The 53,087-nt window shown below is 63.4% G+C and carries 64 protein-coding genes (1 of these 64 running past the window's edge); 33 read left to right on the top strand and 31 right to left on the bottom strand.

Annotated features, from left to right (window positions below):
- On the top strand, positions 1-83 hold the 3' end of the coding sequence (locus KY379_RS08375) for a 2-hydroxyacid dehydrogenase (protein ID WP_196171515.1). 895 nt of this gene lie to the left of the window's left edge; 83 of the gene's 978 nt are visible here — the last part of the coding sequence; its start codon lies beyond the left edge, outside the window; its stop codon occupies positions 81-83.
- Positions 84-105: 22 nt separating this feature from the next.
- Here KY379_RS08375 and KY379_RS08370 read toward each other — a convergent pair whose 3' ends face one another.
- From KY379_RS08370 to KY379_RS08355, 4 genes are all read right to left on the bottom strand, one after another.
- Positions 106-1,074 (bottom strand): glycosyltransferase family 2 protein, encoded by a 969-nt coding sequence (locus KY379_RS08370; RefSeq protein ID WP_133329722.1) that lies wholly within the window; start codon positions 1,072-1,074, stop codon positions 106-108.
- A complete protein-coding gene (locus KY379_RS08365; RefSeq protein ID WP_133329720.1) occupies positions 1,071-1,466 on the bottom strand; it encodes a GtrA family protein in 396 nt (131 codons plus the stop codon). Before KY379_RS08365 ends, KY379_RS08370 begins: the two co-directional genes overlap by 4 nt.
- On the bottom strand, positions 1,460-2,983 hold the full coding sequence (locus tag KY379_RS08360; RefSeq protein WP_261239635.1) for a glucosyltransferase domain-containing protein: 1,524 nt from the start codon (positions 2,981-2,983) through the stop codon (positions 1,460-1,462). Before KY379_RS08360 ends, KY379_RS08365 begins: the two co-directional genes overlap by 7 nt.
- Positions 2,984-3,073: 90 nt before the next feature.
- Positions 3,074-3,973 carry a DMT family transporter gene (locus tag KY379_RS08355; RefSeq protein ID WP_133329716.1) on the bottom strand — a complete coding sequence of 300 codons (900 nt, stop codon included), beginning with the start codon at positions 3,971-3,973 and terminating at the stop codon, positions 3,074-3,076.
- Positions 3,974-4,113: 140 nt separating this feature from the next.
- Here KY379_RS08355 and KY379_RS08350 point away from each other — a divergent pair, with 140 nt between their 5' ends.
- The gene (locus KY379_RS08350; RefSeq protein WP_196171513.1) at positions 4,114-4,989 is read left to right on the top strand and encodes a helix-turn-helix domain-containing protein; all 876 of its coding nucleotides are present in this window, start codon (positions 4,114-4,116) and stop codon (positions 4,987-4,989) included.
- 50 nt (positions 4,990-5,039) lie between these two features.
- Here the strand turns inward: KY379_RS08350 and KY379_RS08345 are convergent, their stop codons facing one another.
- From KY379_RS08345 to KY379_RS08320, 6 genes are all read right to left on the bottom strand, one after another.
- The gene (locus tag KY379_RS08345; RefSeq protein ID WP_261239636.1) at positions 5,040-7,430 is read right to left on the bottom strand and encodes a TonB-dependent siderophore receptor; all 2,391 of its coding nucleotides are present in this window, start codon (positions 7,428-7,430) and stop codon (positions 5,040-5,042) included.
- A 147-nt stretch (positions 7,431-7,577) separates the two neighbouring features.
- Positions 7,578-8,561 carry a FecR family protein gene (locus KY379_RS08340; protein WP_261239637.1) on the bottom strand — a complete coding sequence of 328 codons (984 nt, stop codon included), beginning with the start codon at positions 8,559-8,561 and terminating at the stop codon, positions 7,578-7,580.
- A complete protein-coding gene (locus tag KY379_RS08335) occupies positions 8,558-9,133 on the bottom strand; it encodes an RNA polymerase sigma factor (protein ID WP_133329708.1) in 576 nt (191 codons plus the stop codon). Before KY379_RS08335 ends, KY379_RS08340 begins: the two co-directional genes overlap by 4 nt.
- A gap of 3 nt (positions 9,134-9,136) precedes the next feature.
- Entirely contained in the window at positions 9,137-9,463 is a 327-nt protein-coding gene (locus KY379_RS08330) for a DUF3325 domain-containing protein (RefSeq protein WP_261239638.1), read from the bottom strand.
- Complete coding sequence (locus KY379_RS08325; RefSeq protein ID WP_261239639.1) at positions 9,457-11,028, bottom strand: PepSY-associated TM helix domain-containing protein; 1,572 nt, start codon at positions 11,026-11,028, stop codon at positions 9,457-9,459. The genes KY379_RS08330 and KY379_RS08325 overlap by 7 nt, the downstream gene beginning before the upstream one ends.
- A complete protein-coding gene (locus KY379_RS08320; protein ID WP_133329701.1) occupies positions 11,025-11,327 on the bottom strand; it encodes a DUF3649 domain-containing protein in 303 nt (100 codons plus the stop codon). Before KY379_RS08320 ends, KY379_RS08325 begins: the two co-directional genes overlap by 4 nt.
- 232 nt (positions 11,328-11,559) lie before the next feature.
- On the opposite strand from KY379_RS08320, the gene KY379_RS08315 reads away from it, so the two are divergent.
- Both KY379_RS08315 and KY379_RS08310 read left to right on the top strand, forming a co-directional pair.
- Entirely contained in the window at positions 11,560-11,907 is a 348-nt protein-coding gene (locus KY379_RS08315; RefSeq protein WP_133329699.1) for an HPF/RaiA family ribosome-associated protein, read from the top strand.
- A 122-nt stretch (positions 11,908-12,029) separates the two neighbouring features.
- On the top strand, positions 12,030-12,323 hold the full coding sequence (locus KY379_RS08310; RefSeq protein ID WP_133329697.1) for a DUF3509 domain-containing protein: 294 nt from the start codon (positions 12,030-12,032) through the stop codon (positions 12,321-12,323).
- 2 nt (positions 12,324-12,325) lie between these two features.
- On the opposite strand, the gene KY379_RS08305 is transcribed toward KY379_RS08310, so the two are convergent.
- Both KY379_RS08305 and KY379_RS08300 read right to left on the bottom strand, forming a co-directional pair.
- Positions 12,326-12,631: a hypothetical protein gene (locus KY379_RS08305; protein ID WP_133329695.1), complete on the bottom strand. Its 306-nt coding sequence runs from the start codon at positions 12,629-12,631 to the stop codon at positions 12,326-12,328.
- A gap of 112 nt (positions 12,632-12,743) precedes the next feature.
- Positions 12,744-13,214 carry a phosphate-starvation-inducible protein PsiE gene (locus KY379_RS08300; protein WP_133329693.1) on the bottom strand — a complete coding sequence of 157 codons (471 nt, stop codon included), beginning with the start codon at positions 13,212-13,214 and terminating at the stop codon, positions 12,744-12,746.
- A 230-nt stretch (positions 13,215-13,444) separates the two neighbouring features.
- Between KY379_RS08300 and KY379_RS08295 the strand changes: the two genes are divergently transcribed.
- Positions 13,445-13,708 (top strand): YebG family protein, encoded by a 264-nt coding sequence (locus KY379_RS08295; protein WP_133329691.1) that lies wholly within the window; start codon positions 13,445-13,447, stop codon positions 13,706-13,708.
- A 79-nt stretch (positions 13,709-13,787) separates the two neighbouring features.
- Here the strand turns inward: KY379_RS08295 and KY379_RS08290 are convergent, their stop codons facing one another.
- Positions 13,788-14,807 carry a Leu/Phe/Val dehydrogenase gene (locus KY379_RS08290; protein ID WP_261239641.1) on the bottom strand — a complete coding sequence of 340 codons (1,020 nt, stop codon included), beginning with the start codon at positions 14,805-14,807 and terminating at the stop codon, positions 13,788-13,790.
- 124 nt (positions 14,808-14,931) lie between these two features.
- Here KY379_RS08290 and KY379_RS08285 point away from each other — a divergent pair, with 124 nt between their 5' ends.
- Entirely contained in the window at positions 14,932-15,738 is an 807-nt protein-coding gene (locus KY379_RS08285) for a SirB1 family protein (RefSeq protein ID WP_261239643.1), read from the top strand.
- Here KY379_RS08285 and maiA read toward each other — a convergent pair.
- Genes maiA through hmgA form a run of 3 tightly spaced genes read right to left on the bottom strand, consistent with a single transcriptional unit; the run spans position 15,732 to position 18,968 of the window.
- Positions 15,732-16,364 carry a maleylacetoacetate isomerase gene (maiA, locus tag KY379_RS08280; RefSeq protein ID WP_261239644.1) on the bottom strand — a complete coding sequence of 211 codons (633 nt, stop codon included), beginning with the start codon at positions 16,362-16,364 and terminating at the stop codon, positions 15,732-15,734. The genes KY379_RS08285 and maiA overlap by 7 nt on opposite strands.
- Positions 16,365-16,377: 13 nt before the next feature.
- Positions 16,378-17,670 carry a fumarylacetoacetase gene (fahA, locus tag KY379_RS08275; RefSeq protein ID WP_261239645.1) on the bottom strand — a complete coding sequence of 431 codons (1,293 nt, stop codon included), beginning with the start codon at positions 17,668-17,670 and terminating at the stop codon, positions 16,378-16,380.
- 2 nt (positions 17,671-17,672) lie between these two features.
- Positions 17,673-18,968 carry a homogentisate 1,2-dioxygenase gene (gene hmgA / locus KY379_RS08270; protein ID WP_261239646.1) on the bottom strand — a complete coding sequence of 432 codons (1,296 nt, stop codon included), beginning with the start codon at positions 18,966-18,968 and terminating at the stop codon, positions 17,673-17,675.
- A 120-nt stretch (positions 18,969-19,088) separates the two neighbouring features.
- Here hmgA and KY379_RS08265 point away from each other — a divergent pair, with 120 nt between their 5' ends.
- Positions 19,089-19,871 (top strand): IclR family transcriptional regulator, encoded by a 783-nt coding sequence (locus tag KY379_RS08265; protein WP_261239647.1) that lies wholly within the window; start codon positions 19,089-19,091, stop codon positions 19,869-19,871.
- Between the two features lie 317 nt (positions 19,872-20,188).
- Here the strand turns inward: KY379_RS08265 and KY379_RS08260 are convergent, their stop codons facing one another.
- From KY379_RS08260 to KY379_RS08250, 3 genes are all read right to left on the bottom strand, one after another.
- Positions 20,189-21,094, bottom strand: coding sequence for an alpha/beta fold hydrolase (locus KY379_RS08260; protein ID WP_133329677.1), 906 nt, complete (start codon positions 21,092-21,094; stop codon positions 20,189-20,191).
- 173 nt (positions 21,095-21,267) lie between these two features.
- Complete coding sequence (locus tag KY379_RS08255; protein WP_261239648.1) at positions 21,268-21,954, bottom strand: LrgB family protein; 687 nt, start codon at positions 21,952-21,954, stop codon at positions 21,268-21,270.
- Complete coding sequence (locus KY379_RS08250; RefSeq protein WP_133329673.1) at positions 21,944-22,330, bottom strand: CidA/LrgA family protein; 387 nt, start codon at positions 22,328-22,330, stop codon at positions 21,944-21,946. Before KY379_RS08250 ends, KY379_RS08255 begins: the two co-directional genes overlap by 11 nt.
- 98 nt (positions 22,331-22,428) lie before the next feature.
- On the opposite strand from KY379_RS08250, the gene KY379_RS08245 reads away from it, so the two are divergent.
- On the top strand, positions 22,429-23,307 hold the full coding sequence (locus KY379_RS08245; protein WP_261239649.1) for a LysR family transcriptional regulator: 879 nt from the start codon (positions 22,429-22,431) through the stop codon (positions 23,305-23,307).
- A 3-nt stretch (positions 23,308-23,310) separates the two neighbouring features.
- On the opposite strand, the gene KY379_RS08240 is transcribed toward KY379_RS08245, so the two are convergent.
- A complete protein-coding gene (locus KY379_RS08240) occupies positions 23,311-23,766 on the bottom strand; it encodes a flavodoxin (protein ID WP_133329669.1) in 456 nt (151 codons plus the stop codon).
- Between the two features lie 104 nt (positions 23,767-23,870).
- Between KY379_RS08240 and KY379_RS08235 the strand changes: the two genes are divergently transcribed.
- Complete coding sequence (locus tag KY379_RS08235) at positions 23,871-24,299, top strand: PAS domain S-box protein (RefSeq protein WP_261239650.1); 429 nt, start codon at positions 23,871-23,873, stop codon at positions 24,297-24,299.
- Positions 24,300-24,358: 59 nt separating this feature from the next.
- The gene (locus KY379_RS08230) at positions 24,359-24,976 is read left to right on the top strand and encodes a hypothetical protein (protein WP_261239651.1); all 618 of its coding nucleotides are present in this window, start codon (positions 24,359-24,361) and stop codon (positions 24,974-24,976) included.
- Here the strand turns inward: KY379_RS08230 and KY379_RS08225 are convergent.
- Positions 24,961-25,896 (bottom strand): MerR family transcriptional regulator, encoded by a 936-nt coding sequence (locus KY379_RS08225; protein WP_261239652.1) that lies wholly within the window; start codon positions 25,894-25,896, stop codon positions 24,961-24,963. The two genes, KY379_RS08230 and KY379_RS08225, sit on opposite strands and share 16 nt — an antisense overlap.
- Before the next feature lie 164 nt (positions 25,897-26,060).
- Here KY379_RS08225 and folM point away from each other — a divergent pair, with 164 nt between their 5' ends.
- The 3 genes from folM to KY379_RS08210 are packed head-to-tail and all read left to right on the top strand — an operon-like array spanning position 26,061 to position 27,405.
- Complete coding sequence (gene folM, locus KY379_RS08220) at positions 26,061-26,765, top strand: dihydromonapterin reductase (RefSeq protein ID WP_133329657.1); 705 nt, start codon at positions 26,061-26,063, stop codon at positions 26,763-26,765.
- 9 nt (positions 26,766-26,774) lie between these two features.
- A complete protein-coding gene (locus KY379_RS08215; protein WP_133329655.1) occupies positions 26,775-27,071 on the top strand; it encodes a DUF1244 domain-containing protein in 297 nt (98 codons plus the stop codon).
- Positions 27,064-27,405, top strand: a complete 342-nt coding sequence (locus KY379_RS08210; RefSeq protein ID WP_133329653.1) for a HopJ type III effector protein — start codon at positions 27,064-27,066, stop codon at positions 27,403-27,405. Before KY379_RS08215 ends, KY379_RS08210 begins: the two co-directional genes overlap by 8 nt.
- A gap of 27 nt (positions 27,406-27,432) precedes the next feature.
- Here KY379_RS08210 and KY379_RS08205 read toward each other — a convergent pair whose 3' ends face one another.
- The 3 genes from KY379_RS08205 to fabV all read right to left on the bottom strand — a co-directional run bounded on the left by KY379_RS08205 (position 27,433) and on the right by fabV (position 30,460).
- A complete protein-coding gene (locus KY379_RS08205; protein WP_133329651.1) occupies positions 27,433-28,341 on the bottom strand; it encodes an alpha/beta fold hydrolase in 909 nt (302 codons plus the stop codon).
- 63 nt (positions 28,342-28,404) lie between these two features.
- Positions 28,405-29,091, bottom strand: a complete 687-nt coding sequence (locus KY379_RS08200; RefSeq protein ID WP_196171503.1) for an N-acetyltransferase — start codon at positions 29,089-29,091, stop codon at positions 28,405-28,407.
- 157 nt (positions 29,092-29,248) lie between these two features.
- Positions 29,249-30,460 (bottom strand): enoyl-ACP reductase FabV, encoded by a 1,212-nt coding sequence (gene fabV / locus KY379_RS08195; protein ID WP_133329645.1) that lies wholly within the window; start codon positions 30,458-30,460, stop codon positions 29,249-29,251.
- A gap of 326 nt (positions 30,461-30,786) precedes the next feature.
- On the opposite strand from fabV, the gene KY379_RS08190 reads away from it, so the two are divergent.
- Positions 30,787-31,965, top strand: a complete 1,179-nt coding sequence (locus KY379_RS08190; RefSeq protein WP_261239653.1) for an acetyl-CoA C-acetyltransferase — start codon at positions 30,787-30,789, stop codon at positions 31,963-31,965.
- A 195-nt stretch (positions 31,966-32,160) separates the two neighbouring features.
- Here the strand turns inward: KY379_RS08190 and metE are convergent, their stop codons facing one another.
- Entirely contained in the window at positions 32,161-34,467 is a 2,307-nt protein-coding gene (gene metE / locus KY379_RS08185; protein WP_261239654.1) for a 5-methyltetrahydropteroyltriglutamate--homocysteine S-methyltransferase, read from the bottom strand.
- A gap of 219 nt (positions 34,468-34,686) precedes the next feature.
- On the opposite strand from metE, the gene KY379_RS08180 reads away from it, so the two are divergent.
- The 10 genes from KY379_RS08180 to KY379_RS08135 all read left to right on the top strand — a co-directional run bounded on the left by KY379_RS08180 (position 34,687) and on the right by KY379_RS08135 (position 42,504).
- Entirely contained in the window at positions 34,687-36,243 is a 1,557-nt protein-coding gene (locus tag KY379_RS08180) for a methylenetetrahydrofolate reductase C-terminal domain-containing protein (protein WP_261239655.1), read from the top strand.
- 88 nt (positions 36,244-36,331) lie between these two features.
- A complete protein-coding gene (locus KY379_RS08175; protein WP_261239656.1) occupies positions 36,332-37,294 on the top strand; it encodes an arsenic resistance protein in 963 nt (320 codons plus the stop codon).
- Positions 37,295-37,397: 103 nt separating this feature from the next.
- Positions 37,398-37,694 (top strand): DUF3144 domain-containing protein, encoded by a 297-nt coding sequence (locus tag KY379_RS08170; RefSeq protein ID WP_133329634.1) that lies wholly within the window; start codon positions 37,398-37,400, stop codon positions 37,692-37,694.
- Between the two features lie 131 nt (positions 37,695-37,825).
- Positions 37,826-38,326, top strand: a complete 501-nt coding sequence (locus KY379_RS08165; protein ID WP_261239657.1) for a hypothetical protein — start codon at positions 37,826-37,828, stop codon at positions 38,324-38,326.
- Between the two features lie 10 nt (positions 38,327-38,336).
- A complete protein-coding gene (locus tag KY379_RS08160; RefSeq protein ID WP_261239658.1) occupies positions 38,337-38,579 on the top strand; it encodes a hypothetical protein in 243 nt (80 codons plus the stop codon).
- A gap of 195 nt (positions 38,580-38,774) precedes the next feature.
- Entirely contained in the window at positions 38,775-39,125 is a 351-nt protein-coding gene (locus KY379_RS08155; protein WP_261239659.1) for a metalloregulator ArsR/SmtB family transcription factor, read from the top strand.
- Positions 39,126-39,134: 9 nt separating this feature from the next.
- Positions 39,135-40,424, top strand: coding sequence for an arsenic transporter (locus KY379_RS08150; RefSeq protein WP_261239660.1), 1,290 nt, complete (start codon positions 39,135-39,137; stop codon positions 40,422-40,424).
- A gap of 9 nt (positions 40,425-40,433) precedes the next feature.
- A complete protein-coding gene (locus KY379_RS08145; protein ID WP_261239661.1) occupies positions 40,434-40,904 on the top strand; it encodes an arsenate reductase ArsC in 471 nt (156 codons plus the stop codon).
- Positions 40,904-41,638: an arsenical resistance protein ArsH gene (gene arsH / locus KY379_RS08140; protein ID WP_261239662.1), complete on the top strand. Its 735-nt coding sequence runs from the start codon at positions 40,904-40,906 to the stop codon at positions 41,636-41,638. The genes KY379_RS08145 and arsH overlap by 1 nt, the downstream gene beginning before the upstream one ends.
- A gap of 320 nt (positions 41,639-41,958) precedes the next feature.
- Positions 41,959-42,504, top strand: a complete 546-nt coding sequence (locus KY379_RS08135; protein ID WP_261239663.1) for an arsinothricin resistance N-acetyltransferase ArsN1 family B — start codon at positions 41,959-41,961, stop codon at positions 42,502-42,504.
- A 130-nt stretch (positions 42,505-42,634) separates the two neighbouring features.
- Here the strand turns inward: KY379_RS08135 and KY379_RS08130 are convergent, their stop codons facing one another.
- On the bottom strand, positions 42,635-43,330 hold the full coding sequence (locus KY379_RS08130) for a tetratricopeptide repeat protein (RefSeq protein ID WP_261239664.1): 696 nt from the start codon (positions 43,328-43,330) through the stop codon (positions 42,635-42,637).
- Between the two features lie 5 nt (positions 43,331-43,335).
- Positions 43,336-44,007, bottom strand: coding sequence for a hypothetical protein (locus KY379_RS08125; RefSeq protein WP_243744072.1), 672 nt, complete (start codon positions 44,005-44,007; stop codon positions 43,336-43,338).
- A gap of 229 nt (positions 44,008-44,236) precedes the next feature.
- Here KY379_RS08125 and KY379_RS08120 point away from each other — a divergent pair, with 229 nt between their 5' ends.
- From KY379_RS08120 to KY379_RS08110, 3 genes are all read left to right on the top strand, one after another.
- Positions 44,237-45,097: a CAP domain-containing protein gene (locus tag KY379_RS08120; protein WP_261239665.1), complete on the top strand. Its 861-nt coding sequence runs from the start codon at positions 44,237-44,239 to the stop codon at positions 45,095-45,097.
- Positions 45,098-45,245: 148 nt separating this feature from the next.
- On the top strand, positions 45,246-45,881 hold the full coding sequence (locus KY379_RS08115) for a DUF1326 domain-containing protein (protein ID WP_261239666.1): 636 nt from the start codon (positions 45,246-45,248) through the stop codon (positions 45,879-45,881).
- On the top strand, positions 45,862-46,626 hold the full coding sequence (locus KY379_RS08110; protein WP_261239667.1) for a DUF2182 domain-containing protein: 765 nt from the start codon (positions 45,862-45,864) through the stop codon (positions 46,624-46,626). Before KY379_RS08115 ends, KY379_RS08110 begins: the two co-directional genes overlap by 20 nt.
- Positions 46,627-46,662: 36 nt before the next feature.
- On the opposite strand, the gene KY379_RS08105 is transcribed toward KY379_RS08110, so the two are convergent.
- Both KY379_RS08105 and KY379_RS08100 read right to left on the bottom strand, forming a co-directional pair.
- The gene (locus tag KY379_RS08105; protein WP_133329602.1) at positions 46,663-47,304 is read right to left on the bottom strand and encodes a DUF1109 domain-containing protein; all 642 of its coding nucleotides are present in this window, start codon (positions 47,302-47,304) and stop codon (positions 46,663-46,665) included.
- Positions 47,291-47,878: a sigma-70 family RNA polymerase sigma factor gene (locus KY379_RS08100; RefSeq protein WP_133329600.1), complete on the bottom strand. Its 588-nt coding sequence runs from the start codon at positions 47,876-47,878 to the stop codon at positions 47,291-47,293. The genes KY379_RS08105 and KY379_RS08100 overlap by 14 nt, the downstream gene beginning before the upstream one ends.
- Positions 47,879-48,054: 176 nt before the next feature.
- On the opposite strand from KY379_RS08100, the gene KY379_RS08095 reads away from it, so the two are divergent.
- From KY379_RS08095 to KY379_RS08080, 4 genes are read left to right on the top strand one after another with little or no spacing between them, the layout of a single operon-like run.
- Positions 48,055-48,336 carry a DUF2282 domain-containing protein gene (locus tag KY379_RS08095; RefSeq protein WP_133329598.1) on the top strand — a complete coding sequence of 94 codons (282 nt, stop codon included), beginning with the start codon at positions 48,055-48,057 and terminating at the stop codon, positions 48,334-48,336.
- Positions 48,337-48,351: 15 nt separating this feature from the next.
- A complete protein-coding gene (locus KY379_RS08090; protein WP_409977267.1) occupies positions 48,352-49,185 on the top strand; it encodes a DUF692 domain-containing protein in 834 nt (277 codons plus the stop codon).
- Positions 49,182-49,937: a DNA-binding domain-containing protein gene (locus KY379_RS08085; protein WP_261239669.1), complete on the top strand. Its 756-nt coding sequence runs from the start codon at positions 49,182-49,184 to the stop codon at positions 49,935-49,937. Before KY379_RS08090 ends, KY379_RS08085 begins: the two co-directional genes overlap by 4 nt.
- A gap of 9 nt (positions 49,938-49,946) precedes the next feature.
- Positions 49,947-50,414: a DoxX family protein gene (locus tag KY379_RS08080; RefSeq protein WP_133329594.1), complete on the top strand. Its 468-nt coding sequence runs from the start codon at positions 49,947-49,949 to the stop codon at positions 50,412-50,414.
- Between the two features lie 93 nt (positions 50,415-50,507).
- Here KY379_RS08080 and KY379_RS08075 read toward each other — a convergent pair whose 3' ends face one another.
- Positions 50,508-50,900: a RidA family protein gene (locus tag KY379_RS08075; RefSeq protein ID WP_261239670.1), complete on the bottom strand. Its 393-nt coding sequence runs from the start codon at positions 50,898-50,900 to the stop codon at positions 50,508-50,510.
- A 141-nt stretch (positions 50,901-51,041) separates the two neighbouring features.
- Here KY379_RS08075 and KY379_RS08070 point away from each other — a divergent pair, with 141 nt between their 5' ends.
- Both KY379_RS08070 and KY379_RS08065 read left to right on the top strand, forming a co-directional pair.
- Positions 51,042-51,956 carry a LysR family transcriptional regulator gene (locus KY379_RS08070; protein ID WP_261239671.1) on the top strand — a complete coding sequence of 305 codons (915 nt, stop codon included), beginning with the start codon at positions 51,042-51,044 and terminating at the stop codon, positions 51,954-51,956.
- A 50-nt stretch (positions 51,957-52,006) separates the two neighbouring features.
- Positions 52,007-52,480: an OsmC family protein gene (locus KY379_RS08065; protein ID WP_261239672.1), complete on the top strand. Its 474-nt coding sequence runs from the start codon at positions 52,007-52,009 to the stop codon at positions 52,478-52,480.
- 65 nt (positions 52,481-52,545) lie between these two features.
- On the opposite strand, the gene KY379_RS08060 is transcribed toward KY379_RS08065, so the two are convergent.
- Complete coding sequence (locus KY379_RS08060; protein ID WP_261239674.1) at positions 52,546-53,010, bottom strand: LysE family translocator; 465 nt, start codon at positions 53,008-53,010, stop codon at positions 52,546-52,548.
- Between the last annotated feature and the right edge of the window lie 77 nt (positions 53,011-53,087).

Below are 53,087 nucleotides of genomic sequence, written 5' to 3'. Positions count from 1 at the left end.
GGGCCATGGACAACCTGCGTGCGGCGTTGCTCGGTGAGCGGCCACGCGACCTGGTCAACCCGCAAGTGTGGAAGGCTCACTGATCCCCCGCCGGCACCTGCCCCATCAGCCCTCGGCTGTCGGGGCAGGCCTACCTGGTTGGCGGTTGGCGCTGCGCCCGACGACCTCCCGCACCACGTAACGTGGACGGTGCTTGGTTTCCTGGTAGATGCGTCCGATGTACTCGCCGAGAATGCCGATTCCGATCAGTTGCACGCCCCCCAGAAACAGCATGGTCACGATCAGCGATGGATAGCCCGGAGGGTCGCTGCCGTGCAGCAGCTGGTCGATGATCCGGTACGCGGCGAGCATCAACGCCGACAACGACACCCCGGCACCGATGTAGCTCCATAGCCTCAGCGGCACGGTGCTGAACGAGGTGATGCCATCGAGGGCGAGATTCCACAAGCGCCAGAAACCGAACTTGCTGCAGCCGGCGACACGCTGCGGCCGGTCGTACTCGACGACCTCGGTACGAAAGCCGACCCACGACAACACGCCTTTCATGAACAACTGCTGCTCCGGCAATTGCCTGATCGCCACCACCACCTTGCGGTCGAGCAGGCGGAAGTCGCCGACGTTTTCCTCGATCGAGGTCGAGGCGATCCTGTTGTGCAGACGGTAGTAGAGCCCGGCAGTCCAGCGCTTCAAGGCGCTGTCCGATTCACGGCTACGGCGTTTGGCCAGGACGACTTCGGCACCGTTGCGCCAACGCTCGATCAACGTGGCGATGAGTTCAACGGGGTCTTGCAGGTCGACATCCATCGGCACCACCACATCGCCATCGGCATATTCCAGCCCGGCGAACAGCGCAGACTCCTTGCCGAAATTACGCGAGAAATGGATGACTGAAACCCACTCGTCGGCCCTGGCCAGGTCCGCGCAGATGGCCTCGGTGGCATCGACGCTGCCATCGTTGACGAACAGGATCTCGACGGTGATGTCCCGCAGCGACGGTTCCTCGCGTACCGTGCGATAGAAATGCCCGAGGGTGTCCTCCTCGTTGAATACCGGGACGATCAAGGTCAGCTTCATGGCTCCCTCCGTTTGAATACCACAGTGCGCGAGTAGACATAACCGATGACCAGGCTGGCGGCGGAAAAACTCACCAGGGTCAGCCACGCGGCCAGACCAGCCCGATCGGCCAATGCGCCGAGCAGCAGGCTCAGGCTGCCCATACCGGTCAGGAAAAGCACATAGCGCGCGCCTGACGGCCGCACCGCGAAGGTGAAAAGCGCATTGGCGAAATACGACAGGCTTGCCGCCGCGCCGAAGGCAACCAGGTTACTCAGCGCTTGGCTGAAACCTGCGTACAGGTGCAGGACAATGAACACCAGCCAATGAAAACCTGTGTTGAACAGGCCGACCAGGGCATATCTGAACGGTTCTCGAGCCGGAGCCTTCGGCTGCTGCAGGCCTCTCACCATGCGCTTTGCTCCTCAGGCTCCCGAGGCGCGTTCAAGAGCACTAGCGCGTACTCATCCACGCGATAGACGGAAAAGAACCTGGTCTTGACCACTGGGAGGGGGTTGCGCTCGCGCAACGACAAGAAAAAGCGCTTGGTGACCCGGTTAACCTGCGTCAGCCCCGCGCGCGGCAGTGCTTCGCTCAAGACCCAGTCTTCGAAGTTGAGGATCGGACGCAAGACCGGCATGGCCTTGAAGGTGCCCCTTGCCGCAGGCAGCCACTTGCCTTTTTCATGCTGGCCGTAGAGATAGATGCGGTGGATGCCCTGTAGCCGAGGATGAGTCTGGAGGGTCGTGACCAGCGTGTACACGAACGCGTGCTGCAGTTCTTTTTGCAGCAGCAATACCCGCCCATAGGCAAACGCCATCGACAGCATAAGTGCCAAAGGCAGCGCCAGCACCCACGCCAGCCTAGGATGAATGGCGACCAGCGCGCGGCGGGCGAGCCATGCCAGCATCACCATCACCGCCCCCCATCCCATGAGCAGACGGGCCCCATGCTGGAAGTGGGCAAGTACCAGCGCCACCCCCGATATCAGGATATAAGCCGCTGGCAGTGTGAGCAGTACCAGCCCCCCAAGCGCATACGTCTCGATCCGTGCCGAATGCCCGGCCCAGATTTGCATCAGCGTCAGCTTGAGGCCAACCATGGCAAGGACCAACACGCCGATGTACACCCAACCATTGGCGGCGGTCGCCAAAAGCGCAATGTCCTGCCCTATCAATTCAAGCCGTGCGAGTATCTCGGCGGGCAACTGGGCATCGACGGACACAAGCCTGGTGCGCTGCTCGACAGTCAGCCGATAGGCCGTCTGATGGTAGAGCAGGCAACCCACCGTGAGTTGTCCCAAGCGCAAGGCCAGGCGCCGGAACACCGGTTTGCAGGCCAGGCCACTGCCGACCTGATGGAGGATCTCGATGCAACAGAGGATGGCGAATACATTGATTGCGGGTTGGTAGAGGCTGAGCACCGCGGTGAGCAGCAGACTGCCCAGCAACCAGCGCCAGGCACTTCCTGATCCTGCCGTGATCGCCCACACGCAGGCTGCCAGCGCCAGTCCCATGGCCGGCCCATCGTATTGATAACTGAGGTTCTGCAGAAAGAACGGGCTGAACCACAGCGGCAGCACCACCAGGACATCGGCAAGGACAGGCCGCTCGAAGTAATGCGCGGTAAGGCTGGCCAGGGCCCTGGCGACGATCACCACTGCCAGCAGCAGCGGCAGGGGAAAAAGGTCTGGCGCAACCCCGGCGCCACCCAGCACGGCGTACAGCCAATCGACCAGTATTCGCCCCTGCCCTGCCCAGGAATTGGCCCTGCCCTCGATCACGCCCGCCGTCATCGAGCGCCAGATGTCATCGATGTAGGCGTAATCGGCCAGAATCAGGGGCAACACGTGCAACGCCAATGCCGCCATGAATATCAGCCACAGCTGACGCTGCGACAGCGCACTGCCCTGCGGCGGGGTTTCCAGCATCCGTTCGGCTCCACGCAGCGTGAATGCCAACCAGTCTCCCCCGCCACACCCTGCTGCGCACCTGGCAGTTCTAACAGTTGCGCGCTGAGCTCACCTTTGCGCCCCTAACGCCGGCATCGGCATTCTTGGCTTGCGAAACACCAGTACGTTACCCGCCATGACCGCCAACAATCCCAACAGCGCCGGTGGCGTCCACTGATAACCCTCGGCGTAGGCCGACACGTTCAACGCCACCAGTGGGAACAGTACCGTGCAATAAGCCGCCCGCTCCGGGCCCATCCGCCCGACCAAGGTCAGGTAGGCGGTGAAGCCGATCACCGAACCCGGGATCACCAGGTACATCAACGAACCGAGGTAGCGGGCGCTCCAGTCCATGGCGAACGGGATACCGCTGAACAGACAGTACAGCACCAGCATGCCGGCGCCATAGAGCATGCCCCAGGCATTGGTGGTCATGGGTTTGAGCCCAGCCTTCTGCTGCATGCTCGAAAGCATGTTGCCGGCCGAAAAGCACAGTGTGCCGAGCAGTGCCAGGCCCAGACCGTACAAGGTCTCGCGGCTGGCAGCGTGGTGCGACAGTTCGGGCCAGAACAGCAGGCCTAGCCCAACCAGGCCCATGGCTCCGCCGCCGAGCACGTTGCCGGCGATCTTCTGACCGAAGAACAGCCGTGCGTTCAGCGCATTCCATAGCGTCGCGGTGGAAAACACCACGGCGATCAGGCCACTGGCGATCCACTGGCTGGCGGTGAGAAAACACATGAAGTTGACGCAGAACAGGCACAAGCCTTGGGCCAGGCAGATCAGGTGGCCGCGCCGGTCCATCGCTTGCAGGCGGCGGGTGAGCAATAGGATGGCGAACAGCACCAGGCCGGCCAGGGCGAACCGGTAGGCAATGGAAACCGGGATGGCGACCACTCCCAGTTGCAGTTTCAGGGCGATCCAGGTGGTTCCCCAGATGAGTACGGTGAGCAGATAGAGCGAGAGGTTCATGGCGCGGTTCCTTGGCTGCGTTGCCCGATCAGTGTTTCCTCGCCCGTCCCTGCTCCGCTTGCACAATCTTGCGCTTTTCCATCGCCATCCGCTGCCATCGCTGCCGGACAGCAGTACGATAGCCGTCAGAGGAATCGCCTATGACCCCATTGACCCAATTGCAAGTGTTCAACGCCATGCACGCCTCGCCCCACGCTCGGCTGGAGCTGAGCGCGCACCTGGGCGATGGCTTGGCGGCGGCGCTGTGGAGCAACCGCGACGATGCCCGGGACTATCAGGCGCCGAGCCACCACACGTTGTCGTGCTACATCGCCGATGGTACCGGCACCTTCCGCCGCCAGCGCCCTTCAGACAAAGGGGCACCGGACAAACTGTGCATCATGCCGGCGGGCCACGAGTCGAATTGGGTAGTCAACGGACCGATCCGCCTGGCCCACCTGTACATCAGCGAGGCGCAGTTCGCCCTCGGCTGCGTGCGCCTGCTCGACCGCGAGCCTCGGGAGCTGCAACTGCAGGAGGCGACCTTCCTCGATGATCCCCGTCAATCGCTGCGCTTTCGTCAGCTGATTGGCTTGGCCTGGGAGGAGCCTGCCGAGCGACTGATGGCCAGCAGTCTGGCGCACGAGATCGTCGACCATGCCGTGCTCAGCCAGGTCGGCCTACGCCAGGGACTGCGCCTAAAAGGCGGCTTGGCGCCGAGCCTGCGCCGACAACTGGTCGACTACATCGAAGCGCATCTGGATCAACCGATCACCTTGGGCGAACTGGCACTGCGCTGCAACCTGTCGGAATACCACTTCGCCCGCATGTTCCGCGCAAGCTTCGGCTTGCCGCCGCACCAGTATCTGCTGGCCCGCCGCCTGCACCGGGCGTGCCGCCTGCTGCGCCTGGGCGACCTGCCGCTGGGCCAGGTGGCGCTGGCCTGCGGGTTCGCCAGTGCCAGCCATTTCAGCAATCGCTTTCGCCAGGCCGTCGGGGCGACACCTGGCGAGTACCGTTTGGCATTTGCTGGGTGAGGGTCGTGGGCGGCGCTTCGGCGTCCTGATCGACCCGCGAAGCAGACGTCTCAGAACTCGAAGGTACTCGACAGGCTCACCTGCCGCGCATCGCCGATGGCGACGAAATACTGGTTCACCGCGGAAGTGTAGTAGACCTTGTCGAACAGGTTCTTCACGTTCAATTGCAAACGCACGTTGTGCTCGTCGAGCTTGGTCTCGTAGCTGGCGAAGGCATCGGCCACGGTATAGCTGGGCAGATCGAAGGTGTTGGTCGAGTTGCCCGCCCGCTTGCCTACGTAACGCGCTCCGGCACCAAAGCGCAGGCGGTCGCCGCCGAACAGACTGCCGAAGTCGTACACCGCCGACAACGACCCGCTGTGCCTGGCCACGTTCTGCAGACGGTTACCCTTGAGTTCCGGGTCCTTGGTCACCTTGGCATCGGTGAAGGCATAGCTGCCGATCAGGCTCCAGCGATCGGTCAACTGCCCGGTCAGGTCGAGCTCGACACCCCGCGAGCTGACCTCGCCGGCATTGCTGTACACCGTCTCGCCCGAGGTGCTGTCGAAGTTGGATACCAGCACATTGCGCTTGGTGATGTCGAACAGCGCCAAGGTGCCGGTGAGTTGGCCGGGCATGTCGAGCTTGGCGCCCAGTTCCCACGACTTGCCCTCCTCCGGCGCAATCGACGAATCGATCGTCACGCCGCCGGACAGCGGCGCGATGGTCGAGTTGGGCTTGAACGACTCGCTGTAACTGCCATAGAACGACAGTTGATCATCCACCTGATACACGATTCCTGCATGCGGCACCCAGGTCTGGCCGTCGATGTCGGTGTTGGCCTTGAACGGACGGCCACGGCCGGCGTACTGGTCGTACTGCTGGAAGCGTGCGCCGGCCACCAGGATCCAGTGCTCGTCCAGGTGCAACGCGTCCTGCACGAACACGGACTCGGTGCGCAGCTTGTCGGTCTGGTCGCTGTCGCTGGCGCGCACGTTGGTACCCTCGACCTCCTGGCCGTACACCGGATTCAGGTAGCTGAAGGTCGACTGGGCGCTCTGGCGGATCAGGTCGCCGCGGTAGATCTTGCGGTCCTCATGATCGACCCCGAGCAACAGGTCATGGCGCATCCCCGCCAGCTCCAGGCTGCCATCGAGGCTGACGGTGACGAACTGGTCGCGGCTCATGGCGTTGTGGGTGCCGTCGATGCTGCGGGTCAGCGTGCCGGCGGCTTCGTCCACGCCAGTCACGCGAACCTGGCTGGCGTCGTAGGTTTCCCGATTGAAGCTGTAGCCTGCGTGCAGCTTCCAGTCTTCGCCGAGCTGATGGTCGAGCTCCAGGCGATACAGGTCCGAGCGCCCTTCCATGTCATTGAACGGCTCGTCCAGGCGCCGCGTGGCTGGGATATTCAGCGGGTGGCCATTGCTGCCGAAGGCCGTGCCGCGGTCGAAGGGATAAAGGAATTCGCGGTGCTCGTAGGCCAGCACCACCTGGGTGTCTTCGCCGAGCCAGGCCAGCGATGGCGCCACCATCGACTCGCGATGGACACCGTAGTTGCGCCAGTAGTCCTCGTCCTCATGGTCGACGATCAGCCGATAGGCCAATGGACTGTCCCCCAGCGCACCGGTGCTGTCCAGGCCGCCGCCGCTGCCGTTCTTGCCACTGCCGTAGGTCGAGCCGCGCAGGTTCAGCGCCGTGTAAGGCTGCAGTTGCGGGCGCTTGCTGACCACGTTGATCACCCCGCCCGGGTCCTGGATGCCATACAGCAACGAGGCCGGTCCCTTGAGCACCTCGACCCGCTCGGTACTGGCATTGAGGTTACGGCCCTGCACCACCGGCATGCCGTCGCGCATGATCGAGCCGTCGCGGTTGTCGCCGAAGCCGCGCTTCATCACCGTGTCGGCGGTACCACCGAAGTTGTTGCCCTGGGTGATGCCACTGACATTGGCCAGGGCGTCATCGAGGTTACGTGGAGCCTGGTCGCGGATGACTTGGGCCGGTACCACGTTGATCGCCTGTGGCACTTCTTGGGTGCGGGCCTGCCCACGCATGATCGAAGCCGTAGCTGGGGGCTGGTAGCTGTAGCTATCCAACTGCGAGGTGATGGTGGTGGCCTGCAGACTCAGCGCACCGGAGCTGTCCAGTGGCTCGAGCGTCAGGGTATGGCCGTCGAGGCGGCGCCAGGTCAGGCCCGCGGGTTGCAGCAACTGTTGCAAAGCCTGCTCGGCGCTGAAGCGGCCGTTCAAGGCCGGAGCCTGGACTGCCGGTAGTTGCAGGGTGTAGACCACACTCTGTCCGGTGGCCTGGCTGAAGGCGTTGAGTGCTTGGGCCAGAGGCTGACTCGGCTGGGCGAAGACATGCACCGGCAACTGCTCGGCGGCATGGGCCAAGGGGGCGGCGAACAGCGCCGGATACAAAGAAAGACCGAGCCAGAGAGGAACGCAACGCGAGGTGAACTTCATGGACACTGACCTGTGAGAGGGTTATAGCTGCGAATGAATCGCACTTTCACCTACTACACGAATGCCGCATGCAGTTACCTCACCCGCTGGTGAAAATAATTTCCCTGCCGTGGCCCGCTCCTACAGGGGACGTTTTGGGTCGCAGGGTTAGCGGATAACGGTCAGGCGCCCGAGCATGGTATGCCGCGAGAAGCCCAACACCTGGCCCAGCGAGTCGAGCGCCTGCAGCGGCTCGCTGGTCGGGAAGCTGCCACTGACCTTGCGCTGGCCCAACTCGCTGTCGAGCAGCATGATCCGTCCAGGGTAGTAACGCTGCAGGTCGTCGACTACCTGGGCAAGCGGCACCTGGTAGTAGTTCAGCCAGCCCTGGCGCCAAGCCAGTTCACTGGAGCTGTCCACGGACTGGATAGCAGCAGCCTGGCCTTGGGCGTAGAGCATCTGTTGGTTGGCGGTCAGCTCACGCATTGGCTGCCCGGCAGCGGGCGTCACCCCGACCCGTCCGCTGCGTACCGTGACCTGGGTTGCAGCGCCCTGCTCGCGAACTTCGAATTGGGTACCCAGTACCCGGACCTCTCCCCCGTCCGCTTCCACCACGAACGGCGTGCCGGTGTGGGTCACCTGGAAGAACGCCGCGCCGCGCAACAGTCGCACGCGACGCTGGCCATGCGCGAAGTCGACGGCGATCGCGCTGCCGGCATCCAGGGTCAGCTGCGAACCATCGGCCAGTGTCACCTGGCGCAGTCCGTCGCCGCTGCGGTAGTCGGCTTGCAGATCCTGCAGCCAAAAGCCAGGGTGCCAGCCCGCGCCGGTACCCACCGCCAGCACCAGGCAGGCCGCTGCCGCCAAGGCACCGGCCCGCTGACGCCAGCGACGCCGAACGGGTGGTCGGGCCATGGCCTCGAGGTAAGGGCGCAGACTATCGCGCTCCAGCTCGGCCAACTGCGCCGCTGGCCCGGCGCTGCGCTGCCACAGCGCCTGGGCCTCGGTGTAAGCCTGGCGGTGCGCCGGGTCGGCCAGTAACCAGCGCTTGAATGCAGCACTGTGCACTTGCTCGGGATGTTCGTTGATGCGGCTCAACCAGCCCAGGGCTTCCTGGGAGGGATCGCAGAGGTTGGCATGCTGGCGGTTCATCGTCTGGCACTCCCTGGCCCGCGTGCTGGCATGGCGGGCTCGGCGACACTCGCCTTGCACGCTTCGAGGGCGCGCATCATATGCTTTTCCACCGCGCTCTGGGACAGTTGCATGGCCTTGGCGATCTCCGCGTACTTGCAACCGTGCACCCGGTTGAGCAGAAAGATCTGCCGGGTGCGTTCCGGCAAGGCGCGCAGCGCGGCTTCGATGCGTTGCAGGTCATGATCGACTTCCAGGGCGTGCTCCGGAGCCCCCGCCGCCTCGCCGTCCTCTATGCTCATGCTCGCTTCGGCCAGGCGCTCGCGGCTGCCTTCGCTGCGCAGATGGTCGATGGCCAGGTTGCCCGCGCAGCGCAGCAGATAGGTATCCAGCGCCTCGACCTTGACCTCAGGACGCCGCCAGAAGCGCAGGAACAGCTCCTGGACCAGGTCCGAGGCGGTGGCGCGGCACCCGACCCGGCGGCTGACCAACGCCTCCATGCGCGCCCGCTGGGCCAGGAAAACCTGAAGAAAGCGCGCCCGACCGTTGGCGCTGTCGGCCTCAGGTTCGGCGATGTGGCTCGGTTCGCTCACCGATCACCCGCCAAACACGGCCAACAGAGGCCCCAGCACCGCGCTGGCAGCGGCAAGGCCAAGCAACAAGCGAGGCCGATAGGGCAGGCCGAATACCCAGAGCGTAACCCCGGCCATCAAGACCGCGATCCACTCGACCAGACCGTGAGCCCAGCCACGCATCTGCACGGCCACGACCAGCGAGACCAGCAGCAGCGCCCAGCCGCCGATGCGCAGACCGCACAGTGCAGCCTGACCTGGTTTGCGCCCAAGCAACTCCGAGGCGTGTTTGTCCATGGCCAGGCACAAGGCAGCGAAGCCCGCATAGCCAATCAGGGCAACGCTCAGCATCCGTTCACCTCGGGTGTTTCGGCCACTTTGCGGGGGGCGCGCCTGGCCGCCACCTTGGGCGCACGCAGCATCTGGCTGGCGGCCCAGGCGAGGAATGCGCCAGCAGCCAGTGCAGTCAGATCGAAGCCGGCCATGACCCAGTCACCCTCCGACAGCGAACGGTTCAGGCCTTGTCCGGTGACCAGCCCGTTGAGCAACGGCAACGCGCCAAAAGCAGCGGCGCCGAGCGCCAGTTGCTCGCCCCAGGCCCGTCGTCCCGGGCGCAGCGCGGCATGCAGCAGTGACAGCGCCCAGGCCAGGAAGAACAGCCTGACTTCCCAATCCGCTCGCCCCACCAGCCCGCCCGGCAGCAACCGATTGGCCCAGAAGAACGCGGCCACGCCCAGCAACAGGCCGCTCATACTGGCGATGTTCAACACTTCGACCAGACGCAATTCCCCTGGCAGCCGCTCGTGCTTGGCATGCTTGAGCTGGCGCTTGCCCAGCCACATCACCAGGCCGGTGCCGATCACTGCGGTACCGGCCAGGCCAAAGGCGAAGTAGAGCCAGCGCAACCAGGGTCCTGCATAGTTGCCCATGTGCAGGCCGGCGAAGCTGAAGCTGGTGAGCAGGGCGGCGCTCTCCGGCGCGCCCTGGCTCAACATCGCCCCACTGCTACCGTCGAAGGTCCAGTTGGCGCTGCGTCGGTACGGCACATGATCGGCCGCCGACTGGCTGAAAATGACCCGGGCATTGCGATCGCCCGGGTTCTGCACCTGGATATAGCCCATTCGCGCCCCTGGGGCCAGCTGCTGGACCTGGTCATAGAGTCCGGCCAGCGACACCAGCGGCGTGGCGACATGGGCGGGTTTGGGTGCCTCGTCGCGGCCGAACACATCGCTGAAGTAACTGCCGGTATTGCCGCCATAGCTGGCCATGATGCTCGCCGGCATGACCATGTACATGAACAGCACCAGGCTGCTATAGCTGATCATCAGGTGGAACGGCAGCACCAGCACGCCGATGGCGTTGTGGCCGTCCAGCCAGGAGCGCTGACCCTTGCCGGGCCGGAAGGTGAAAAACTCCTTGAAGATCTTCTTGTGGGTGATGATGCCGGTAACCAGGCCGAGCAGCATGATGAAGGCGCAGAAGGTCGACAGCCAGCGGCCCCAGGGGTGCGGCATCTGCAACTGGAAGTGGAAGCGGTAGAAGAATTCGCCACCACGGCTGTCACGCGCAGCGACCGCCTCGCCGGTGCTGGCGTCCAGTTTTTTCTCGACGAACCCGCGGCGTCCGCCGTTGGGATCGCGCCAGCCCAAGCTCAGGGCGGCATCGCGCTCACTGGGCAAACGAATCATCCAACCCTCGGAATGCCCGGCGTTACCCTCGAGATAGCGCTGGGCCAAGGTCAGGCTGGCCTGTGGGTCGAGCCCATGGCGGCGGATTTCCGGGTGGGTCCAGTGGTTCACTTCCTCCTTGAAGTACGACAGGGTACCGGTAAGGAAGATGGCGAACAGCAGCCAGCCGAAAAGCAGGCCGGTCCAGGTGTGCAGCCAGGCCATGGCCTGGCGGAAGCCTTCCTTCATGGTGTCTTCATCCAGTAGGCCAACATGCTCGACAGCCCCAGGACGAGACTTGGCAACAGCACGCCGAGCCAGGCGCGTCCCGCACTGCGGCAGGCGAAGCACCCGATGAACGCCAGCAGGTAGAACACGAACGACAACATCATGCCGGTCATGGTCGCGTCTACCCGGCTCATCGGCGCCCACAAGGTGATGGCGATGCTGGCCATCGACGCCAGCAGGTAACCGCCGAACAAAGCGGCCAGGGCGCGTGAAGCGACTCCCAGGCGATAGCTTGATGAAGGGCCGGCTTTGCTTTTCATGGCGAGGTTCTTGAAAAACGGCCCACAATAATAATGATTTGGATTCTCATAAGCAAAGGCCGTGCTGCCCAGTGGCTTCCCACGCGCCATTTGCAACAGGAAGTTTATTTTCAAAAGGGGCTTGAATTCGTTCCGCCGTTGCCTGACCTTAGAGTCAAGAGGCGAAGAAATACCAAGGGCCTCAAGGGCCTAGGCACGCCTCTCCGCGAGCAAGCTGAATAAGGATTGAATCATGCAAATCCAGGTCAACAGCAGCAACCATATCGACGGCAACATCCGGCTCAACGAGTGGGTCCGCGCAACGCTGGAAAGCACACTCGAGCGCTATGACGACAGCCTCACTCGCCTCGAGGTGCATTTGGGCGACGAGAATGGCGCCAAGCCCGGCCCGCATGACAAACGCTGCCAGATCGAAGCTCGCCCCAAAGGCCATCAGCCGATTTCCGTCACCCATATCGCCGGCTCGCTGGATCAGGCCGTAGACGGCGCCGCCAGCAAGTTGAGCCACGCCCTGGAGCATTTCTACGGCAAGCTGCGCAGCAAGCGCGGTACCTTTGAACTGAGCGACCCGGAGGCCTGACCGCAATGCCTGCAACGCCCGGCCAAGTGCCGGGCGTTTTCGTTTGCAGCGATCAACGGGGGTGAACCAACCCGTCGTTAGGCCGGTCAACCCCTGCAGTCATTCCTTCGCAGATTTCGACCATGCACAATCCATTCGACCAGATCAGCGACGCCTTCACACCCGAATACCGCGTGAACCTGAGCATCGAACGCCTGGACGGCAGCATCATGCTGACCCTCTCCGACGATGCCGGCGTGGTCGCCAAGCGCTTGATCAGCCAAGCCCAGCGCAACGACCCGGTGCGCCTGCAACGGGTGATCGACAGCATCCGCCTGGGCCTGGCCATCGAGCACGGCCAGAACCCGTTGCAGGTGCTGGCCGCCCTGACCGGCGATATCCACCGCGACGGCAAATCATTCGCGGCAGCCAACTGAGGTCACCCCAGCGTCAGCAGCATCCGCCCGATCAGGCGTTCGATGTCCTGCAGGCGCAGGCCCATCACACGGTGCATGGGGTCGAACGTGTCTGGGCGGTGGAATAGCCCTACCAGGCCAATATCGTAGGTGGGTTCCTCGCCCTGTTCGAGCCAATGCAGCGACTCTTCGAGCAGGGTACGGGTCTGCACCACCTCCATCTCGACGACATGGGCGATCTCGTTGACATGCACGGTGTCCGGGTCGATCCCGTGGGGCATCAGGGCTTCTTGCAGATAGGCGCGGACGGCTTCGCTTTCATAACGCATGCTGTTCTCTCCAGATAGACTGACGCACGGTGTGCGCAACCCTCTGTCACGCCCCGTCGTCACCCCGATTGAACAGCTGCACCACCTACCACCTGCACTACATAGCTACCGCTCACCTACCCTCGTCGACTTCCTTGCCATGGGCATCCAGCGCCTTCGTCGACGGGTAGCGATACGAGGCGTAGCGCACCACCAGAATCGAGAACGCCAGCAACAGGATACCGCCGCACAGATACAGCAGGCCTTCATCCGGCGCCTTGTGGTGCGAGACATCGCCGATCAGCAGGCGCGTCAGCGCCGTGATCGCCACGTACAATAGGAAGCGGATCGGCATGTGGTTGGTCTTGAAGTAGATGCCCACCATCGCACCCAACTCCAGATAGATGAACAGCAGCAGGATGTCATCGACACTGATCCCGCCCTTGCCGAGCATGTCGAGAAAGGTCACCACTGCCGCGTAGGCGGTGATTGCACCGATGCCGAACAAGGCCAGGTAGTGGAATGCCTCCACGCACAGGTTGCCCAGCGAGTCGGCGGAGCCATGCAGGCCCTTGCGCAGCTTTTCAGCCCATTTGATGTTCACGATGTCCGATTCCCCGATACGACATGAAGGATTGTGCGCCACGGCTGTGACGCTTTTGCCATGCAGTTAAAGGGCCATGCCCCAGGGTTGGAAGGCGACCGATTGCCGCAAGACACCGGTGGGCTACCCTTTTGCCTGAACTTTTTGGTTGCGCGAGGATGGCAATTGCCATTACTGTATGCGCATACAGTATTCATGGTTCAACCAGCAAAAAGGCATAGAGGTGATGAATGGCCGTCGAAGTGGTGTACCGCAGCAGCCGCGATCCGGAGCGCTTGTTCATGGATAAGGCCGAAGCAGATCGTCATGACAAGATGCTGGAGCTGGCCGAGCGCCTGGCCGAAGTGCTGCAGAAGGCCGTGCCTTCACTGACCGAGCAGCAGGTCGAGGAAGCGGGTATCTACATGGCCAAGAACCGCGATGTGTTTGCCCGCGCATTCAAGAGCCAACCCGATGCGCTGGCGGAGTTGCTCGATGGGGCGGCGACCGAGTAGGCATTTTCTGTGTCTGTCCTGGCCTCTTCGCGGCGGTTCGGCGCGAAGAAGCCAGCACCGATAGGTAAGTCTCTACCGGTCAGCCGTATAGCAGCCGCTCGGCCAACATCTGCGCCACCCTCGCCGGTGAACGCTTTTCGGCTTGGGCATGGGCGAACACCTCGGTCAGCCGCGAGGGAATCCGCGCCAGGTGCGCGGTGATGGTGCCCAGTTCCTCGCCCCGATGACGCAGTGCCACGTAGATCAACCCACCGGCATTGATCACGTAATCGGGGGCATACAGGATCCCCCTCCCTTCCAGTTGATCGGCGACCTGCAGAGTGGTCAGCTGATTGTTCGCCGCCCCTGCGACCGCCGCGCAACGCAGTTGCATCACACTCTGCCCGGTAAGCACCGGCCCGACGCCGCATGGCGCAAAGATATCGCAGGGCGTGCTCAGCAAGGCGTCATTGGGCACCGGCCGGGCATCGAACTGCTCCACCGCCAGGCGCACACGCCCTGGATCCAGGTCGCTCACCAACAACTCGGCACCCGCCGCGTGCAGTTGCTCGGCCAGCGCATAGCCGACATTGCCCAACCCCTGGACCGCCACGCGTAGTCCTTCCAGGTTATCGCTTCCCAGGCGCGCCATCGAGGTGGCGCGAATACCGGCGAAAACGCCCATGGCCGCATGCGGCGAGGGGTCGCCCGAGGCCGTGGTACTGGTGACATGCGGGGTGGTTTGGGCGATGCAGTCCATGTCCAATGTCGAGGTACCGCTGTCCACCGCGGTGATGAAGCGGCCTTGCAGCGTATCGATGAAACGCCCGAACGCTTCGAACAGCGCGGCACGGTTCTCCACGTGCGGGTTGCGGATGATCACCGCCTTGCCTCCACCGAACGCCAACCCCGCAAGAGCGGCTTTGAAGCTCATGCCTTGGGCAAGCCGGATGGCATCGGCCATTGCGCTTTCGTCGTCGGCATAAGGCAGGTAGCGGCAGCCGCCCATCGCCGGCCCCAGGTGTTCGCTATGTATGGCAACCACGGCCTTCAGACCTGTGCTCGGATCGATGAACAGGTGCAGGGACTGGGTACGGGTGCTTTGCATCAGCGCGAACATCGGCGGGCTCCCCCTAGAGGTGCTCTCACCAGTATAGGCAGCGTCTTACAGACCACGTGGCGGGCGGACCACTGGACGAAAATCGTTGTCGGAGCTAAATATCTAGACGTGTGCGGAGAAATCTATGAATCCACGTCAATCCTGCCTGGCCTGCCTGGAACGCGAGCCTGCCGCCCTGCTGGAAGCTGCCTTGTGGATCGCCGTCGAGCATGATCGAAGCGTGGAGCCCGCCACCGGCCTGGCCACACTAGGCGACCTGCAACGTGATATCAGCGCCCGCCTGCCCATCCTGCCCTTGGCCGAACTCGCCCAACCGTTGTTGCGCGAGTTGAACGCGCACGGCTTCCAGCAGGACGAATACCACCCCCGACGCCCACAGGTGGCCTTGATGGACCAGGTCCTGCAACGTCGCCGCGGACAGCCATTGACCCTGGCCATCCTGGCGTTGGAGCTGGCCCGGCGCCTGTCCATTCCATTGGAAGGCGTAGGCTTTCCTGGGCACTTTCTGCTACGCGTGCCCGGTGCCGACCACCTGCTCGACCCATGCGGCGGTCGACGCCTGTATCCCAGCGACTGCCGCGAACTGCTGGCCCGTCAGTTCGGCCCGCAGGTGACGCTGAGCGCTGAGCACCTGCGGGCCGTCACCCCACAGCAGATGCTCCAGCGCCTGTCTCGCAATTTGCGCCAACTGTACAGCAGCGAAGGCAATCACCTGGCCGCGTTGGTCGACGCCGAAAGGGTGATGCAACTGGGCCCGGTACAAGTCGCCGACTACCTGGAGCGCGCTTCGCTCTACCAGCACCTGGATTGCCCCCAGGCCGAACGCTTCGACCTGGAGCATGCACTGTTGCTTTCCGACGATCCGGTGCAGCGTCTGAAGCTGGCCGAACGTATCGGCCAGCTACCTCCGGTCAACCGTTCGATTCACTGAGCGGGGGCATCCGCCTGCCGCGCAGGGTGCGCGATGCTGAACGCCGGATGCTGCGCCGCCAGCGCCGCAACCCGGCGAATGCGCGGATAGCCAGCAAGGTCGATGTTGAAACGCTCGGCGGCGTACACCTGGGGGATCAGGTACAGATCGGCCAAACCCGGCGAAGCGCCAAAACAGAAGCCCTGCTCGCCAATCAACTGCTCGACGGCTGCCAGCCCCTGAGCGATCCAATGGCCGATCCAGGCATTCACCTGCACCTCGTCCTGCCCCGCTTCGCGCAGCCGATTGAGCACACTGACATTGTGCAGGGGGTGGATATCGCAGCCGATGATCGCCGCCACCGCCCGTACCCGGGCGCGCTCGAGCGGATCGCTCGGCAGCAGCGCGGGCTGGGGCTGCAGCTCTTCGAGGTACTCGATGATCGCCGGCGACTGCAACAGCAATTGGCCCTGCTCGGTACGCAAGGCCGGCACCCGCCCTTGCGGGTTCATGGCCAGGTAGCCGGGGTCGCGCTGTTCGCCCTTGAGCAGATTCACCGCCACCGCCTGATACTCCAAGCCCTTGAGCGCCAGAGCGATACGCACGCGATAGGAGGAAGTGGAGCGGTAATAGCCGTACAACTCCATCGTCACACCCTCCTCAGTTGGCCGCGACCACTGTGCCTCGGCATTCACCGAAGCCGATACTGGCCACACCATCACGGGTGCAGCGCGCACGCAGGATCACTTCGTCGCCATCTTCGAGGAACTTGCGCACCTCTCCACTGGCCAGCTCCACCGGGTGCTTGCCGCCCTCGGTGACTTCCAGCAAGCTGCCATACGAACCGGCGTCCGGGCCAGACAGGGTGCCTGAGCCGAACAGATCGCCCGGTTGCAGCTGGCAGCCATTTACGCTGTGGTGGGCGATCAACTGGGCCACGGTCCAATACATGTTCAGGGTATTGCTCAAGGCCAGGCGGTGAGCCGGTAAACCTTGTTCGCGCATACGCTGGGTCAGCAGCAATACCTCCAGCTCGATATCGAACGCGCCGTGGGCCTGGTCCTTGGCGTCGAGCAGGTACTCCAATGGCTGCGGGTCGCCCTGCGGACGTGCCGGCTGAGCGCGACGGAATGGTGCCAGGGCTTCGGCAGTGACCACCCAGGGCGACAGCGTGGTGATGAAGCTCTTCGACAGGAACGGGCCCAGCGGCTGGTATTCCCAGGCCTGGATATCGCGTGCCGACCAGTCATTGAGCAGGCACAGCCCAGCTAGGTGTTCACCCGCTTCGGCGATGTCGATCGCCTGGCCCATCGCATTGCCCTGGCCGATCCAGATACCCAGCTCCAGTTCATAATCCAGGCGTGCGCAAGGGCCGAAGGTCGGCACCGTGTGCCCGGCCGGCAGTGTCTGGCCCTTGGGCCGACGCACCTCGGTGCCGGACGGGCGCAACGTGGAAGCACGGCCATGGTAGCCAATGGGCACGTACTTGTAGTTGGGCAGCAGCGGGTTATCAGGTCGGAACAGCTTGCCGACGTTGGTCGCGTGCTGGATGCCGACATAGAAATCGGTGTAGTCGCCAACCTTGGCCGGCAGGTGCATCTGACAGGCGCTGGCCGGGTAGAGCGCTTCGGCCAGCGCCGCCTGGTGCTCGCTGTGTTCGCCGAGCAATTCCAGTAGGCGCTCGCGTAGGGCGACCCGAGCTGGGGCGCCCAGCGCGAAGAAAGCATTCAGGGCACCGCCCTGGGTGGCCTCCACCGCGGCCTTGGCCTGCCCCTCGAACAGGCCCGCGGCGAGCACCGCTTCCAGATCGAGAATGGCATCGCCAATGGCCACGCCGCAACGCGGCGCCTCACCCGGGCGACTGAAGATGCCCAACGGCAGGTTCTGCAGCGGGAAGTCGCGGTGCCCGTTGGCGTGCTCAACCCAGCTACGGGCGATGGCGGTTTGGCTCATGGTTATCTCCGGTTCGGGTTGAAGGTGCTCGGCAAGGTGGCCCAGCAACTATCGTAGTCGGCCTGCAATTGCGGGCAGGCGAGGGCCTCAGCGCTCGGGCGCAGCACTTGGCTGGTCTCGAACATGAAAGCCATGGTGTCGTCGATCTTGTGCGGCGCGAGTTCGGCGTGGATGGCCTTGTGGCAGGTCTGCGCATCGGGGCCATGGGCGCTCATCACGCCGTGCAGCGAGGCTCCACCAGGCAGGAACCCATCGGCTTTGGCATCGTAGGCACCGTGGATCAGGCCCATGAACTCGTTCATCAGGTTGCGGTGGAACCAAGGCGGACGGAAGGTCTTCTCGGCCACCATCCAGCGCGGCGGGAAGATCACGAAGTCCATGTTCGCCAGACCATGCACGCTGGTCGGCGAGGTGAGCACCGTGAAGATCGAGGGATCGGGGTGATCGAAGCTGACCGTACCCAGGGTGTTGAATCGGCGCAGGTCGTACTTGTAGGGCACGTTGCTGCCATGCCAGGCGACCACGTCCAACGGCGAATGGGCAAGCTCGCAGGCCCAATGTTCACCGAGGAATTTCTGCACCAGTTGAACCGGCCCGACAGCTTCCTCGTAACGGGCCACGGGGGTGAGGAAATCACGTGGATTGGCCAGGCCGTTGCTGCCGATCGGCCCCAGGTCCGGTAGGCGCAGCGGGGCACCGTGGTTCTCGGCGATATAGCCGCGGGCCTGACCATCGAGCAACTCGACGCGGAATTTCATGCCCCGTGGAATCACGGCGATTTCCTGCGGTTCGACCTCCAGCACGCCCAGTTCAGTGGCAATGCGCAGGCGTCCCTGCTCGGGCACCAGGAGCAGTTCGCCGTCGGCATCGAAGAACACCCGATCCATCGAACGGTTGGCACGGTAGATATAGATGCTGACACCCGCCGGCTTGTCAGCGGGCGCGTTGGCGACCATCGGCAGCCAACCTTCGATGAAGTCGGTGGCTTCGCTGGGGATCGGCTGCGGATTCCAGCGCAGTCGGTTTGGCGTGGCTGCGCCCAGCGGCCGGCTGACCGGCTGGCGGGCCAGACGCTCGAAGCGCGGGTGCAGCGCCGAAGGCCGAATGCGGTATAGCCAGGTCCGGCGCAACTCGCTACGGGCCATGGTGAAGGCGGTGCCGGAGAGCAATTCGGCATACAGCCCATAGGGCGCCTGCTGTGGGGAGTTCTGCCCCACCGGCAGGGCTCCCGGCAGGGCTTCGCTGGCGAATTCGTTGCCGAAACCGCTCAGGTACTGAAGATCGGTGTCGCGGTTCATCGCTGCCTCCGGACGCTGCATTGTATTTATCGTAATCCGATTACGAATAACGTAATTTGCTCGCAAGCAGACGTCAAGCTATAAAGGCGCGACCCGAAGACTGCGGAAACCCTCAACGCCATGGCCAAAGCCAGCTCCCCTGCCGACAACGGCAAGCAGAAAGTCCGCTCGGCGGAAGTCGGCACCGATATCCTCAAGGCCCTTGCCGAGCTGTCCCCGTCCACCTCGCTGTCGCGCCTGGCGGAACATGTGCAGATGCCGGCGAGCAAGGTTCACCGCTATCTGCAGGCGCTGATCGCCAGTGGCTTCGCCGAGCAGGACGCTGCCACCAACCACTACGGCCTGGGGCGCGAGGCCCTGCGCGTGGGCCTTGCAGCACTGGGCAGCATCGATGTGCTGAAGGTCGCCGCACTGCCATTGTCCCAGCTGCGTGATGCGCTCAACGAAAGTTGTTTTCTGGCGGTATGGGGCAACCAGGGCCCGACCGTGGTGACCATCGAGCCCGCGGTGCGTGCGGTCACGGTGGTGACGCAGATCGGCTCGGTGCTGCCCTTGCTCAGTTCGAGTACCGGGCTGGTGTTCGCCAGCTACCTGCCGGAGCGCGAAACCATCGAATTGCGGGACCGCGAGCTGGACGCGCTGGGACAAAGCGCTGCCGATTACCAGGCTTTGCTGACCAGCATCCGCGAGCGCGGCCTGCACCATGTGCATGGTCTGCTGATGCCTGGGGTGGATGCCTTGTCGGCACCGGTGTTCAACGCCATGGGCGACATCGCCGCGGTGATGACCGTAGTGGGCCCGACCTCGATCTTCCATGCCGACGAACAGGGCCCAGCGGCCCAGCAACTGCAGGCTGCGGCGCGAGAAACGAGCTGGCGCATGGGGTATTCGCCGACCGCCTGAGCGGAGTCTGGACTTTTACCCAAAACGTAAAGGTGAATGTCACAAGCGGCCATTTTTCCTAGAGGATCAACCGCTTATCCTTGACTCACTGGCCGGCACGAAGGGCTCTCCCCCCCGCCTTTCAGGCCTGCGAGGTTCACCGACGTTGATTTTGAAGCTCCTTGATCTAACGTCTCGATTGGCCGCTGCGCTTGCAGCGGCTTTTTTTATGCCCGCCGTAAGGTAGTTGGCGGCTGTGAGATCGAGCGCCGCCCGCGAGGCGCTCGATTTCCGCGGCACCACCATTCTCAAGCGCACCTGACAGCCCCAGCGCAAAATCAAGACAAAGCCACCAACGGCTCACCGACGCTCAGGAGCTGCTCACGAAAGGCCAGGTAATGCCTTAGCACCTGTACCGGCGCCTCGGTATGCGGGTAATGCCCTATACCTTGCAGTTGCACGACGTCAGCATCCGGAACCAATTGCCGATAGCGTTCGACCATACGGGCCCCCGACACCGGATCGACCACACCATTGATCATGCGCAGTGGCACGCCATCGCGCTGCAGCGCCCCCACCCAACGTTCACGGTTCAGCCGCCGCTCGGGCAGGTAGCCCACCAGTTTGTGCAGGATACGCTGGCCCCGGTTCGAGGTGATCAGGCTCCAGCAATCGTCCAACGCGCTTTCGCTGGGGTGGGTACAGGGCCCATAGATCTGGCTGACGTTGCGCACCAGATCATCACGTCCGAACGAGCGCCCCACCAACCAGCCCAGCGGGCTCAACAGCAGCTTCTGCACCCACAGCACCTGACAGCTCTCGGGGAACAGACCGCTGTTGAGAAACACGCAACTGGCGATCTCGGCGCGCTGCTCATGGTGACGAGCCAACAATTCCTGGGCCACGCTGCCGCCGTAGTCGTGGGCCAGCAGGTGAACCGGCAGGTCGATGTGCAGATGCGCAAGCAAAGCCTGCTGAAGGTCAGCCTGCTCCATCAGGCTGTAGTCGTGACCAAGCGGTTTGGACGAGTCGCCGAAGCCGAGCATATCGCAGGCGATCAGGCGAAAACGCTGGGCAAGCGGCGCCCACAGATAGTGCCAGTCCCAACTGGCAGTCGGAAAACCGTGCAGCAGCAACAGAGGTTCGCCCTGCCCCGCCGTCCAATAGCGAATGTGCTGGCCCCGAAAGGAGAAGCTCTGGCCCCGGGTTCGCCACACACACAGTGGGATCTCGGCCAAAGGCATCACACTGGCCTCGGTTGGAATTGGTTGAAGAAGTACGGCAAGGCTGCGGTCATTGCATGTCACCTCGGCACTTTCTTGTGCTCTATGTCGAGGCAAGTCTAACCAGCGGCTGCGGCAGAGAAACTTGCGTTTCCAGCCAGCTTGATGACTGAGCGAGTCAGTGGCTCGAACGGTCAGAGCGCCATCGCCACCAGCGGTGCGGCCAACAAGTTGAGCAGGCCGGTCAGGACCATCATCAGTCCGGCCACCGAGCCTTCCTCGCCTCCAACCTCCTGCGCACGGCTGACACCGGCGCCATGGGCGCCGACACCGAACAGGGCGCCGCGGGCCAGTGGCGTACGCAGCGGCAGGTAGCGCAGCAGGACACCGCCGAACAGAGCACCGAGCACACCGGTGAACATCACGAACACTGCAGTCAGTTCCGGCACGCCCCCCAGGTCTTCGGCCACCGGCATGGCAAACGGCGTGGTGATCGAGCGCGGTACCAACGACAGGCTCGTGGTGGTATCCAGTGCCAACAGATGCGCCAGCCCCCAAGAACTGCCGATCGATGCTGCGCTGCCCGCCAGCATGCCGATCAGCAAGGCCGGCCAATGCCGCGCCAGCAGTTTCCGCTGTTGCCAGATCGGCACGGCGAAGGCGACGGTCACCGGGCCCAGGACGCCCATCAGCCAGTGGGTATTGCGGGCGTATTCGGCATAGGCGGTATGCAGAGGCACGGCCACCGCCAGCAACAGGGTCGGCACCAGGATCAGCGGCGAGAACAGATAGCGGCCACTGCGTCGGTACAGCCAGCGACTGCCCAGGTAGGCCAGCAGGGTCAGGGCGAGCCAGAACAGCGGCATGGGTTCAAGGCTCATGGCGTAATCTCCAGCGGCACACCAGCTCGACCGTGCCGGCGGTGACCACCATCACCAGCAGGGTGCTCAGCGCAATCACCAGCAGGATGCGCCACCCTTCGTTGCGCAGCAAAACGCCATAGTCAAGCAGGCTCATCAACGCGGGGATGAAGAACAGCAGCATTTCGGCCATCAGCCAGCCGGCGCCTAATTGCAGGGTGGCGGGCTTTACCAGACCACAAGCGAACGCCAACAGAAGCATCGCCAAGCCCATCACCCCGCCGGGGATGGGCCAGCCCAGCCAAGCGGCAAGCTGCCCGCCTAACAGGAACAGCGCCAGCAATACCGCCAGTTCAGCGAGCAGACGGGCAATCTTTCTAAGTAATGCAGGTTTCATGGGCAGGCTTCCTCGACACGCTCGCATTGTAAAATCTACCCACCTAGGCCAGAAGCGAATTGTTAGACTGAACGCCATTCCATAATGGAATTCAAAGCATGGAATTCAAACAGCTGCGAAGCTTCATCGAAGTGGTGCACCGCGGGGGCTTCACCCAGGCGGCGCAAACACTGCACATCAGTCAATCGGCCGTGAGCAAGCAAGTGGCCCAACTAGAGCAAGATGTGGGCCAGCCACTGCTTGAGCGCCAGGCATCGCACCTGCACCTGACGGCAGCCGGACGCATCGTCCTCGAACGCGGCGAGGCATTGCTGCGCCAACGCCAGGCACTGCTCGCCGAGCTCGATGACCTCAGCCAGATGCTCCGTGGTGAACTGCGCCTGGGCTTGCCGATGCTGGGCAGCGATGCCTTGTTCGCCGGATTGTTCGCCGAGTACCGACGGCGCCATCCGAACATCGCCATCCAATTGCTCGAAGGCGGCAGCCGCAGTGTCGAGCAAGCAGTGCGCAGCGGCGAATTGGAACTGGGCGGCAGCCTCACGCCCAGCGACCCGGATTTCGACTACCAGCCGTTCTGCAACGAACCGCTGGACGCTCTGCTGCCAGCCGATCACACCCTGGCCAGCGGTGCCGACGTGGCCCTGCGGCAATTGGCCGATACGCCGTTTCTGTTGTACCAACGCAGCTTTGTGCTCAACGACCGCCTGCTCAAGGCTTGTCAGCAGCAGGGTTTCACGCCCCAGGAAGGTGGGCGCAGCGGCCAGGCGGACTTTCTCGCGGCGCTGGTCGCCGCAGGCCAGGGGGTGGTGCTGCTGCCCCGGGTGGTGGCACAGGCGCTGGAACGCCCCGGAGTGGTGCGCGTGCCGCTGCGCGCGCCAGACGACCTGCGCTGGGACATCGCCTTCATCTGGCGGCGGGGTGCCTATCTATCGCGGGCGGCCCAGGCCTGGTTGGCGCTGTTGCGAGAACAGGGCTGAAGCTCAGGTGCGCAGCGCCTGGGCAAACTCGGCCAGCCAGGGTTCGGCATCGGCTTCGGGGGTGACGGTCTCGCTGGCATCCAGGCGTAACATGGGCAGCACTTCCCGCACCCCCATCTCGGCAAACAATTCACGCACCTGTTCGCCCCCGCCGCAGTAGGTGTCGCCATAGCTGGAATCGCCCAGGGCGAGCACCGCGCCAGGCAGGCCGCGCCAGGCGGCTGGCAAGGTGTCGCGCAGGGTGCTGTACAGCGGCATGAGGTTGTCTGGCAGCTCTCCCATACCGGTGGTCGAAGTCACCACCAGAACAGCCTCCGGGGCGAAGCCTTCGATGTCCTGCTGGGTTGTCCGTGCAGCGTGCCAGGCGTCGAAACCCTGAGCCTTGAGCAGACCCTGGGCGTGGCGTGCGACTTCTTCGGCGGTGCCATAGACCGAACCGGAAATAATGGCGACTTTCATGGGTGAGAGGATTCCGAAACTGACCAAAAACGTAGGATACTAGCATCCGCGGCTGGCAAAAGGCCGCCTCTACCAAAGTCCCCCACTCGCCCAATGGCACGAACATGATCAATGCACACCTGCTGCAATCAATGGTCGATGCGTCCAACGATGGCATCGTGATCGCCGAACAGGAAGGCGACGACACCATCCTGATCTACGCCAATCCCGCTTTCGAGCGCCTGACCGGCTATAGCCTCGACGATGTCCTCTATCAGGATTGCCGCTTCCTGCAAGGGGACGACCGCGACCAGCTGAGCCGCACCCGCATCCGCAAGGCCCTGGCCGAGGGTCGCCCGTGCCGTGAAGTGCTGCGCAACTACCGCAAGGATGGCAGCCTGTTCTGGAGCGAACTGTCGATCACTCCGGTTCGCCATGAAGGCGATCAATGCCTGTACTACATCGGCATCCAGAAGGACGTCAGTCGCCAGGTCGAGTTGGAGCGACAGCTGGCCGAGTGCCGCGCCGGCGGTAAAACCGACGAACGCAGCTGAACCAAACCGATCGGGCACGGTCCATGCCAAAGAAGAAATCGTCACCGCAGAGTTCGATCATGCACGCAGAAGCGCTCCTGACCCAGGACGAACTGGATTTCATCCAGGACATGCAGCACATGCCGCAACTGAACCAGACCGACCCCATGGCCGGCCTGCTGGTCAATGGCGACCGCCGCATCCAATCGTTGTTGGCCCGCCTGGTGGCCAACGAGCAGGTCACCCTGCAGGCACAGTTCAACAATCAGCAGATCAGCTTCCCGCTGCAGTTGGTCGAAGACGAATTCCACGCGGTACACCTGCAACTGGGCTCACCGGAAATCTACGAGGACGGCCCGCTGCTGCGCGCCTGGCGGTTGTCGATGGATGAACCCAGCGCCTTGCTCGACGTCAATGGCCAGGCCAGCGGCCTGTGGGTACGGGATATTTCCTTCCGCGGTGCGCTGCTCGAAGTCCGCGGACTGCCAGAGGCCCCAGCGCAGTTCGAACTGCACTTCGCTCCAGCCGGCATCCCAGCGGTCCTTCTGCGTGGCGAGTTGCGCCGGCGCATTGGCCCCGACCTCGCTGCCTATGACCTGAGCCCGACCCGGGCCGGCGAAGTCGAGCGGCTGCGCGACTATATTCTCCAGGCCCATCGTCAGGCGCACCCCGAGCTGCACGCTCAGCTGTCTAGCTGACCCGCCATACAGCGCGCCAGGCGTCGGCGCATCAACGCGCCCTCGGCGCCAAGGCAAGCCACCGGACTGCCAGCCACGCTTTCCTGGGCCATTTCCGCCGCCTCACCGGCCAATAACACCGGGCAGTCCAGGGTTGCCAGCAAGCGCGCGAGACGTTTGTTCAGCGCCACGCCAGGCGACTGGTTGGAGAACAGGATCAGTGCATCCGGCTTGAGCCACTCGCAGACCAGCGCCAGCTCGTCCATGGGCTGCCCAGACGACAACGGCATGACCTCGATTTCATCCCCACTCAACTGCAGGCTGGCCACCAGCAGCTCCAATTCCCGGCATTGCCCGCTCAAGGGTGCCAGCACGACCCGTTGAGCACGCGAGTTGTGCAATAACTGCAGCCTGGCCTGCACACGGGTACGCAGGAACTGGTCGAGAAACAGCCATTCGCTGGCTTGTCCGAAAGTGCCCTGCGCAGCCGCCAGGCCATGCCAGACCGGCATGAATACCTCGGCGAACACTTGGTCGAGGGTGTGGCTGGCGAATACCTGGTCGAACAAACTGCCAAGCTGCGCAGAATCGAAGCGCCGCACCACTTCGCGCACTTGCGCCTGCAGGCGCAGCGCGGCGGGGCCGTGGGCGGGGCCGGCGTCGAGGCGAGCGCGATCACGGGCGAGGATGCTGCCCACCTTGCTCACCGTGACGCCACGCTCCAGCCAGCCGAGAATGCGTCGGATGTCTTCGATATCGGCTTGGGAATACAGGCGATGACCGCTGTCGGTACGGGTGGGCTGGATCAGCCCGTAGCGCCGCTCCCAGGCACGCAGGGTGACCGGGTTGACACCGGTGAGCCGAGCGACTTCACGAATGGGAAACAGGTCCTGGCGCTCCAGTTCTGCCTCATCGAGCACGGCCGAAACCTGGTTGTTCATCTACCTGGCCTCCTGTACACGTGAATGGGAAGGGTAGTTTACTACGTCGGTTCACGTCGCAGGGCCGAATCGCTGACGCAGCCCCCTGCCAGGCCATACAAGAGGGAAACAGTTCGGGTATGCTGGGTCATCGATGAAACGACAGACAAGTTGACCGCCCCGACATGAACAGCCCAATCCTCATCACCGGTGCCAGCCAGCGTGTCGGCCTGGCCCTGGCGCTCGAGCTGGCGCAGGCCGGCCATACCGTGGTTACCGCCAGCCGCACCGTGCAAGCGCAACCGGTCCACCCGAACATCGTGCAGTTCCAGGCCGACCTGTGCCAGGCCGGCGACCGACAGGCCCTGATCGACCACCTGCTCAGCCATTACGATGGTTTGCGCGCAGTCATCCACAATGCTTCGCTGTGGCTGGACGACGGCCTGGACAACCTCGAGACCATGTTCCGCCTGCATGTCGAGGCGCCCTACCACCTCAACCTGGCGCTCGGCGAGCTATTGGCCAAGACCGGCAAGACGGCTGGCAAGGCGGATATCATCCACATCTGCGACGAGACCTCGTCACGGGGCAGCAAGAGCCACATCGGCTACGCTGCGACCAAGGCGGCGTTGCAGAACATGGTATTGTCCTTCGCTGAAAAGTACGCGCCGCTCGTGCACGTCAACGGTATCCTGCCCGGCCTGCTGATCCTCAAGGAAGGCGGCGACGAGGCCTACCGCCAGCAGACCCTGAAGAAGGCCTTGCTGGAATTCGAACCCGGCGCCGGCCCCCTGATCGAAACGGTCCAGTACCTGCTAGCCAGCCAGTACAGCACCGGCAGCCAGGTGGTCATCAACGGTGGCCGCCACCTGAAGAACCGCATGACCTGAGAGAACACCATGACCTCCCAACAACAGCTCGAACTCGAAGCCGCCGCGTTCCGGCGCCTGGTCGAACATCTGCAGAACCGTACCGACGTGCAGAACATCGACTTGATGAACCTCTCCGGCTTCTGCCGTAACTGCCTGTCCAAGTGGTATAAGGCCGCTGCCGACGAGCGTCAGATCGACCTGAGCCTGGATGACGCACGTGAAGCGGTGTACGGCATGCCTTACGCCGAGTGGAAATCCCAATACCAGAAAGAAGCCAGCGCCGAGCAACAAGCGGCGTTCGAAAAAGGAAAACCGCGTGACTGATCTGAACACCCTGCGCGCCAGCCTGGCCAGCGGCCAACATGTCTTCGCCGACACCCTGGCCTTCATTGCCGCGAACTACAGCTACCAACCTCAAGCGTTCAACAACGGCGGCGTGGAAAATGCTGCCGGGCAGAATGAAGGCTCGTGCAAGACCCTGGGCCTGGCCCTACTGGAAGGCCTCAGCGACCAGGAGGCCCTGCTGGCCTTCGGCGAGCATTACCGCAGCGTGCAGGCCACCCCCGAAGGCAGCGATCACGCCAACATCCGTGCCTTGATCCAGCACGGCCTGGCCGGCGTGAAGTTCGCCGCCCAGCCGCTGTCGCGCAACGCCTGATGCTCCAAGGGCCGGTGCTGGCACCGCTCAGGCGATGACCTGCCCCGGCCCTCCCGCCTGCAGTTCGCCACGCTGCAACCATTGCAGCGCAATCGGCCATAGGCTGTCGCGGAAGCGATCGTGGAAGAATGCGAAGTGCCCGATCTCGCCCACTGAGATATCCACAGGCGCAAGACGCAGGTGCACTGGCCCGGCGTGGGCCAGGTAACTCAGCAGGCGCTCCGTGGCGGCCACCGTGCCGAACGGGTCGTCTGTCAGGCTGATGGCCAGGGTCGCGGCGCTGACGTGGACGAACGGCGCGGCTGGCAGCAGGCGCCCGCTGGGCCGCCGTTCGTAACGCGGGGTGCGCGTGGTCCAATCCCGTACCACGCCGGCAGGTGTGTCTTCCATCCAGCCCAGGCGCTTGCCGGGGAAATACCCGAACATCCCGGTGAGCAGCGGCATCAACACATGCCATTTACCCAACAGCCGCCAACGTTGATCGGCGGCATAGTCGCGCCAGTAGGCAAACTGCGCGCCCACCATCACCACCCGCCGCACCTGATGCGCCGAAGGCGCCAGGCCGACTGCGCAACCGCCGAAGCTGTGCCCCACCACATCTACCGGTTGGCCGGGAAAGTGCTGCTCGGCATACGCCAGCATGGCTTCGAAATCCAGACGCCCCCAATCGCTCCAGGACGCCTGGAAACCGCGCAACGAATCGGGACGCGACTCACCTATGCCGCGGTAGTCATACGTCAGCACGTCGCAGCCTTGGGCGAACAGGAAGTCGGCAAAACGTGAATAGTAGCGGCAGCGCACCGAGGTGGCGGCATTGATGATCACCAGTGGCCGCTGGGGGTCGTGTGCCGCATGCCGCCAGCAGAAGCCGCCGAGGCTATAGCCGTCGGCGGCGGGCTGGCGAAAAGGCGTGGCGGGTTGGTTCAGGCTGCTCATGGCGCGCACTCGTTCGTTGTGCGCCAACGCTAGCATCAAACCCTGGAATGGGTCACTGGGTATTCAAGCACTGGGCAATGCCCGCGCCACGCCCGGCTTGCGCAGTACTTCCAGGCGCGAGCCGTGGTAGCGGGTTTCGCGAAACAGCTTGAAGCGTCCGAACAGGCCGTAGACGTGCATCACCCGTCCCTGCTCGTGGTAACCCATGCGCAGATGTAACTTCATGGCGGGCACGTTGTGCGTCTCGACTACGTCCACCACCTTGTGACAGCCCTTCTCGCGCATGGCGTTCCACAGTTCGACCTGGGCGGTGACCGACAGCTCGCTACCAAAGTAGCGGCGGATCATCTCGCCGCCGAATTCGAAGAACTCGCCCGGCTTCACCGGGAAGGTGCAGCCGTAGTAATGCTTGTCGTGATAGTCGACCACGCTGGCCCAGATGAACGCTACTGCATCGCCCTGCTCGTCCAGGTACATGTGCCCGGTGTGGCCGTCGGCTGCCAGTTCGCGCATGGTTTCGACACGGTCGCCGAAGTGCCGGGCGAAGGCATCGGCGTTACCTGGAGTGATCTGCACCAGCGTCACTGGCGGATGCTCTTTGAGCGTGCAGGGCGGAACCGGCGTGATCAGATCACGCTCCATCCAGAGCAATTCCCAGTGGAAGAACACATAGCGTTCGAACAGCGTCTTGAAAGTACGCTTGAGCCCTTTGCGCTTGATTCGCTCTTGAAGTTGACGCAGTACACGCATGCACGCCTCCTCGGCCCCGGCGTTATTGCCCAGCCCCAAGAAGCGGTATAGATGGCGGCCATATCAATTAGCCAGCAGCAGAAGTGTTGCAGAATGTTAACGGAGTTGGAACAAAACCGGACACCTGAGCAAAACAGGTGTCCGGTCAAAGACTTGCTTACAGCTCGACGCAGTCGAACCGTACGTCGGTCGCCACATCTTCGTCGTAATTGACGTCAGCACGCTCGAAGCCGAACAGGTTGAGGAACTGCTTCTTGTAACCGGCGTAGTCGGTCAGCTGGAACAGGTTCTCGGTAGTCACCTGTGGCCACATGGCCTTGCAGGCGTCCTGAACGTCGTCACGCAGTTCCCAGTCGTCCAGGCGCAGGCGCTGCTTCTCGTCGACCTCGGCCGGCTGGCCGTCGGCACGGTACATGCGCTCGCGGAACATGCGGTCGAGCTGGTCCTGGGTGCCTTCGTGCACACCTTTTTCCTGCATGATCTTGAAGACCATCGACAGGTACAGCGGCATCACCGGAATGGCCGAGCTGGCCTGGGTCACTACCGATTTGAGCACGGCCACGTTGGCGCCGCCCTTGACTTCGCTGGCCAGCTTCTGGTCCAGACGCAGCGCGGTCTCGTCCAGATCCTGCTTGGCTTGACCCAGAGCGCCGTGCCAGTAGATCGGCCAGGTGATCTCGGTGCCGATGTAGCTGAAGGCCACGGTACGGGCGCCTTCGGCCAGCACGTCAGCGCCGGCCAGGGCGTCGATCCACAGCTGCCAGTCCTGGCCACCCATGACGGTGACGGTGTCGGCGATTTCCTGCTCGGTGGCCGGCTCGATGCTGGCCTCGATGATGGTGTCCTTGTTGGTGTCGATGGCGGTCGACTTGTACGGCTGGCCAATCGGCTTGAGCGCCGAGCGCACCAGTTCACCGGTCTGTGGCAGCTTGCGCACTGGCGAAGCCAGGGAGTAGATCACCAGGTCGACCTTGCCGCCCATGTCGTTCTTGATCAGCTCGATCACCTTGGCCCGGGCTTCGTCGGAGAAGGCGTCACCGTTGATCGACTTGCTGTACAGGCCCTCGGCCTTGGCGAACTTGTCGAACGCGGCGGCGTTGTACCAGCCTGCGGTGCCGGCCTTGGTCTCGGTGCCAGGCTTTTCGAAGAACACGCCCAGGGTGTCGGCCTTGAAGCCGAAGGCTGCAGTGATACGGGCTGCCAGGCCGTAGCCACTGGAAGCACCGATGACCAGGACCTTCTTCGGGCCATCCTCGCGCACGCCCAGCTTGCGGGTGGCTTCGATCTGGTCACGGACGTTGAGCTCGCAGCCCTTCGGATGGGTCGTGGTGCAGATGAAACCGCGGACCTTAGGATGAATGATGGCCAATGTCTGTACCTCGTCAGGTTTATGCCGGGGAAGCGCCGCCAGCGGCGATTCCGTTTGATCAGAGGGTGAGACTACCCCCGCAGGTTATCCGACACATATTAAGGGCTGACGGGGGCGATCGAAAGCGCGGTCGCCTCGATGCGACACCGCTGGGCGCCTGATGCCCATGCGGACTCGGGCCTCTTCGCCGCCCGATCACGGGCAGGATTGATTGGTTTTTCACATCAATCGTGCAGAAAAACAAACTTAACAAATCAGCCAAACCCATCGATGCTGGCGACATACCGCGCCCTCGCGGCGCACCACCCTGCACGGAGAACAACAACATGAACGACGTGGTCATCGTCGCCGCAACCCGCACCGCCATCGGCAGCTTCCAGGGCGCCTTGGCCAACGTACCTGCCGTCGACCTGGGTGCAGCGGTGATCAAGCAGTTGCTGCAGCAAACCCAGCTGGACCCGGCGCAGGTCGATGAAGTGATCCTCGGCCAGGTGCTCACCGCCGGTGCCGGACAGAATCCGGCGCGCCAGGCCGCGATCAAGGCCGGCCTGCCCTACAGCGTACCGGCGCTGACCCTGAACAAGGTCTGCGGCTCGGGCCTCAAGGCCCTGCACCTGGCTGCCCAGGCCATCCGCTGTGGCGATGCCGAGGTGGTGATCGCCGGCGGCCAGGAAAACATGAGCCTGTCGCCCTATGTCCTGCCCTCGGCCCGTACCGGCCAGCGCATGGGCCATGGTCAGCTGATCGACAGCATGATCACCGACGGCTTGTGGGATGCCTTCAACGACTATTACATGGGCATCACCGCCGAGAACCTGGTCGAGCAGTACGGCCTGACCCGTGAACAGCAGGATGCGTTCGCCGCCGAGTCGCAGCGCAAGGCCGTGGCCGCCATCGAGGCTGGGCGTTTCAGTGATGAGATCACCCCGATCGTGCTGCCGCAGAAAAAGGGCGAGCCGAAGATTTTCGCACGCGACGAACAACCCCGCGCCGACACCACTGCCGAGTCCCTGGCCAAGCTGCGTCCGGCGTTCAAGAAGGACGGCAGCGTGACCGCCGGCAATGCCTCTAGCCTCAACGATGGCGCGGCGGCGGTGCTGATGATGAGCGCGGCCAAGGCCAAGGCCCTGGGCCTGCCGGTGCTAGCCCGCATCGCCGCCTATGCCAGCGCTGGCGTGGATCCGGCGATCATGGGCATCGGCCCGGTTTCGGCGACCCAGCGCTGCCTGGACAAGGCCGGTTGGGCCCTGGCCGATCTGGATCTGATCGAGGCCAACGAAGCCTTCGCCGCCCAGGCGTTGTCGGTAGGCAAGGCGTTGGAGTGGGATTCGACGCGGGTCAACGTCAACGGCGGGGCGATCGCCCTGGGTCACCCGATCGGCGCCTCGGGTTGCCGGGTCCTGGTGACTCTGCTGCACGAGATGATCAAGCGCGATGCCAAGAAAGGCTTGGCCACGTTGTGCATCGGCGGTGGCCAAGGCGTGGCACTGGCGATCGAGCGCTGACTGGCACCGGCGTTGCCGGTGTTCGCGGGGCAAGTCGGGGCGCCGAACCGCCGCTCACACAGATCTATGCAGGTTTCAAGAACCATGGGGTACCTGTGGGAGATCTATGCAGGTTTCAAGAACCATGGGGCACCTGTGGGAGCGGGCTTGTCCCGCGAACACGGGCGAAGCCCGTGCCATCCAGCGCGGTCCCCGTCAGGCCAGCGCCGCCCGCAACTCCCGCGCCGCCGCGACCATGTTCACCAACGCCGCCTCGGTTTCGGCCCAGCCGCGGGTCTTCAGCCCGCAATCAGGGTTGACCCACAACCGCTCGGCCGGAATACGCTGTGCCGCCTTGCGCAGCAGCGCCACCATCTCTTCGCGGCTAGGCACCCGTGGCGAGTGGATGTCATACACCCCCGGCCCGATCTCGTTGGGGTAGGCAAAACGCTCGAAGGCCTCCAGCAACTCCATGTCCGAACGGGATGTCTCGATGGTGATCACATCGGCATCCATCGCCGCGATCGACTCGATCACATCGTTGAACTCGCTGTAGCACATGTGGGTGTGAATCTGCGTTTCATCACGTACTCCAGACGCACACAGGCGGAACGCTTCGGTGGCCCACTCCAGGTATTGCGCCCAGGCCCCCCGGCGCAGTGGCAGGCCCTCACGGAACGCAGCTTCGTCGATCTGGACGATGCGAATACCGGCAGCCTCCAGGTCGACCACCTCGTCGCGAATCGCCAGCGCCAGCTGCCGGGCCTGCACTTCGCGGCTCACATCCTCACGCGGGAACGACCACATCAGCATGGTCACCGGACCGGTCAGCATGCCCTTCATCACTTTGCTGGTCAGGCTTTGGGCGTACTTGATCCACTCCACTGTCATGGCCTTGGGGCGACTCAGGTCAGCGAAGATGATCGCCGGTTTCACACAACGCGAGCCGTAGCTCTGCACCCAGCCGAAGCGGGTGAACAGGTAGCCATCGAGCTGCTCGGCGAAGTACTCGACCATGTCGTTGCGCTCGGCCTCGCCGTGCACCAGCACATCCAGGCCCAGGTTCTCCTGGATCTGCACGGCATGGCGGATCTCGCTGTGCATGGCCTCGACATAGTCGCCCTCGGTCAGCTTGCCCTGTTTGAAGGCCTGGCGCGCCAAGCGAATGGCCGAGGTCTGCGGGAACGAGCCGATGGTGGTGGTCGGGTAGGCCGGCAGATTCAGGCCCGCGCGCTGCTTGGCGATGCGTTGCGCGAAGGCCGAGTGACGCTGGCTGTCGGCGGGCTTTATGGCGGCCAGGCGCGCCTGCACGGCAGGCTTGTGAATCCGTGGCGAGGCCGCGCGGCTGGCCTGAATGGCGCGACTGCGCTCGAGGGCAGCGACCACCTGGGCAGCGTCTGGCTGATCGATCGCCTGGGTCAGCAACGCCACCTCCTGACACTTCTGCACGGCGAAGGCCAGCCAGCCCTTGAGCTCGGCATCGAGCTGATCTTCACGGGTCAGGTCCACCGGGCTGTGCAGCAGCGAACAGGACGGCGCGACCCACAGACGCTCACCCAGGCGCTCGGCAGCGTGTTGCAGCACGGCTAGCGCTTTTTCCAGGTCGCAGGCCCAGACGTTGCGACCGTTGACCAGTCCCAGGGAGAGGATCTTGTAGGCCGGCAGACGGTCGAGGATGGTCGGATACTGATCAGGCGCACGCACCAGGTCGATGTGCAGCCCATCGACTGGCAGGTTGGCCGCCAGGCCGAGGTTTTCCTCCAGGCCGCCGAAGTAGGTGGCAATCAGCTTTTTCAGCGGTGCACGCTGCAGGATGTTGTAAACGCGCTCGTAGGCGTTTTTCCATTCCTGCGGCAGGTCCAGCACCAGGATCGGCTCGTCGATCTGCACCCATTCCACGCCTTGCGCAGCCAGGCGGTTGAAGATCTGGTCATACAGCGGCAGCAGGCGATCGACCAGGTCCAGCTTGTCGAATTCGCTACCCTTGGTCTTGCCCAACCACAGGTAGGTCAGCGGACCGATCACCACCGGCTTGACCGCATGTCCCAAGGCCTTGGCCTCCTCGACCTCGTCGAACAACTGCTCCCAGCTCAGGGCGAAGGTCTGGTCTTCGGTGAATTCGGGGACCAGGTAGTGGTAGTTGGTGTCGAACCATTTGGTCATTTCCTGGGCATGGGCCCCGCCGCAGCAACCACCGGCACCGTGACCGGCAACAGCACCACGGGCCATGGCGAAGAGGGTTTGCAGGTTGGGCTTGGCGCCGTCGTGGTCACGGAAGCGCTGCGGGATCACGCCGAAGGTCAGCGAGTGAGTCAGTACCTGGTCGTACCAGGCGAAGTCTCCGACCGGCAACAACTCGATGCCGGCATCCTTTTGCACCTGCCAATGGCTGGCACGCAGCTCGCGGCCAACCGCACGCAGGCCGGCTTCATCGAGCTCGCCCTTCCAGAAGGCTTCCTGGGCCTTCTTCAGCTCGCGGTCGCGGCCGATGCGCGGAAAACCCAGGTTGTGTGCCAGTGCCATGTCTTGTCCCTCAGAATGCGTGAAAATGATGAGGGCAATTGTCTGCGTGTCATCATCTTGAGACAAACTCATTTATTTTGAGATGAAATCAAGTTCCATTCATGATCGAATAGCCGGGTCGATGTCTCGTTCAGAGCACCACCTTGCGCCCCCGGACAACCCTTCGAGCCCACGCCCAACGGACAATGCAACCCTGACCCGACCAGGTGATACAGCGCCATGAGCTTGCTGAGAACCGCGCTGCACGACCGCACCTTCGTCTGTGTGATGGAGTTCGTGCCCAAACCTAGCGCTGAGCGTTTCGCCGCCATGCAGGCGATCATGGATCGCCGGCAGCTGTGCGGCTGGCCGCTGACCGTGGCCATCGGTGACCGTGTGGCCAGCGCCCTGGACCTCTCTCCGCTCGATGCCTTGGACAGCTTCGCCACGCCGTTGCCGGCCCTGCCGCATTTCTCCGGCAAAAACCGCGAGCGCCATGATCTGCTGGCGCAACTGCAGCGCATGCAAGCTAGCGGTCAGGAACAACTGCTGATTCTCACTGGCGACCGCTTGCCCGGCCACCAACCCGGCGAACGCCCGGTGCGCTACCTGGAGTCGGTCGCTGCGTTGCAGATCGCCCGCCAGGCCGGCCCGCACCTGCTCCTGGGCGCCGCACTCAATCCGTTCAAATACCGCGAGGAAGAAGGCGGCGCACAGTACTGCAAGGCTGAGAAAAAACTCGCCGCAGGCGCTGACTTCCTCACCCTGCAACTGGGCTTCGACGCCGGCAAGCACCACGAAGCCCTGCAATGGATGCAGCGTCAGGCCCAACCCAAGCCGCTGCTGGCCTGCCTGATGAGCCTGACCCACGGCCGCGCCGCGATGCTCGAACATGTCGCGGGGGTGACGGTGACGCCATCGATGCTGGACATGCTCGAAGCCGAGGCAGCCGTCTCCAAGGCCTACGCCCAGGCCCGCAGTGTCGATCGCCTGGCCCTGCAGATCATCGGGGTCAAACTGATGGGCTACGCCGGGGTGCACCTGTCGGGCATTCACGCACTCGAGCAACTGGTTACCCTTGAGGCACGCCTGGAACATTGGCAAAACCGTCTGCACACCCTCGAACAGTGGGCCCCTGAATGGGCGGCGAGCTGGCAGATGCCGGGCCTGCCCGCCGTGACCTTTCACCCGCCGGAAGGCAACTGGCGTTTGGGCGAAACCCGCAGCAACGCCTCGTTCAAGGAAAAGGCTCGTTACCATCTGCTGCACGGCGCGCATGCGCTGTTGTTCAGCCGTGACAACTGGTTAAGCAAGACCTTTGGCTGGGCGGTACGGCAACCGTTGTGGGCCACCGCCACTGGCGCTCGCGTTTTGCACCGTCTGGAACGCAGCGCCAAGCGCCCACTGGTGGGTTGCGACACCTGTGGCCGCTGCCGCCTGGAAGACACTCTGTACATCTGCCCGGAGACCTGCCCCAAAGGCCTGGCCAACGGCCCCTGCGGCGGCACCACACTGAACCGCTGCGAGTTCGGCGACCGCGAATGCATCCACAGCGTCAAGTACCGCACTGCCGTGGCGGTGAGGCAAACCGCCGTGCTGACGCAACGGCTGATCCCCTGCATCAGCGCCGAGAGCCGCCACCAGAGTTCGTGGCCGGTGTGGTTCGATGGTGCGCAGCTACAGCACAGCGCACCGTCAAGCATAGGGCCGATGCTACGGCAGGATGCGAGCGTAAAAGCTGGATCGTCCAACCCAGGCAAAAAGCGAAGCAGTGAGGCCCTCGCCGAAACAGGATAGTGATAACGACCTTACTAGTGTTGCGCCTGAGCGCATTCGAGTCATTATCCTGTGCACACGCTTTTGACCTCGGCACAGGATGTCTCTTTTGACCCGCGACCAACTCGAAACCCGGCAAGTCCCGATCTACTTCGCCGCCGTCATCGCGGCCGCGGCTCTTGGCATGCTGGCCCCTGCCGCCGCCAGCCATTTGCAAGCCTGGGTGACCCCAGCGATCGCCGTTCTGATGTATGCGATGTTCCTGCAGATCCCGTTTCTCGACCTGCGCCAAGGCGTGGCCAACCGCCGGTTCATGGCCGCGTTGCTGCTGGCCAATTTCGTGCTGGTGCCGTTGCTGGTCTGGGCGGCTACCCGCAGCCTGGTCGAACACCCGGCGCTGCTCATCGGCGCCCTGTTGGTGCTGCTGACCCCGTGCATCGACTACGTGGTGGTGTTCACCCTCATCGGCAAGGGCGATGCGCGCCTGACCCTCGCCGCCACGCCGGTGCTGTTGCTGCTGCAATTGCTGCTGCTGCCGGTGTACCTGACTTGGATTCTCGGCGACAGCGCTACCGTGGCGCTGTCGATCAAACCATTCGTGGAGGCCTTCGTGCTGTTGATCGTGGTGCCGCTGCTGCTGGCCGTGCTGACCAGCGCCAGCGCTCGCCGTCATCGCCCTGTCGCGGCCTGGAACGCGGCCTGGGCATGGATGCCGGTGCCGGCGATGGCGCTGGTACTGGTGGCGGTGATCGGCTCGCAGATCGCGGTGGTGCTGCACGATTTCGACAAGCTGTGGCCGGTGATCCCGGTGTACCTGTGCTTCATGCTGCTGGCCCCGCTGCTCGGCCTGATATCGGCGCGGCTGCTGCGCCTGCCGGTGGCCCAGGCGCGTTCGGTGACCTTCAGCGCGGCGACGCGCAATTCGCTGGTGGTGTTGCCGCTGGCGCTGGCGCTGTCTGAAGACCTGCGCACGCTGGCGGCAGCGGCGGTGATTACCCAGACATTGGTCGAGTTGGTCTTTGAGCTGGTTTACGTGCGCGTGGTGCCGGTCGTGGTGCGCACTACGGAATGATTGCCGACCAGGCGGGACTTTCGCGGGAAAAGCGCAGCGGGTTAGGCTTTATCGGTTCAACTCCCGACCCAGCATCACACCCATTGCCAGACAGGTACCCGTCATGACCCAACCCACCGACCAGGCCTTCTATGACCGCGCTGACGCGCACATCCAGCTGGCCAACGAACAGATCGAAAAACTCGAAGATCTCGGCCGGGTCAGTGCTTCCACGACCTTCGCCGCCGCACGCTTCAACGCCTGGATGAGTGCCCGTAGTTTCAAGTCGGCGGCGCAGATGGCCGAGGCCAAGGCAGAACTGATGAAGTACTTCTGCGAACAGTATCGGCTGATGCTCGAAGACAATCTCGACGAGCATATCGAGCAGTTCGACCGCTATGTGCTGGGCAAGGAAGGCTAGGCGCGGCTCACGGAGAGGTCATTGACGGCTTCACGCCCAAGGTCGCGGGGCAAGCCGTCATTGAATAACGCTTGCTCCCAATTGGTCCACCGCATGAACACCCCGCTCTTCTGGCACGAATGGAAACGCGCATGAAGTTAGAAAAGACCACACAATACAAGACCCAGGAAGGAATCGTATTCCACCTTTCGCAGCTCACCGTCATGAAAAGTGACCGTGGCCGACTGAGCGAACTGCACGTTGGTGAAGCGAAACGTGCCCATTATCAAGTCACTAGTTTGATTGTCGATACGTACGACCGAATGCAGGCCCGGAATCTGCCATGCCTGTTGACAATTCGTATTTCAGACCCTTTGACCCGGCAGCAGGCTGACGCCATCAACACCCTGCGCGCCAACGTCGCCAAAGGCATTGCCTCTGCCTCGGGCGGCGCAGCCGGTGCAGTGGGCAAGTTGGGAGGTCCTATCGTTGGCTGGGTTTCGGGGGCAATCGTCACGTCAGGTATCAACTGGTACCTCAAGGGCGCCCTGCCTACCTTGCACGCAGGCGATGTGCTGGTCAGCATCGAGGGAGAGGTCCAAGGCGGGATTGGTCCACAGCGCTCATCCGTGACATTGGTCATCAAGGTCTAAGGAACGGCACATGCCCTACATCATACAAACCGTCATCCTCCTGGGGTTGGGCGTACTCCTCGTCCAATGCCTGAAGCCGTACCCACTGCGCAAGTGGCTAGGCGTGACGCTACTGGCAGTGGGGGTAGTCGGAAGCTTCACGTTCAGCCAGCAGCAGGTGCTGGGCTTCGACCTGGAGTTGTTGGCGTTACTGGCCGTGCCAATGGGTGTAGTGCTGTTCCTGACGCGACGGCGGTTCGTGGCGACGGATTGAAGCCCGTGTCGCTAGGCCCAGCGTTACTCAGCTCGCCAAGAGGGCACTTCGGCTTGAAAGTCGTCTCGGTCGACATCAGGCTGGTCGACCGGACCGAGTCGAAGTGTTCACACTGACTTGAACAGGCAGCGTTCCCATCGCACATAATATATGCGTTAATTCGCATATACGAACTTACGAACATAGAGCCCCACCATGCCCCTCTCCCCTCCCGCTGTGTTCAAGTGCCTCGGTGATGAAACCCGGGCGCGGATCATGCTGATGCTGTTCGCCGAAGGCGAATTGTGCGTGTGCGAGCTGATCTGGGCACTCGATGACAACCAGCCGAAAGTCTCCCGCCACCTGGCCCAGCTTCGCGCCTGCGGACTGCTGGAGGATCGCCGTCAGGGCCAGTGGATCTACTACCGGCTGCATCCGGAACTGCCCGAGTGGATCAGCAACGTGCTCCAGGCCACGCTCGAGGCACATCGCAATTGGGTGCACGGCGACCAAGCGCGCCTTGCCTCCATGGAAGGGCGCCCGGTGCGCCAGGTTTCGTGCTGCTGAGGTGCACCCATGCTTATTGCTGCTCTGATTTTCATCTTCACGCTCACCCTGGTCATCTGGCAGCCCAAAGGGCTCGGCGTGGGTTGGAGCGCTGCTGCCGGGGCGATCCTGGCGCTGCTCACCGGCGTGGTCAGCCTCGGCGATGTGCCTGTGGTCTGGCACATCGTGTGGAACGCCACAGCCACCTTCATCGCGGTCATCATCATCAGCCTGTTGCTCGATGAGGCCGGCTTCTTCGAGTGGGCGGCCTTGCATATGGCTCGCTGGGGGCGGGGCCACGGCGGGCGGCTGTTCGCCCTGATGGTGCTGCTCGGCGCTGCGGTATCGGCTCTGTTCGCCAACGATGGTGCGGCGCTGATCCTCACGCCTATCGTCATCGCCATGCTCACCGCCCTGCGCTTCAGCCCTGCTGCTACCCTCGCCTTCGTCATGGCCGCCGGCTTCATCGCCGACACCGCCAGCCTGCCGATGGTCGTGTCCAACCTGGTGAACATCGTTTCCGCCGACTTCTTCGGCGTGGGCTTCGGCGAGTACGCCTCGGTGATGTGGCCGGTGAACCTGGTGAGCGTCGCGGCCACCCTGCTGATGCTCTGGCTGTTCTACAGGAAGGACATCCCCGCCCAGTACAACCCGCACCAGTTGGCCGAACCCAAGCGCGCCATCCGCGATCCGGCCACCTTTCTTGCCGGCTGGTGGGTTCTGACGCTGCTGCTGTTCGGGCTGTTCGCGCTGGAGCCCATGGGCATTCCCATCAGCGTGATCGCGGCGGTATGCGCGCTGATCCTGCTGGTGATCGCCGGGCGTGGACACGTCATTTCGACCCGCAAGGTCATCAAGCATGCGCCCTGGCAGGTGGTGGTGTTCTCCCTGGGCATGTACCTGGTGGTCTATGGCCTGCGCAATGCCGGGCTGACCGACGCCCTCACCGCCCTGCTCGATGTGTTCGCCGGGCAAGGCCTGTGGGCCGCCACCCTGGGCACGGGTTTCGCCGCGGCGCTGTTGTCCTCGGTGATGAACAACATGCCCAGCGTGCTCATCGGCGCGCTCTCGATCCAGGGCAGCGAAGCCACCGGTGTGGTCCATCAGGCGATGGTGTACGCCAACGTCATTGGCTGCGACCTGGGCCCGAAATTCACGCCGATCGGTAGCCTTGCCACCCTGTTGTGGCTGCACGTGCTGGCGCAGAAGAACATCCGCATCACCTGGGGTTACTACTTCAAGGTGGGCACCCTGCTGACCCTTCCGATCCTGCTCGTGACCCTGGCCGCCCTGGCCGTGCGTCTGAGCATCAGTGCCTAGGAGCCCTGCATGAAAGTCTTGTTCATGTGTACCGCCAACAGTTGCCGCAGCGTGCTCTCCGAGGGCCTGTTCAACCACCTCGCTCCTGCCGGCATGAGTGCGGTGAGCTCCGGCAGCTTCCCCAGCGGACGCCTGAATCCACGCGCCGTCAGCACGCTTAATGGCCTCGGCGTGGATACCTCGACGCTGTACAGCAAGGGGTCAGAGCACTTCCAGGACAACCCGCCGGACATCATCATCACCGTGTGCGACAAGGCCAATGGCGAGCCTTGCCCGGTGTTCTTCGGGCCATCGGTGAAGAGCCACTGGGGCCTGTCCGATCCCTCGGAAGTGCAAGGCAGCGACGAGGAAATCCAGGCGGCCTTCGACGCCACCGTGGCCCATATCCGCAAGCGCTTCGCCGCTTTCTTCGCCCTCGACCACAGCGCGCTCAGCACCAGCGAACTCAAGCACGCGCTCGATCGAATTGGAGAACTCTGATGACCGATTTCACCCCCCAAGCGCCCCAGGACCTGCCAGGCCTGGACCTGGATCTGTTCGATGCGCCGAGCCTGGAAAAGCTCGCCCAGCACACCCCGCCGGCCCACAAACCACGGATCCTGCTGCTCTACGGATCGACCCGTGAGCGCTCGTTCAGCCGCCTGCTCACCCAGGAGGCAGCGCGTATCCTGGAGCTCATGGGTGCCGAGACGATCATCTTCGACCCCTCCGGCCTGCCGCTGCCCGATGACGCGCCGGTAGACCATCCGAAGGTGCAACAATTGCGCGACCTGGTGATGTGGTCCGAAGGCCAGGTGTGGTGTTCGCCGGAGCGCCATGGCGCGATGTCTGCGGTGTTCAAGGCGCAGATCGACTGGATCCCCTTGGCGCTGGGCGCGGTGCGCCCCTCCCAGGGCAAGACCCTGGCGGTGATGCAGGTGTGTGGCGGCTCGCAGTCGTTCAACACGGTCAACCAGCTGCGCGTGCTGGGCCGCTGGATGCGCATGGTCACGATCCCCAACCAGTCGTCGGTGCCCAAGGCATTCCTGGAGTTCGACGAGCACGGACGGATGAAGCCTTCGTCGTATTACGATCGGGTGGTCGACGTGATGGAAGAACTGATGAAGTTCACCCTGCTGGTACGGGGCCGCGAAGCGTACCTGGTGGACCGCTACTCGGAGCGCAAGGAAAGTGCCGAAGCGTTGTCGAAGCGGGTGAATCAGCGGTCGCTGTAGCCTGTAGGGGCGCCCAAGACCAACGTCCAAGTCTGTTCACATTGTGATGAACCCGTAGGTCACACACATCCAAGCGAAGCCAACGAGTGCCAGCCATGCGGATATCTGTAAAACCAACTTAAGTTGTGCAGGGAAGCGTTGCAGTTCTGGACTTAGCGCCAAACCTGTGGGAGCGGGCTTGCCCACGAAGGGTCGCAAAGCGGCCCCAATTGCTTAGCTGGCGGGCATTAGGACAGACTCTGTTCATCAGTCAACGCCAAAGACCCCGCCTCTCTGAGATGTGCATCAACCAGAGGTCCATCCAGCCTTACGGAGCCCCCATGACCAGCATCCGAGTCGCGGCGCCCACGGACGCCGCCGCCATCCAGGCCATCTACGCCCCCGTGGTGCGGGATACGGCGATCTCCTTTGAACTGGAGCCGCCTTCGGTAGCGGAAATGGCCCGGCGTATCGAAGCCACATTGCCGTTGTATCCCTACCTGGTGGCGGAGCGGGATGGACTGGTGGTCGGCTATGCCTATGCCAGCCAACATCGTGCTAGGGAGGCTTACCAGTGGTCGGTGGATGTCACGGTGTATATCGCCGCCAACGCACAGCGCAGTGGCGTCGGCAGGGCGCTGTATCAACACCTGCTGGCGGTTCTGGAGCAGCAAGGTTTTCACGCTGCCCATGCGGGCATCGCGTTGCCCAACGAGGGTAGCGTGGGGCTGCATGAGGCGCTGGGGTTCATGCACATAGGGACGTATCCGGAAGTCGGCTTCAAGCACGGGCGCTGGCATGACGTGGGATATTGGCGACGGGGGTTGAACCAGGCAATTCCGCCTCGCTCCATCGTGCCATTCGGGCGGTTGCCTTCAGCTGATTGATTGCTTCCAGAGAGGCCGGATCGCGGCAAGCGATTGGCGCAGGCCATAGGTCATGCGCCAATCCAGCAAGTGGCCCGAGAAGCACTTCCCAGGGCTTGCAACGAGGTCTGGGAAAGTAGACTTCAACCCACTACGGCAGGCTGATCCGATACTCAGCGAGCTTGGCCAGTTGCTTCTCGCGCACGAACTGCTTATCCACCCTCTGCGAGAATTGGGTGAAGTCAGCCTTGGCATCGTCCTTGGCCCCCAGATGGTCATAGGCGACACCACGGGCATAGTAAGCCCAGGCATAGTCAGGCTGGCGCAACAGGCCGGTACTGAAGGCCTCTGCGGCCTCTCGATACTGTCCCAGGTCGGTCAGCGCCAGCCCGAGGTGGTAGTAGGTCGGCATGTTGAAGCCGGACCCTTTGCCCGCCTCGCCCAAGCCATTGTCGAGGTTGTATTGCACCAATTGCAGGGCTTTTTCCGGTTTGCCTGCGTCGCGATACATGGCGCTCAGGTCGAGGTTCCCGCGGGGATCCGGCTTGCCCGATAGTTGCAGGGCTTGCTCCTGGGCTGCCACGGCTTCATCGAAGCGCTTGAGCTTGCTGTAGGCGTCAGCCTGCACCGCATAGACCACATGCTTCAGCGAAGCGGGCAGCGTATTTTTCTGCAGGCAAAGATCCCCCTCCTGCAACACCAGCGGGTAGTTGCCTGCTCTGGACGCCTTGAATTGCTTGGAGCAGTGAGCAAGATCGGCTTTTTGCGGATCCTGCAGGCCTGCACAGCCGGCGAGGATGACGGAACAGGTGATCAGTGTGGGCCAGCGAGTATTCACGGTAGTCATCCTTGTCAATCGAGCAGATGTGCGTTGAGGTCCGGGCGGTAGACCTGGAGCAGTGGCGCTGTCACCGTTCCTTGCAGCGAGCAGAACACAGTGGTGTGCCCGGCCAGCGGAGCGCTCTTGTCGCCGGCGTCGACGATCAACACGCGGTCCACGTATCCGAACGGTGTAGCGACCCCTGGGCCGGTCAGTCCTTCGGTGCGCCATTGGTCGATCGGGTCACCGACGCGGCGAATTTCTGCACGAATGAAGGTCTTCCCCTGACTGACGAATCGCTCGTTATCGACGATCAGCGGCTTGAGCTTTGCAGCCACCTCTTGTGGCGAGCCGTCGGCGACGAAGCCCCAGAACAGAAAATTACCCGCCCCCTGGATGGTCTGGGCCTGGTTGTAATAGCCGACCATGCGCACACCATTGACGGTCAATGGTGTTTCGAAGTGCTGGTAAGTGCCGCCTTCTTGCAGTGGGCTCATGATGATCGGCGCCTTGACCGAGCCATAGTCGCTCAGTCGCAAGGTACCTTCTGGCAGACGCACATCGCTCAAGCGCTGGAAGAACTGCGCATCGCAGCGCGAAAACGCTGTCATCAGCTGTTCGGGGGTGGTGACGGTCTGGGCTTGCACAGTGCAAGTAACGCCGGCGGCGAGCAAGGCAACGCCGGTGAAAAGAGAACGGAGCATCGAATTCATCCATGAAGAAGTAATGAGCCTCTTCGGCCGGTTGGCCAGAGACTTTAGCGATTCAGGCCCGCGAAGGCTAAAACCCCGCCCCCGATCGGTCAACCAAGGACGGGGTAACTGAAAACAGAGAAATCATGCACGTCACCCGTGAACCAGTATCGAGGCGCGCAGTCTTAGCCGGGCCCTTTAATCGGCACTTTCGCCGTCATTCAACCGAGCTGTCCGCCCCATGCGCCACGTCGCCTTGCGCCCTTCGTTCGTCTCGCTCTGCCTCGTTCCCGTAGTCACCCTGTTCGCCAACCTCGCCCATGCCAACGGGGAACGGCAACTGGTGTCGGCCATCAACCACTACCGCGCCCAGCCACAACGCTGTGAGCACCGGGTAATACGGGTTTCGACGCCGCTGGCGCTGAAGTCGAGCCTGGCATTGCCGGTGCGCTACGACGGTGGTTTGCGCCAAGGCCTGAAGGCCGCCGGCTATCAAGCGGTAAAAGTACGGGCCATCCGCCTGATCGGCGCGCAAGATGCCGAAGAAGCCTTTGACATGCTGCAAAGCGACTACTGCTCCGCCTTGCTCGATAGCGAATTCGCCGATATCGGCGTCAGCCGCGCGCGCAACGAATGGCGCGTGGTACTGGCACGACCGGTGCTCGACGCGCACCTGGGCGATCAGCGCTCCACGGGCAGTACGTTATTGGCGCAGGTCAACGCGGCGCGGGCGCAACCGCGTCTGTGTGGTCGCCAGCGCTTTGCCGCAGCCCGCCCGCTGACCTGGAACAACGCCCTGGGTACGGCGGCCAAGCGCCACAGTCGGGCGATGGCCAACGACAACTTCTTCGCCCACCGCGACCCTGACGGTGACCTGCCGGCGGACCGGGCCTGGGACGCCGGCTACCGTGGACGTCAGGTCGGCGAGAACATCGCTGCCGGCCAGGGCTCGGCGAGCAAGGCGATGGCTGGTTGGCTGGCCAGTCCCGGGCATTGCGCCAACTTGATGAACCCGATGTTCACCCAAGTGGGCGCAGCCTTTGCCGAGAACGCGCGCAGCGACCGAGGTGTGTACTGGACGATGGTCTTCGGCGCGCCTTGAAGGGCCTGCTCGCCTTGACCGCCGAGACTGCGAAAACACACCGACATCGCCGTTTTATGCAACGGGCGGCAGATGCCGATTCCATCTAAATGAGCGGAGCGGCTCGGAACTAAGCTTAGGGATGATGCTTATTTGCGAGGACACGATCATGGCCCACGTCGATTGGCGACTACGCGGCGAAGGCGTCGATCTTTGCAACTGCGACTACGGTTGCCCCTGCCAATTCAATGCCCTGCCCAGCCATGGCACCTGCGAAGCCGCGGTGGGCTATCACATCGAAGAAGGCCACTTCGCCGACGTCCCCCTGGCCGGATTGAATGTGGCCTGCACATTCTTCTGGCCCGGTCCCATCCACGAGGGTGGCGGGCAGTGCCAGGCCTTTATCGATGAACGCGCCAGCCCTGCTCAGCGCCAGGCACTGCTGACCATTCTCAGCGGCCAGGAGCAGGAGCCAACGGCTTTCTTCGCGATCTTCGCCAGCACCGTCGAAACTCTGCACGAACCGCAGTTCCTGCCGGTCGAGGTGCACACCGACCGCACCGCCCTGACTGCCAGCATCCGTGTACCCGGCGTGCTCGATGGCCGCGCCGAGCCGATCCGCAACCCCGTCGATGGGTCGGTACACCGGGCCAGGCTGGTGCTGCCCGATGGCTTCGAGTTCGGCGAAACCGATTGTGCCAGTGCCACGTTCAACTGCACGGGGGCGGTGAAGCTGGACTACGCCGGGCGCAACGCCATGCTCTACGACCTGGACATGGGGCCGAATGGCATCATCCGCGGCTAGGCGCACGCCAGAACTCGGCGCGCTGCTGACCGGCGTGCTGATCCTGCTGCTCGGCGCCCTGGCCTGGTGGTGGCAGGCCGAACAGGCCAGCACCATGGCGGCCATGGGCGAGATGCACATGCCGCCTACCGCCTGGTGGTCGAGCCAAGGCGCACTGACCCTGCTGATGTGGCTGGTGATGATGCAGGCGATGATGCTGCCGGCTGCGCTGCCGGTGTTTCTGCTGTACCGCCGCTGCCTGCAGCGCGACGATGGGCGCGCCTTGAAACTGCTGCTGTTCTGCGCCACCTATGCGCTGGTCTGGGGCGGCTTCGCCTTGCTGATGACAGCGCTGCAGGCGTTGGGTGAGTGGTTGGGCTGGCTCGATCCTATGAGCCTGCGCCTGCCGCCGCTGATCGGCGCGGTGGTGCTGCTGCTCGCCGGGGGGTACCAGATGGGTCAGGGCAAGGCCACGTGCATGGCGCATTGCCAGAGCCCACTGGGTTTCCTCCAGCACCATGCACGCCCCGGGCTAGGCGGCGCCTGCCGCCTGGGGCTGCATCATGGCTTGTACTGCGTGGGGTGCTGTTGGGCGTTGATGCTGGTGCTGTTGGTAGTCGGTGCGATGAGCCTCTGGGGTATGGCCGGGCTGGCATTGCTGGTGCTGGCGGAGAAGGTGCTGCCCTTGGGTGCAGGGTGGCGTCGGTGCAGTGGGGTGTTGCTTATCGTCGGCGGCATTATCCTGGGGAGCTGGGCGTTGGCCTGAACAGAGATGTCGCTGTTGCGTCCGCGCAGCGACACCTCACCAGCGCAACAACCGCGGCGCGAGCAGCGCTCCCACCGCGGTCGGAATCAGCATCCCCAGGACGTACCAGACACCCCAGAACGGCACTTCCATTTCCGGGCAATGCAGGCAGTAGGCGACGGTTGCCGTCGCCCCCGCCAGCAACCCTCCCGCTGCCCCGGCCTGGCGCAGACGGGTCGGCGCCAGGCCGCGCAGCGCCCAGAACACAGCGATGAAGGCCGGCACGCAGAGCAAGCCGATGTTCAACGCGCAGGTGCGCCAGGTGCGACCCAGGATCAACTCGGCCCGCGCGTCGGGCGCGACACCCGCCAGGCTCAAACCAGCCCCTAGCCAGACCAGAAGCAACGGCACACCCAACGCCCACCAGCCAGCTCCGCCGCCGTTGCCCGGCCGCGCGAGGCGCCGGGACAGCTGCAGCGCCAGCAACGCCAGGCTCGAGGGCAGCGCCAGCTTGGCCCAGAACAGCGGCGTGCGCGCCACTTCGGCCAAGTCGCTGCGCACGCCATACACCAACACCGTCAGCAACACCGCGCCGACAGCGCCGATCAACAGAGCCAGGCCAAAGCGCCGGGCCAGGCAATGCCGGTCCACCGGGCCTTCGCCGGCGGCCAGTAGAGAGATCAGCTCATCGGTCTTCATCGCTACGCCTTCCTCCAATCATGCTCGCCAGGGCCTTCAGGCCCCGGTGTATACCCACCTTCACCGCCGAACTGGACAGCCCGGTCAGGCGAGCGGTCTCCTCCACCGATAGCCCATTGACCTTGACATGGACGATCGGCAGACGTTGGCGGTCGGGCAAGCGCTCCAGCAATCGGCCAAGGTCGCGGCTGGCCTCGCTGGGCGCCTCGTCGCCTGCGGCGAATAACTCGCTGTCGTCGCCCAGTGGGTCATGCAGCGCGTCGCGGCGGGCATATGCACGGAAGTGATCGGCCAGCTTGTAGCGAGCGATCGCCTGCACCCAGACCGTCAGCGGGCCGTGCTCGTCATAGGTGTGCCGAGCGTTGTGCACCGCCAGCAGCACCTCCTGCACCAGGTCTTCGATTTCATCCGGACGCTGGGCAAGACGACGCCTGAGAAAACCGCGCAGGTGCACAGCCAACGCCGCGAGGAAATCCTGGTATGCCTTGCTGTCACCGGCCAGCCCGCGCACCAGCAGCGCCTGCAGCTGGTGTTCGCGCGCGCTCAACGCCTGCTGAGTATTAGTTCGTTGCATTGGCGACCAAGGTTACACCCAGGGAGAGTCAGTTCGTCGGTTTTACAGTAGGGGCGCGTCAGAAAAATCTCAAAAATATTTTCAGTGCGCTGTAACCGGATCGAAGCCCCCCGCGAACTACTCCATGAGCCGCAGGTAAGCCACCTCGGCCACCCCACATTTTCGGAGGCTTCATCATGAAAACCCTGACTCTCGCCACCGCCGCCCTGGCCCTCGCTTCCCTGGCCAGCGTTACCCTGGCCGCAGAAACCGCCGCCCCTGCCGGGGGTGCCATGGAGAAGTGCTACGGCGTGGCCATGGCCGGCAAGAACGATTGCAAAGCCGGCGCCGGCACCACCTGCGCAGGCAGCTCGAAGAAAGACTACGACGGCGCAGCCTGGAAAAACGTCCCTGCCGGCACCTGCACCACCATCAAGACCCCGCACGGCATGGGCTCGCTGACCCCGATCAAGTCCTGATAAAGGCCTGCGACCATGACTACCGTGCAGCGGATGGGCGCCGGGCTTAGCCTGAAGGCCGAGCACTATGCCCAGGCCCTGGCCTGCAACGCCTCAGGGCTGTGGTTCGAGGTCCATCCGGAGAACTACATGGTCGGTGGCCCACGCCTGGACTGGCTGGAGCGGGTGGCCCAGCGCCATCCGCTGTCGCTGCACGGCGTGGCGCTCTCGCTGGCGGCGGATGCCGAGCCCGATGCGGCTCACCTGCGCCGCCTGCGAGCACTGGTCGAGCGTGTCGCACCGGCACTGGTGTCCGAGCACCTGGCCTGGTCGACCTGGCGCGGCCAGTACCACCCGGACCTGCTGCCCTTCCCGCGCAGCGATGAAGCCCTGGCGCGCATCGCCAGTAATGTCGCCCGCACCCAGGACGCTCTGGGGCGCACCATCGCCTTGGAAAACCCCAGCCACTACCTGCACCTGGACGGTCATGCCTGGGACGAGATCGACTTTCTTCATGAACTCACTCGCCGCACCGGTTGCAGCCTGCTGCTGGACGTCAACAACGTGTATGTCAGCGCCCACAACCTGGGCTTCGATGCGTTCGCCTACCTGGACCGCTTCCCGGCCTCTGCGATCAGCGAGATTCACCTGGCCGGGCATAGCGAAGACGTTCAAGGCGACCTGCTGATCGACTCGCACGACGCCAGTGTGGCGCAACCGGTGTGGGCGCTTTACCAGCATTTGATCCAGCGCATAGGACCACGCCCGACACTCATCGAGCGCGACGGCAACGTGCCGGATTTCGATAGGTTACTGGCCGAGCGCGATACGGCCCAGCGGGTCCTCGACCAGGCCGGAGGCCAGCCATGAACCTCACCCTCGGGCAGTTCCAGGACGCGTTCATCGAGGCACTGTATCGGCGCCCGGCTCCGGCGCTGGCGGCGCTCACCGCCCAACCGGCGTTCGCCGTGTACCGCAATACCGTACTCAACGGCGCAGTCGAGGCACTGTGTGCCAACTATCCGAGCATCGAGCGGCTGGTCGGGCCCGACTGGATGCGCGCCGCAGCCACCCTGTACGCCGAACAATCGCCGCCCGACGACCCACGACTGGTCCTCTATGGCGCTGACTTCGCGACCTTCCTCGAAGCCGGCCAATCCGAACACGGGTTGCTCTACTTGGCCGCGGTCGCCCGCCTCGACCGTTGCTGGAACGAAGCCTTCAGTGCCACGCTGGAACCGGCCCTGACCCTGGCCGACCTCGCCGGCATGACCGCCGCCGATCTCACCCAGAGCCATCTGCAGCCACGCGCCAGCGTACGCTGGCACTGGTGCGCCGAACACCCGGCCTACAGCCTGTGGCGGCACAGCCGCGAGGGCCTCGACTGGCCGCAGGATCAGCCCTGGCAAGCCGAAGGCGCACTGTTCAGCGGCCACACCGAGGGCGTCGCTCACCACCCACTGGATATTGGCGGCTGCACCTTCCTTGACGCCTGCGCCACCGGCCACACCCTCGAGCAAGCCTCGGCCCTGGCCTTGCAGGCCCAGCCCAACCTTGATTTCAACGACCTGCTGGGCCGGCTGATGCAGGCTCAGGTCTTCCGTCCACTCACGTTCGCCTGAGGTGCCACCATGGATATCACCCACCACGACCTCCCCACCCACGGCCTTCGGCAACGCTGGAACCGCCTTGCCGAGCAGGTGCAGGCGTTATTGGTCGACAGCGTGCTGTGCCTGGTAGCGCGGCTGGGCATCGCGTCGATCTTCTTTCTGTCGGGCCGCACCAAGGTCGAAGGCTTGCTGACCCTGACCCCCAGTACCTACGACCTGTTCCAGAGCGAGTACGCCCTGCCCTGGGTGTCGCCCTACCTCGCCGCGCACATTGCGACCTATTCGGAGCACCTGTTTCCCCTGCTGTTGGTGCTCGGACTGTTCACCCGGCTATCGGCATTGGCATTGCTGGGCATGACGTTGGTCATCGAGATCTTCGTCTACCCCGATGCCTGGCCAACCCATCTGTCGTGGGCCGGGTTGTTGTTGCTGTTGATTGCACGGGGGGCGGGGAAGCTGTCGTTGGATTGGGCTTTGAAAATACGGTGAGGATCGGGGCTTGGGCAGCCACCGGAGGCTATCGTCCCACGACTGCCGGTGATGGATCTTTCCTTCACTCGGCAGCCAGATTCAGCCGCCCTATTACGGCACCTTCGCAATCACCTTGATCTCGAAATCGAAACCCGACAGCCAGGTCACGCCGACCGCAGTGACCGTCGGATAGGGAGCCTCGCCCCAAGACTCGGCCGCCACCTCCCAGATGGTCTCGAACTTCGAATCGGGATCGACCATGAAGATGGTCGTGTCGACCACATCCTCGAAGCTGCTGCCGGCCTCGGCCAGGATCGCGTTGAGGTTGGCGAAGGCCAGGCGGACCTGAGTCGCCAGGTCGGGTTCTGCCGAGCCATCCTTGCGGCTACCGACCTGGCCGGACACGAACAGAAAGCCATTGGAGCGAATTGCCGGCGAGTAACGGTGAAGCTCGTACAGCGCGTGGCGGTCAGGGGGGAAAACGACATCGCGTTTGCTGGACATTGCAGACCTCATGCGGGGCCATCGCGGCCCGGTGATTACGGTGAAGCCACTATAGAAAGGCCCACCGCCGCGGATAAACGAGCAACGCTGGTCATGACTGTTTGTATAATCCAAACAATCCAGCCACGAATGAGCCGGGCAATGGACCGTTTCGATGCAATGCAGGCGTTCGCCCGGGTGGTGGAAACCGGCAGCTTCACCAAGGCGGCAGCCACCCTGCACATGAGCAAGACCACCGTGACCCAGCTCGTTCAGCAACTGGAGGCGAGGCTGCGTGTGCGTCTGCTCAATCGCACCACCCGCAAGGTCAATGTCACCGCCGACGGCGCGGCCTACTACGAACGCGTCGTCCGCCTACTAACCGACATCGACGACGCCGAAACCAGCCTGTCCAGCGCCTCGATGGCGCCCCGCGGGCGCCTGCGGGTAGATGTTCCCAGCCCGCTGGCGCGGATGCTGCTGATCCCTGCCCTGCCGACGTTTTTCACCCGTTTCCCGGAGATTCAACTGACCGTGGGGATGAGCGATCGCATTGTCGACATCATCGGGGAGAACATCGACTGCGTGGTGCGTGGCGGCGAAATCACCGACCAGTCCCTGGTGGCCAGACACATCGGCGATCTGCAACTGGGCATGTATGCCACGCCAGGCTATGTGCGGCGCTTCGGTTTGCCGACTCATCCTCGCGAGCTGGAAGAGGAGCGGCACAAGACCATCGGTTTTCTCTGGTCACGTACAGGCAAAGCCCTGCCGTTCTCGATGCAGCGAGGTGAAGAGCGCATAGAGGCCCAGGGCCGCCCGCAACTCACGGTCGATGACGGCAATGCCTACCTGGCCGCCGGCTTGGCGGGATTGGGCATGCTCTGGCTACCGCAGTACATGGCCAAACCACACCTGGCCAGCGGCGAGCTGCTGCCATTGTTCGAAGACTGGCAGATGCCGAGCATGCCGATGTATTTGGCATTTCCGCCGAATCGCCATGTGAGCGCCAAGGTGCGGGTGTTTGTCGATTGGATGATCGAGTTGATGGCCGAACATGCGCCGCGGGTTGGCTGAAAGCGGTATAAAGAACACCGCTTTTTTTATTCATCGGTAAGCGAGGGACTATGAAGGAACATACTTACACCGTTGACGTAAGCTGGCAGGGAAATACCGGTGACGGGACGACCAGCTATACGGCCTACCAACGCGACTTCGTCATCGAAGCACCCGGCAAGGCCGCCATCCTCGGCTCCGCCGATCCCGCCTTTCGCGGCGACGCCCAACGCTGGAACCCGGAAGATCTGCTGCTCGCCTCGCTTTCTGCGTGTCACAAACTTTGGTATCTGCACGTCTGCGCGGTGAACAAGGTGAACGTGCTGGAGTATCTCGACCAGCCCGTTGCGTGGATGAGTGAAGGGAATGGCGAGCGCAAAGGGCATTTCCGCGAGGCCCAGCTGCGGCCGCAGGTGGTGATCAGCAAAGACTCAGATATCGATCTGGCCATGCGCCTGCATGACCAGGCCCATCACGAGTGCTTCATCGCCAACTCCGTCAACTTTCCGGTCGGATGCCAGGCGTCCATCAGGCATCAGGCCTGAGGTAGCTCCGGTCCGCCACTGCAATCGGAAGTCATGAGAGGGAGGGAGGGATTCGCCCCCTGACATCAATGCCCCATTCCTGGCAGCAGCAGGCTGATGCCCAGGCCTATCAAGGCGGACCCAATGACCTTGTCTATGACACGTTGTTTGGACAGCATCCGCTGACGCAGCGCTTCGGCTGAGAAAAATATCGCAACCAAGCTGAACCAAGCCCAGTGTGACACCGACATGAACAGACCATATGCAAAGTTGACAGCCAGTGAGTTGTCCGCCTGAACGACCTGACTGTAGGTGGCGATTACGAACAGCATGGTTTTAGGATTCAAGGCGTTGGTCAAAAAACCCATGGCAAACGCTTTGCCGGCTGAGGGGCGGGGACCGCCCGCTGTGCCAAACTGCAAGACGGCCTTACTACTGAGCGACTTGCATCCCAGATACACCAGATACGCGGCACCTAGCAGCTTCATCCCTGTGAACATTACAGGGGAATGGGTAATGACAATTGCGATGCCCAATACCGTGTAGAACACTTGACATCCTCCCCGCCCTAAAGGACGGGGATTCCTACAGGTAGACGGCCATGCCCGACCGCGAGAATGTTCCTCGC

Source organism: Pseudomonas sp. HD6422 (assembly GCF_025377065.1).
Lineage (GTDB): Bacteria > Pseudomonadota > Gammaproteobacteria > Pseudomonadales > Pseudomonadaceae > Aquipseudomonas > Aquipseudomonas putida_U.
This window is presented reverse-complemented; position numbering and strand designations above follow the sequence as displayed.

Coding starts and splice junctions, on each gene's coding strand:
- KY379_RS08080 (WP_133329594.1), top strand. CDS start 49,947: ATGGATATCACCCACCACGACCTCCCCACCCACGGCCTTCGGCAACGC.
- KY379_RS08170 (WP_133329634.1), top strand. CDS start 37,398: ATGACCCAACCCACCGACCAGGCCTTCTATGACCGCGCTGACGCGCAC.
- KY379_RS08255 (WP_261239648.1), bottom strand. CDS start 21,954: ATGAGCCTTGAACCCATGCCGCTGTTCTGGCTCGCCCTGACCCTGCTG.
- KY379_RS08155 (WP_261239659.1), top strand. CDS start 38,775: ATGCCCCTCTCCCCTCCCGCTGTGTTCAAGTGCCTCGGTGATGAAACC.
- KY379_RS08340 (WP_261239637.1), bottom strand. CDS start 8,561: ATGAACCGCCAGCATGCCAACCTCTGCGATCCCTCCCAGGAAGCCCTG.
- KY379_RS08320 (WP_133329701.1), bottom strand. CDS start 11,327: ATGAAAAGCAAAGCCGGCCCTTCATCAAGCTATCGCCTGGGAGTCGCT.
- KY379_RS08110 (WP_261239667.1), top strand. CDS start 45,862: ATGGCATCATCCGCGGCTAGGCGCACGCCAGAACTCGGCGCGCTGCTG.
- KY379_RS08250 (WP_133329673.1), bottom strand. CDS start 22,330: ATGAAACCTGCATTACTTAGAAAGATTGCCCGTCTGCTCGCTGAACTG.
- KY379_RS08215 (WP_133329655.1), top strand. CDS start 26,775: ATGACCTCCCAACAACAGCTCGAACTCGAAGCCGCCGCGTTCCGGCGC.
- KY379_RS08230 (WP_261239651.1), top strand. CDS start 24,359: ATGCACGCAGAAGCGCTCCTGACCCAGGACGAACTGGATTTCATCCAG.
- KY379_RS08355 (WP_133329716.1), bottom strand. CDS start 3,973: ATGAACCTCTCGCTCTATCTGCTCACCGTACTCATCTGGGGAACCACC.
- KY379_RS08260 (WP_133329677.1), bottom strand. CDS start 21,094: ATGCCTTTGGCCGAGATCCCACTGTGTGTGTGGCGAACCCGGGGCCAG.
- KY379_RS08115 (WP_261239666.1), top strand. CDS start 45,246: ATGGCCCACGTCGATTGGCGACTACGCGGCGAAGGCGTCGATCTTTGC.
- KY379_RS08225 (WP_261239652.1), bottom strand. CDS start 25,896: ATGAACAACCAGGTTTCGGCCGTGCTCGATGAGGCAGAACTGGAGCGC.
- KY379_RS08295 (WP_133329691.1), top strand. CDS start 13,445: ATGGCCGTCGAAGTGGTGTACCGCAGCAGCCGCGATCCGGAGCGCTTG.
- KY379_RS08075 (WP_261239670.1), bottom strand. CDS start 50,900: ATGTCCAGCAAACGCGATGTCGTTTTCCCCCCTGACCGCCACGCGCTG.
- KY379_RS08125 (WP_243744072.1), bottom strand. CDS start 44,007: ATGCTCCGTTCTCTTTTCACCGGCGTTGCCTTGCTCGCCGCCGGCGTT.
- hmgA (WP_261239646.1), bottom strand. CDS start 18,968: ATGAACCGCGACACCGATCTTCAGTACCTGAGCGGTTTCGGCAACGAA.
- KY379_RS08165 (WP_261239657.1), top strand. CDS start 37,826: ATGAAGTTAGAAAAGACCACACAATACAAGACCCAGGAAGGAATCGTA.
- KY379_RS08315 (WP_133329699.1), top strand. CDS start 11,560: ATGCAAATCCAGGTCAACAGCAGCAACCATATCGACGGCAACATCCGG.
- KY379_RS08200 (WP_196171503.1), bottom strand. CDS start 29,091: ATGCGTGTACTGCGTCAACTTCAAGAGCGAATCAAGCGCAAAGGGCTC.
- KY379_RS08105 (WP_133329602.1), bottom strand. CDS start 47,304: ATGAAGACCGATGAGCTGATCTCTCTACTGGCCGCCGGCGAAGGCCCG.
- KY379_RS08325 (WP_261239639.1), bottom strand. CDS start 11,028: ATGAAGGAAGGCTTCCGCCAGGCCATGGCCTGGCTGCACACCTGGACC.
- KY379_RS08235 (WP_261239650.1), top strand. CDS start 23,871: ATGATCAATGCACACCTGCTGCAATCAATGGTCGATGCGTCCAACGAT.
- KY379_RS08305 (WP_133329695.1), bottom strand. CDS start 12,631: ATGCGTTATGAAAGCGAAGCCGTCCGCGCCTATCTGCAAGAAGCCCTG.
- folM (WP_133329657.1), top strand. CDS start 26,061: ATGAACAGCCCAATCCTCATCACCGGTGCCAGCCAGCGTGTCGGCCTG.
- KY379_RS08070 (WP_261239671.1), top strand. CDS start 51,042: ATGGACCGTTTCGATGCAATGCAGGCGTTCGCCCGGGTGGTGGAAACC.
- KY379_RS08100 (WP_133329600.1), bottom strand. CDS start 47,878: ATGCAACGAACTAATACTCAGCAGGCGTTGAGCGCGCGCGAACACCAG.
- KY379_RS08090 (WP_409977267.1), top strand. CDS start 48,352: ATGACTACCGTGCAGCGGATGGGCGCCGGGCTTAGCCTGAAGGCCGAG.
- KY379_RS08290 (WP_261239641.1), bottom strand. CDS start 14,807: ATGTTCGCGCTGATGCAAAGCACCCGTACCCAGTCCCTGCACCTGTTC.
- KY379_RS08365 (WP_133329720.1), bottom strand. CDS start 1,466: ATGGTGAGAGGCCTGCAGCAGCCGAAGGCTCCGGCTCGAGAACCGTTC.
- KY379_RS08160 (WP_261239658.1), top strand. CDS start 38,337: ATGCCCTACATCATACAAACCGTCATCCTCCTGGGGTTGGGCGTACTC.
- KY379_RS08095 (WP_133329598.1), top strand. CDS start 48,055: ATGAAAACCCTGACTCTCGCCACCGCCGCCCTGGCCCTCGCTTCCCTG.
- KY379_RS08120 (WP_261239665.1), top strand. CDS start 44,237: ATGCGCCACGTCGCCTTGCGCCCTTCGTTCGTCTCGCTCTGCCTCGTT.
- KY379_RS08240 (WP_133329669.1), bottom strand. CDS start 23,766: ATGAAAGTCGCCATTATTTCCGGTTCGGTCTATGGCACCGCCGAAGAA.
- KY379_RS08180 (WP_261239655.1), top strand. CDS start 34,687: ATGAGCTTGCTGAGAACCGCGCTGCACGACCGCACCTTCGTCTGTGTG.
- KY379_RS08310 (WP_133329697.1), top strand. CDS start 12,030: ATGCACAATCCATTCGACCAGATCAGCGACGCCTTCACACCCGAATAC.
- KY379_RS08205 (WP_133329651.1), bottom strand. CDS start 28,341: ATGAGCAGCCTGAACCAACCCGCCACGCCTTTTCGCCAGCCCGCCGCC.
- KY379_RS08065 (WP_261239672.1), top strand. CDS start 52,007: ATGAAGGAACATACTTACACCGTTGACGTAAGCTGGCAGGGAAATACC.
- KY379_RS08190 (WP_261239653.1), top strand. CDS start 30,787: ATGAACGACGTGGTCATCGTCGCCGCAACCCGCACCGCCATCGGCAGC.
- KY379_RS08345 (WP_261239636.1), bottom strand. CDS start 7,430: ATGAAGTTCACCTCGCGTTGCGTTCCTCTCTGGCTCGGTCTTTCTTTG.
- KY379_RS08150 (WP_261239660.1), top strand. CDS start 39,135: ATGCTTATTGCTGCTCTGATTTTCATCTTCACGCTCACCCTGGTCATC.
- KY379_RS08370 (WP_133329722.1), bottom strand. CDS start 1,074: ATGAAGCTGACCTTGATCGTCCCGGTATTCAACGAGGAGGACACCCTC.
- KY379_RS08350 (WP_196171513.1), top strand. CDS start 4,114: ATGACCCCATTGACCCAATTGCAAGTGTTCAACGCCATGCACGCCTCG.
- maiA (WP_261239644.1), bottom strand. CDS start 16,364: ATGGAGTTGTACGGCTATTACCGCTCCACTTCCTCCTATCGCGTGCGT.
- KY379_RS08135 (WP_261239663.1), top strand. CDS start 41,959: ATGACCAGCATCCGAGTCGCGGCGCCCACGGACGCCGCCGCCATCCAG.
- KY379_RS08145 (WP_261239661.1), top strand. CDS start 40,434: ATGAAAGTCTTGTTCATGTGTACCGCCAACAGTTGCCGCAGCGTGCTC.
- KY379_RS08130 (WP_261239664.1), bottom strand. CDS start 43,330: ATGACTACCGTGAATACTCGCTGGCCCACACTGATCACCTGTTCCGTC.
- KY379_RS08245 (WP_261239649.1), top strand. CDS start 22,429: ATGGAATTCAAACAGCTGCGAAGCTTCATCGAAGTGGTGCACCGCGGG.
- KY379_RS08085 (WP_261239669.1), top strand. CDS start 49,182: ATGAACCTCACCCTCGGGCAGTTCCAGGACGCGTTCATCGAGGCACTG.
- KY379_RS08330 (WP_261239638.1), bottom strand. CDS start 9,463: ATGCTGAGCGTTGCCCTGATTGGCTATGCGGGCTTCGCTGCCTTGTGC.
- fahA (WP_261239645.1), bottom strand. CDS start 17,670: ATGAGCCAAACCGCCATCGCCCGTAGCTGGGTTGAGCACGCCAACGGG.
- KY379_RS08285 (WP_261239643.1), top strand. CDS start 14,932: ATGAATCCACGTCAATCCTGCCTGGCCTGCCTGGAACGCGAGCCTGCC.
- KY379_RS08360 (WP_261239635.1), bottom strand. CDS start 2,983: ATGCTGGAAACCCCGCCGCAGGGCAGTGCGCTGTCGCAGCGTCAGCTG.
- metE (WP_261239654.1), bottom strand. CDS start 34,467: ATGGCACTGGCACACAACCTGGGTTTTCCGCGCATCGGCCGCGACCGC.
- KY379_RS08265 (WP_261239647.1), top strand. CDS start 19,089: ATGGCCAAAGCCAGCTCCCCTGCCGACAACGGCAAGCAGAAAGTCCGC.
- arsH (WP_261239662.1), top strand. CDS start 40,904: ATGACCGATTTCACCCCCCAAGCGCCCCAGGACCTGCCAGGCCTGGAC.